Source organism: Arthrobacter tecti (genome assembly GCF_054511355.1).
In genome coordinates this window covers 1-56,583 of record NZ_JBTNCT010000022.1, presented here as the reverse complement: position 1 = coordinate 56,583, position 56,583 = coordinate 1, and the positions used below count along the sequence as shown (strand labels likewise).

Genomic DNA, 56,583 nt, shown 5'->3' with positions numbered 1-56,583 from the left:
AACCGAAGTGACCGACCTGTATGTCCCCGTCGGCAGCCGCTCATTCCATGTCGCACAGCCCGCGCAGTTCAGCGTAGGAGACAAAGTCATCGTGTCCCGCGTCGGCAACGACCGCTGGATCCACGAGATTGACATGGACACCATCGTGCCCCGCCCGGGGAACCCTGGCGCCACCCGGCAGTTTGAACCCACCAACCTCGACTTCGACCGCGTCATCACCGGCATCGATGGAAACAAAATCATCGTCGATGCACCTATCGCCAATGCCATCGAGCAGCGCTGGGGCGGCGCCATAATGACCCGTTACGATGATCCGGAGCGAATCGAAAATGTCGGTGTGGAGAACCTACGCATTGACATTGAAATTGACGAATCAAAAACTCAGACCGTTACCCAAAACGGCGAACAGGTCACCTACTACACCGATTCCGCGCATGCACAGAACGCCGTATGGATCGACAACGCGAAAAACGTATGGATTCGCGACGTCACAGGGCTTCGCAGCTCGAACGCTCTGGTGTGGGTTAATACCGGAGCGAAATGGGTCACCATTCAGGACACAACATCAATCGAACAAGCTGGGCCAGTAGCCTCAGCCCGCTCTCCCTACAACCTGAACGGACAGCTCACACTGGTCCAACGCTCCACCGCTGACGGCTCACGTCACTCATTCATCGTGCAAGCTTGGGTTCCTGGCCCGAACGTATTTCTCGATAGTGTGGCGACACGAGAGCTGAACACCAGCGAACCCCATCAGCGCTGGTCAGTGGGAGGTTTGTTCGACAACGTCACCACAGACCTAGCTATTCAGGACAGGGCATGGCTTGGTAGCGGCCATGGATGGTCGGGTGCAAACTACGTGGCTTGGAACACCGAGGGGACCCTTGTCGTTCAGCGACCGCCGACCGCAACTAATTATGCGATAGGACATGTCGGGGACAAGCGTGAAGCATTTGTACCGAACAGCGATGACCCCCGCCCTCGCATGGATGCTTACTGGGAGTCCTTCGGCGCTCATGTCGAGCCCGGGAGCTTGTACAAGCAGCAGATGATTGACCGGCTCGGACAGCAAGGCCTGGATAACATTGAGAAGCTGCCTTACGGCGGCGGTTCTCTAGATGATCCAATAGTTGCGACTGAACTTCCGCTGTTGTCGCAAGTGAAGATTGACGGAAAATTTCTTACCAACTTCGATCCGAACACGTTCGACTACGTGATTGAACTTCCAGAAAGTGCGATGATCACACCAATCGTGAAGCCGCGCGATCGTCGACATATAGTCAAAGTGGTGGAAGCCGATTCAATGCAGGGCCGTACAGTTCTGATCTCCACTGACCGTCGGGATCCAGACAAATCGGTGCGGTACAACTTCGTTTTCGTGGAAGGCTGAGCCGCTCCTTAGCGTAACTCCGTCTCCTGTCTGTAGGCATTCAGCCGCGGGCGGGGAGACGGGATTTCGTGAATTTCACGAGAAACCCTCAGCTTCGAGTTTCGAAGCGTGATTCTTTCCTTGTGCCCAGCACAGCAGCGGCAATAGCAACGATAGCAACGGGGGACCCGGCGTGCCCAGGGCGTTAAAAGCAGCCCCTTGAAGCAGCTAACCGCCACTAGATGGTAGTCAGCTTTCACTTGATTGGTGCCAAAGATTCATTCCCAGATTGATAGCGTGTTTATCGATTTCGATCAGCTCATGCTCGTTGAAGTTTGTGTTCTTGGCGGCGGCGAGGTTGTCCTCTAGCTGGTGAACACTGGAGGCTCCGACAAGGACTGATGAAACGGTGTCGTGACGTAGCGCCCAGGCGAGTGCTAGCTGTGCCAGGGTTTGGCCTCTTTCGGCGGCGATTGTGTTGAGGTCGCGTAGGCGGTCGAGGTTGTCATCGGTTAGGAACTCGGGACGCAGCGAGCCTTGCCGTGCGGCTCGTGATTGCGTCGGTACACCGTTAAGGTACCGGTTGGTGAGCATTCCCTGGGCGAGAGGTGAGAAAGCGATAAGCCCTACTCCGAGTTCATCGACGGTGCTGATGAGTTCGTCTTCGATCCACCGGTTAAACATGGAGTAGGAGGGTTGGTGGATCAGCAGCGGCGTGCCTAGCTCAGCCAGAATGGTTGCCGCTTCGCGGGTCCGTTGTGGGGAATAACTGGAGATTCCTGCATAGAGCGCTTTGCCGGATTGCACGGCGCGATGCAGAGCTCCCATTGTTTCTTCCAACGGTGTCGACGGGTCGAACCTGTGGGAGTAGAAGATGTCAACGTAGTCGGTACCTAGTCGTTTCAGGGACTGATCGAGGCTAGCGAGGAGGTGTTTGCGGGAGCCCCATTCGCCGTACGGGCCGGGCCACATGTCGTAGCCGGCTTTGGTGGAAATGATCATCTCATCTCGATAGGGCAGTAGGTCCTGCCTTAGGATGCGGCCAAAATTTTCCTCGGTGCTTCCATACGGGGGACCGTAGTTGTTCGCAAGGTCGTAGTGAGTTACACCGTTGTCGAAGGCGTGCAGGATGATGTCGCGCTGGATTTTCAGAGGGACGTCGTTGCCGAAGTTTTGCCATAGGCCAAGGGAGACTGGTGGGAGAGATAAGCCGCTGCGTCCCACCCGACGGTAGGTTTGCGTGTTGTATCGGGCTGATGGCGCTTTATAGGTATCGGTCATTTCACGCTTTCTGTATCGAGTTCCTGGACTTCTTCATTGGATAGGGGAATCTCAGTCCCTGCGGGAAGCGATTCCTGGGTGCGTACCGTCCGGCGGCCGAGCAGCACGTAGCTAAGGAATCCGAGCACCAGCGCGACGATTACGCCGAGGTTCGCGAATGCCCAGGGTCCGGTCACTCCGCCAAGGCCTAATGGTCCGAGTAGGTAGCCCTGCCAGGCGAGCCAAGGCGCGGCTGTGTTGGTCACTAGGCCCCAGCCAAGTGCTGTTAGCACGAGGATCAGCGCGATCGGCATCCATTTCACGTCGCCGTAGCGGCCTCGTTTGGTGAAGAGGTCTGTTTCGGAGTAGTCCTTTGTGCGCAGCATGATGTCGGCGAGGAAGATCCCGCACCAGGCGGCTACTGGAACCCCGAGAGTGATCAGGAATCCTTGGAACGGGCCGAGGAAGTCTGCGGCGAAGAATACGACGTAGATTGCCCCGGCGGTCATGAGGACAGCGTCGATTCCGACTGCAACCCATCGTGGTGCGCGCAGTCCTGCGTTGAGTAGTGAGAGGCCCGAGGAGTAGATGTCCATCACTGCTCCTCCTACGAGGCCGAGCACGGTGACGACGACGAAGGGTATGAGCAGCCAGGTGGGAAGGAGGGTGGCGAGGGCACCGACAGGATCTATGGCGATGGCGTCACTCAGTTCGGTTGATGACCCGGCAATGAGGAGCCCGAACATGATGAGTACGATCGGTCCCAGGCTGCTGCCCAGAGTCGTCCACCACATCACGCCTTCGCTGGAGGCGTTGCGGGGTAGGTAGCGGGAGTAGTCGCCGGCCGCAACTACCCACCCGAGTCCGTACCCGGTCATGGCGAAGAAGATTGCGCCGATGACTGCCGGCGCGTCCCCGTTGGGGAGATTGTTCAACACAGCGAAGTCGATGTTGCCGGCGGCGAAAATGATATAGACCACGGTGAGGATGCCTGCGATCCAAGTTATCGATTTTTGCATCTTCATGATCAGGTCGAAGCCCAGCATGCCTCCTAAGACGATCAGGCCGACGACCACGATCAATGCGACGATCTTCGTCGTGAGGTCGTCGTCCCAGCCGAGACGCTCAAAGATTGTCGTTGTGGCTAGCACCGCGATAGCGGCAAGAACTGTTTCCCAACCGAGCGTGAGTATCCAGGAAAGAGCAGAGGGTAGGCGGTTGCCGCGAACACCGAAGACGCTGCGGCTGACGGTCATCGTTGGCGCGGAGGCCCGTTTGCCGGAGATGGCTATGAACCCGCACAAAAGGTAAGAGATCACGATCCCGGCGATGACGACGAGAGCCGCTTGCCAGAAGGAAATCCCGAATCCGAGGATGAAGGCGCCGTAGCTGATGGAGAATACCGAGATGTTGGCGGCGAACCATGGCCAGAACAGGTCGCGCGGTTTGCCTTTCCGTTCCGCTTCGGCGATCTGATTCACACCATTGAGTTCGATGCTCAGTGAATTCGGTGGGGACTGGGCTGGCACTGGAGGACGTGCTTCTTTGGCGTTCATCTGTGCTCCTTTCAAGGGTTTGATGGGCTAGGCGGAAGGTTTCAGATCGCGTGCGGGTAGGAGCAGTTGGCGGAATGCAGAGGCATGGAACACCAGCGGGTTCAAACCGGGGTCGGCGCCTAGTGCGCGCACCTCAAGGAGCGCAACGGTGTGGTCGCCGGCCGGGAATTCGCCGGTGAATGTGGTCTCGAACCATACCGGGGCGCCTGCTATGAATTGGGCTGAGGATCCGGTTTCCCGAAGCGGGACGTCGACGAATCGCTCTTCCCGCTTTTTCGAGCCGAGCTGACGGGCGAACTCTGCTTGATCTTCACCGAGGACAGAGATGCCGATTGTGTGTGCGGTTTTGAGGATGGGCCAGGTGGATGAGGACAGCTGGATGGCGCACGAGACCAGGGGAGGTTCCATTGAGACGCCCACAGTGAAAGCGGAAGCGACCATCCCGTATGGGTTTCCGTCCAGCTCGGCGAGTAACGCCACGATTCCGGAAGGGAAGTAGGAGAACGTTTCTCGAAGTTGTCTTGAGTCGGATTCGTATCGGGGCAGTTCGGCATGCATTAGAGGTCCTTCGCGGTGCGGGTTACGAGTTCACTGGCACGGAACTGCGCGGCCGGGTGGTTGGAGGGCAGGTGGCTCTTGCCCGGGCCGAAGAGCCGCTCACGGAAGGTGCTGGTGCTGTGGTGGGTGCGAACCAGCCCCATTCTTTGCAGTTCGGGTACGACTAGCTCGACCAAGTCCAGGTACGATCCCGGTGAGACGAAGGGTGTGTAGTTGAAGCCGTCGAGGTTGGTTTCTTCCACGATGGAGGCTATTTGTTCGGCGACGTGGTTTGGTGTGCCGACGAGGATCAGTTCCCGCATTCCGCGGCGGATGAAGTCCGCCGCGGCTTCTCGAACTGAACTGTCTTTATAACGTTCAACTTGTGTGCGGCCACCCTCTGTGGTGACGGTCGAGAATGAGGCGTTGGGATCAAGCGCCGTCAGATCTACTCCTGTCATCATCGCGTAATAGCTGCGTGCCGCATCTGGGTTGACCCAAGAGAGGAACTCCTCCAACTTTTCTTCTGCTTGGGCTTGAGATGCTGCGGTGACGATTGAAAGACCGGAAATGGCTTTGATCGAATCGGCCTCACGACCCGCGCTCGTGGCGGAGGTGCGCAGATCATCGACTTGCTGTCGAAGCTTCTTCGCGTCTTTGCCTTGTAAGAAAACCAGTTCCGCGTTCGCGGCTGCGAACGCGCGGCCGGTGGAGGATGCGCCGGCTTGGGCGATGACGGGTGTTCGTTGGGGTGATGGTTCGGAGTTGAAGTAGCCGTGCGAGGTGAAGTACGGGCCCTCGTGCGAGATTGGATGTACTCGGCGCGGGTCGGCATAGACGCGCGCGTCCTTATCAGCCAGCACCGCTCCGTCTTCCCACGAGCCCTCGAACAGCTTGTAGCTGAGGTCCAGAAAGTCCTGCGCCATCGCGTAGCGCTCATCGTGCGGGACTGGCCTCCGGCCGAATAGCTCCGAGACCACTGTGCTGCTGGTGGTTACGACGTTCCAGGCGACCCGGCCACCGGTGAGGTGGTCAAGCGTCGCGAATCGACGCGCGTTAGCGTACGGCTCTTCGAAAGTGGTTGAGGTTGTGACGGCGAAGTTAAGGTCTTTCGTCGCTGCCGCGAGGGCTGGAATCAGCAACATTGGATCGTTCTTTGGGACCTCAACCGCCTGTTCGAACGTCACCTCGGGGGTCTGCCCGTTCAGCAGTGGATACCCGTAGGAGTCGGCGAGGAAGAGAAAGTCGAAGAAACCTCGTTCCAGCAGTTGCGCCAGCTCGGTCCAATAGGACAGTTCTTTGTATCGGTACGTATTTTGTTCCGGGTGCGCCCATAGCCCTTGGCTGGTTAGATTCACCTGATTAATCTCGAACGCGCCGAGGAGTATTTGTTTCATAGTTCGGTTCCTTTCGTGAGCCAAGCGTCGATTTCCTGCTGAAACCGGAGTCGTGTGTGTTCACTCATTCCTGCGGCGAGAGTCCCGGCGCGGGCGAATGATGCGATCTCGTCGTCGTCGAGCGACCAGTTCTCGCGGGCGATGGTGTATTGATCAGTGATACTCGCCTGAAACCACAGCTGGTCATCGGCGTTTAACGTGACGGGAACACCGGCGGCTTGTAGGCGTGGAGCTGGGTGCCGGTTGACATTCGGGACTAGCCCGAGAACTGCGTTGGACACCGGGCAGACGTCGCAAACGATCTGTTCGTTGGCGAGCCGTTCGAGGAGTGCTTCGCTCTCGACCGCACGGAAACCGTGAGAGATACGGCGGGCGCCCAGCTCGTCAAGTGCCTCTTCCACGCTGTCCGGGCCACCGGTTTGCCCTGCATGGCTGACAACGGTGAGGCCCGCGCTCTGAGCGATCCGGGCGGCACCTCTGTAGCGGGCGAGATTACCGGGCTCCACGAAGCCGGCTGTACCGAGCGCGGTTATCCCGCGTCCGGCGTGATCCGCGGCCACTCTGGCAAGATCTTCGGAGATTTCGAAGTTCTCGTCGGTATTGATCGTGAGGAGAGCACCGACCTCGATGCCCGCATCCTGAGAAGCTTCATCGAAAGCGTGAAGCATTGTTTTCGTTACTTGATCCAAGCTGCCAAGGCGAGGTGCGTACAGTTGAGGTTCAATCGCTGGTTCCAGATAGAACACTCCTTCAGCTGCTTCAGCGTGAACTAGCGCACGACACAGGTCAGCTAAGTCCTCATGAGACTCGACCAATTCAAGGACCGTCCCGTAACAGTCGAAGAACTCCCACACAGATGTGAACGACGGCGGAACGCGAAATCGAACGCCTCGCCGTAGGGCAAGGGCTTCGACCGCCCGGCGAGGGTAGGAACCATCCAGATGTATGTGAAGGTGCGCTTTAGGTATTGCGCTGAGCGAGCGAACTGCTTGTAGTGCAGGTGTGGAATAGCCGGGCATCATCGTCCTCAAAGCTAAGATTCGGCCGGACGAATGGTCTCGGTCCGTTGGAAAGCTTGAGATGAATCTAGACCCGGCCCAGTTCGCCGTCGAATAGTATTTTGCGACGAAGTTATAAGCAGCACTTATAATATGAGAAGGAGGCGAATCGGATGCCGGATCTAGATCTGCGGCTTTTGGGCTACTTCGTGGGTGTGGTGGAAACCGGAAGTTTCACGAAAGCCGCAGCCAAACTACATGTGTCACAGCCTGCCTTGAGTCAGGGAATCCGCAGGTTAGAGAACGTCGTGGGTGCACCGTTAATTGAACGGGGACCCCGCGGTTCCATGCTGCCGCTATCGCTCACCACAAGTGGGACAACTCTCTTTCCCGCGGCACGAGAGATCCTGCTGCAAGCGGATCGGGCATTGAAGAACGCGCGCGAAAGTGCGGCACGGGTCCAGCTTAGGATCGGGTTTGGCACCAGCACCCCTCGCGAGCTAACGCGGATAGCGCTAAGGTCAGCTTCCAAAATTGGGCACGTCGAAGCAGTACTGGAGTACGTGCCATGGGGCGAAGAAGTTTCCTGGCTAAGCCGTGGTGAGGTGGACCTCATATTCATCCAAGCAGCACACGGATTCATGCCACAACGAGTAGAGGTCGTGCCGTTGCAATCGATTCGCCGAATGGCAGTGTTTCACGCCGATCATCCACTAGCGAGCAGGGCACAGGTGTCGATGGCTGACCTCGTCGACGAACCCATCATCGATGCGGCATCGGACCGTGACTATTGGCTGGTCAATCCCAGACCCAACAACCGGGCACCCGAAGTGGTAGGACCGCCCGCCCGAAATGTCGACGAAATGCTCGCATTCGTCTCAGCTGGCCGCGGCATGGCAATAACCAGCTCTTCGGTTGCAGCAAGCAACGGCAGCACTGATCTTGCCTTCGTAGCAATCTCCGATGTCGAGGCCGCCACCGTCTACCTGGCAACGAACAAGTCGGATGAGCGCCCGGAGATAGCGGCAATGGTGGACTACACCGTCCGTGAATTGCGGGATGCATCGCACGCGCCAGGGTCGGAGGGGATTCCCTTAGCGCATGAACTATAGGTGGTGTTGGCGCTGTATGTCGTCGGCCATGCCGGGCACGGTGAATGCGACCCTGCCATGTGCTGGTGCGTAGATGATGCCCTTGTTGATGAGCGAGGCACGAGTCATGGTCATTAACTTTGTTTTCGGCCAACGCGTTCTGCGAGCTCAGCGGTGCTGGACCCTTTGTCTCCGTCGAGGGCCATGAGCCGCAGGAATTCCTGTTCTCCTTTCGTGACACGCTTCCAGCGGGACGGGAAATCCCCTTGGTCGAGTTGTGCGCGCCCAATGGTGACAGCGATGTCCGCGTCTTGTGTGGTGATCCCCTTCTCGGGCGCCGTTTCCCACGCGGCGTGCCCGTATTCCTGGATGAAGTAGGGGTAACCGCCGGATGCTTCAAGGAGCAGGTCACGGGCCTCGGTTTCATATGTGACGCCATACCTGGCGGCTGGAGCGACGAGAGCGGAAACGGCAGCGTCGTGGGGGGACGCGTCAATGTGCCGGTAGTTGAACAGGCGTTCGACGTACGAGCGGGCTTCGGTCAGAACCGAGGGGAGGCTGGGTAGGCCGCTCCGACGATGTAGAACGGCCACTCCCGTTGTCCCGCCAAATGTTGCGTGCTCAGCAACGCGGTGAGGAGTGCTTCGTCCAGGTCCTGCATCTCGTCAATGATGAAAATCAAGGCGAGGCGCTGCTCAGCCATCGCAGCTGAAAGGTCCTCGACCATTTCTTCAAGGTCGACTCGATGGATCCAAAGTCCGCCGTAGGAGACGAACTTCATCGAGTTGCGGATGAGGTGCACCACACAGGTCTGCTTGGTGGCGTTGGCCCAGGTCGCGTCGATCGCCTCGGGGAAGCCGGTGAGCCCGTCGCAGCAGGCTATGAGCACGTTCTTCACGCCGCGGTTGGCCACCTCGGCGCAGACCCCGGCCCAGAACTTCGCGCCCTCAGTGGCCTGCATCCACACGCCGAGAACGTGCTTGATCCAGCGGCTTTGTCGGTGGTGCCCAAGCCGTCGGGTATGCCCTTCGAGGCCGCCGCGGGTCTCATGGTCACCGGAGTGACTGCTGTGCATGCCCTCCAAGCCGCGGGCGTCGTGAAGGACACGACCCTACTAGTGCACGGGGTGTCTGGAGGGCTGGGGGTGGCGGCGGCACAAATTGCACTGGCCGATGGCGCGCGCGTGGTGGGGACAGCGAGCCAGCGTCATCATGAGGGGTTGAGGGCGCGCGGCATCACTGCCGCCGCCTACGGCGACGGCCTTCTCGAACGGGTGCGTAACGCTTCACCGGACGGCGTGGACGCGGTCGTCGACGCCGCCGGCACGGACGAGGCGATCGACGTGTCGCTGGAGCTGGTCCGTGAGCGGCGTCTGATTGTCTCCGGCGCGGCGTTCGGACGGGCAGCAGACGGAATCATCCTGATTGGCGGTGGACCTGTCGCGGGGGCGGGAAACCAAAACCACCCACCCGACCCCGCCACCCCAACCCCTCACCCCCACCCCCTCCCCCCCCTCTCCTTTTCCCCCCCCCCCCCCCCCCCCCCCCCCCCCCCCCCCCCCCCCCCTCCCCCCCTCCCCCCCCCCCCCCCCCCGCCGCCCGACTGCGCTCACGGCTCTGGTGAATGACGGCAAACTGGAGGTCGTCGTCGCTCGCACCTTCCCGCTCCTCGAGGCCCGCCACCGCGAACGAACTGGTGGCCAGCGGTCACACCGGCGGCAATGTGGTACTCGTCCGATGAACGGAGGTTGAACCGCAGGCCGCCCGCGCACGGTGAGGTCCACGCAGTGGCTGGGCCTCGGACGAGAGGCGAGCGGCCGTCTACCGCGGCCAGCCGGACGGAACCCGGCGCTTAAGTTATTGGGTCGGCGGTATCACCTCTAAGTAGGGTTTTAGGTCACTTGAACGACGTGATCCCAGTTGTATTCCCAGCTTCACCCAACGTCGAGCGGTCCTCCTGACCGCCACTACCACCCTGCTCGGCCGACGTGAGGAATGACCTGCACCCTGCCTTGACAGACTCCGCGTCGCGGATTAACCCTCTACCCAGAAGCAGCGCCACAGCTTTAACCGGGAACCGTCGAGGCGCTTTGCCCCGATGGTTTGCCCAAGGCACCCAGACCCGTTTGAGCAGCAGAAGTTATCCTGAAAGCTCCAACACAGTGTCTACTGGGGCTTTCCAGTTCCTCAGAGGCGTTCTCGCAGGGACATTTGGGCATCCCAACATTTCTTAGTCGTACATGCCAGAGTGGGTAGTCCATGGATCAAAAGACGCAGCGGCCCGGCACCTGGTTCGTCGCCCGTACGCGGAGATCGCCGTCGCGGTTCCGCGGCGAAGCTCAGGACCCGGGCAGACATATTGCCGGGTAACGGACGCCTTTAAGTTTCAAATTCGACTGTTCCTAGGTTCCGCCCAGAGTGGGTACGGCATCGGGGCGGTTCATGGAATTCGTGGCGCTTTTGAATGCCTCTCGAACAGCTACGAGGGCTGGATGTCGTTCGCGGCCAGCCCTTACCTCTGTGTAGAGCGTTCTACATGGTAGTTCGGAAAAATTCAGTGCGACGACCCCCGTGAAGTGAATCTCACCGAGGAGGGCAGGAATAGCCGCTACAGCGTGACCGTTTCGTACCAGCTGCAGATTCAGCAACGGGTCCGGTGTCTCGGCCAATACGCGTGGCTCAAATCCTGCTTCGCGGCATCGACTCACGGTCCACCTATGAATCCGTGTACCGAAGGGCTCCATCGCCCAGGGTGCCTCCCTCAGATCGGAGAGACTCCGGAGCTCACCGATGTCCACATGGCCGCCTTTCAACCCATGTGCAGGCACAACAAGTCGCACTGGATCTGTGTGAAAGTTCTCTCGGTGGACTCCGGGTTGATCGGGGATTGATGACCCCGGGTAGTCCTCGCCAAGGACCAGGTCGAAGTCATGGGAGAGGAGCCCCGCGTGTCCTTCGTCGACGTCCCGGTTGATCAACTGGACCTCAAGCTCCGGGTAAAGATCCGACAACCTTGTCAGAGCCAGCGGTGCGATCTCGAGTAGCACCGTGTGAAATGAAGCAACTCGCACCCGTCCCCGAGGGCCACCATGAAAGGCCGCCAAGTCCGATTCGGCGAGTGCAAGACGGTCGAAGATCGCACGAGCGTGATCAACCAGCTGTTCTGCCGCTAGCGACAATCGCACACCTCGACCTACATGTTCGAGCAGCTCGATACCTGTCTCACGCTGCAACGCCGTCAGCTGCTGAGACACAGCGGAAGGCGTGAAATGAAGTGCCGCTGCCGTCTTCGCCAACGTCCCGTGTCGCGCTAACTCGTGCAACACCTGCAGGTGCTTCAGGTTGAGCATGATCAGCTCCTTATTGATCGTTAAGTAATAGTTATCTATTCCAATCATAAACATTAACTGGACTTACTTATTGCTTGGTTTGAGAATAGGAATGTGTTGGGAGTGAGTAAAACCGATTGGTAAAACGCCAATGTCGTAGGCACACCAGCTGTAGGAAAAGAAGGAAACACCATGACTGAGAACATCGGACTCATCGGTACAGGAAACGCCGGATACCGCTACCTGAAGAACCTCATCAAGGCCGGGAAGACCGTCCACGCCTATGACGCCACTTCTGAACGGCTGGTCCTTGCCGAGCGGGCGGGTGCCCAGATCACCGACGGTGTCGCAGGCGTCGCTGCAGCCGCGGACGTCGTCGTCCTCTCGCTGCCCAACCCCAAGGCCGTGCGCGCGGTCCTACTTGGCGAAGACGGGCTCCTGGCCCACCTGCCCAAGAACGGTCTGGTCATCGACATCAGCACCATCGACCGCGCCACCGCCGTCGAGGTTGACGAAGCAGCCCGTGCCCGCGGTATCCATTACCTCGAAGCGCCGATGAGCGGTGGTGCACCCGGAGGCGCTGGCACTTTCGGCGCTGAGGCCGCGACTATCACCTTCCTGTGCGGTGGAGTGCAGGAAGCCTACGACCGCGCCCAAGGGGTTTTCGAGATCCTGGGTTCCCACAGCTTCTTTCTTGGCCCGGTCGGTAAGGGCAATGAGCTCAAGCTCATCAGTAACCTGTTGGCCGGCGTTTACGCTGCCGTGGCTGCCGAGGCTTTCGTCCTCGGGAAGGCCGCCGGCTTCTCCTACGACACAATGTTCGAGGTGTTCGCCCACACCGACGCCAAGAGCTTCACCATGCTCGAGGAGTTTAAGCCCCACCTGCTCGAAGGTGACTACAGCTACGGATTCCCCGTTGAACTGCAGCACAAAGATCACCGTCTAGCCGGTGAGATGGCCAGGGATCTCAATGTCCCCTTGTTCTTCAACACACTTTCAATGGAGCTGTATCAGACGGCCATCGCGCACGGCCTCGGCCGCGAATCACACATCGCCGTCATGAAGCAGATCGCAGACCTAGCCAACGTCGAAATCTGACGCATCCAACGGCCTAACAGGGCATTACATGGAGGCTGATCGGTAGAAGTGAGTACGGCCTGTCCAAGGTTTTACAAGAATCAAGAATTTCAGGCGGCGGACCGTGCCCCAAGCTGAGGCAGGACACGTCGGGGGCGAGAGCAGGGAAGAAGCCTCAACACCTCCTGCAGATCGACACCTAGCCCCTTGCCATCAAAGAATGAAGCAGGATCGGAAAGGCAACACCCTCATGGATACGAAACCCAAGCACCTTCAAATGCTCGCTTCGCTCGACATTCCGAATCTTCTCAAGGGCAAAAAGATCATCGTCACCGGTGGCGGAGGAGCGATCGGACGGGCCACGGTGCTGCTTCTGGCAAGATACGGCGCGCGGGTCGTCGCAGCGGACCTGACTGATGAGCGGTTGCAGCAAACCCGGAAGAAAGCCGAAGAAAAACGGCTCGAGATCGAGACTTTCGTTGCCGATGTCAGTGACGAGGAAGCAGTCAGGAAGCTCATCGACTTCACCGTGCAGACGCTGGGCGGCCTCACCACGATCTGTAACAACGCAGCAGTCAACTTGCCCGGCGACGTGGAAAGCATCTCGGCAGAAGACTTCCGAACCTCCATGGACGTCAACGTCGGCGGTCAATTTCACATGGCCAAGCACTCGATCCCCCACCTTCGACAGGCCGGTGGTGGTTCCATCATCAACACCGGCTCGGTAAACAGCGTCATGGCGGAGCGGCAGTTGGCCGCCTACTGCACAAGCAAGGGGGCAGTGCTCATGCTCACCCGCGCCATCGCAGTCGACTACGCCAAGGAAGGAATTCGCGCGAACTGTCTCAGCGTGGGCTTCGTCGACACCCCGTTCAACCACTCCCACTACGAAAGGCTCGGCGGCGTGGAAGCCGCCACAGGTTCCCTCACCGACGGCATCCCCATGGGCCGAGGAGGGGAACCAGAAGAAATCGCAGCAGCCACCGCATGGCTGGCCTCGGACCTGTCAGTCTACGTGACAGGAGCACTTATCCCGGTGGACGGAGGATTGACCGCCGGATTCTGAGGACAAGTATCACGTGCACTGAGACGACGTGCGGTTTGCGATGAGTGAGGCGATCCTCCTTCACATTGCGGGAGGGGCAGTGCGGATCAGATCTCTCGAGGACCATTGCGAGAGAGACCGGGCGCTTCCTTGGCAAGCACTTCGCGGGTCCCGTTTCGCAGAACCCCAGCCGCGCCTAACATCACCACCAACTTTCTGGAGATGCCCCTTGTCCCTTAGCGTCCTTGATTTGTTCTCCATTGGCATCTGGCCATCATTTTCATACACCGTCGGATCTATACGGGCCGCCACTACCTTCAGCGCCTCCCTGTGCAAGAAGCGCATCCTGGTAGGCGTCACTCGTCCGCGCTGAAACTACACGGAAGCCTGGGTGCGACCGGCCGCAGGCACGGTTCCGACACCGCATTTTACTCGGACTCGACCAAGCCATCAGAACGATGTGGGACACCGGGGCTGCCCTTCCTCGGCAGTTGGAGCGCGGAGCTGGCGGCGTGCTGAGCTCGTGGTGGCCACGCGTTATCACCGCGCGGTTTGAAATCACTCCCAGGGGTGACGACAGCGGCTCGACGACCTGACTACCGTTGAGTATGTCTACACAGTTGAGTTCACTTACATCCGACCTCCTGGCCGGAGGTGTCAGCTTCCTGTGGTACGCCTTGCCGGACGTCGTGGAACGTCGACCACCCCGCACGCTCGCGAAGGTCGGACTGTTGATCGGGGCCGGAGCCTTCGTCTTCCACGAAATTCGCAGGGAACGCCGCCTCGCTGGGATTCTCGAAAAGTCCCAGGTCAAGACATTGACCATTGCTGAACCGCCTGACGCACCCACACTGAATGGGGACAAGCAATCAGGTGATATGACGCCTATGTCGCCGCGGGGGGTGGTCGCCACCTCCGCCGTCGTCATCCTTATGCTCGGTCTCACAGTCACCAGCGCCCGTACTGAACGTGCGATCTTCACCTATGGAGAGAATCTCTCCAAGCGCGGCGTTGCTTGGCCGCACACCCGGATCGGGCTCGTTCTGGGTCTCGTCACAACTGTCTTCAGTCTGGGTATGTCCCGGGTCGAACGCGCAGCGCGCGTTCGCGAACCCGCGCCCGGACGCTGAGGCCCTTTGACCGTGGTCGCCGCAGGACCCCGTCGCGGCTCGGGGAGTCGCCGCAGCAGCCGGCCGCTGCTGGTTGGCCGGCTATACCCGTACCCTGAGCAGTCACGTTTTCGTGGCTGCTTCAGTGGGGATACGGCAGCGAGGTGTTCGGGACGGACCGGAATGGCGTGCGCTTGATACTCAGGGTGTTTCCGAAGCCAGCCCTTGATGTAGGGGCACACCGGAACAATCGACAGGCCGGCTTCGATGGTGGTCCTAATGGGCATAGCGGGCCAGCTGTGAGGTTATGCCCTGACCAGCGCCGCTGGTCCGCTGATCTCCGCGGTGATCACTGCTCTGGCCAGGGACACCCCGTCCTGGCACGAGTTGCTGCGCCTTGCATTCCCGGTTCTTCTAGGGTTTCCGGCTCTACCTGATCGCCACCCCGGATGGAATGCCGGTCATCTGGGGGTGGCGACCCCAAAACTCGGCGAGCGTGAAGTCACCGAAGCGCTGCTGCGCCAGGACCATCACCTCATCCCCGACGGCCAAGTTATCCTCGGTGACAAGGGCTTCGCCGGCAGGGAGTTCGAAACCTTCATCACCGAGGAACTCGGTGCCACCCTGATTCGACCGGACCGGAAAGACGAGAAGCCCAGATTCGGCAAGCTCGGCGGGATCAGGCAATGGGTTGAGTCGGTCTTCGACACCCTCAAGGCCAACTCGGCCTAGAACACGCCTACGACCACTGAAAGCGATAAGAATTAATCATCTGGACGTGTTAGTAGCGCTCAACCCTGATGTGGCGCGTATTCGGGGTAGTCGATGAAACCCTGGTCACCTCCGCTGTACATCGTCGGCGTCGGCGTCGGTGAGCGGTAGTTGAAGCTGGAAGCGAGGTATTCGTCAGTATGAAGATGCCCTCGCACATGAGCATCGGCGGGATGGACGACGTCGACCTCTACTTGGCGGCTCTGAACTCGCACGACGGATCCAGCGCCTTCCGGCTGCTGGTTACGCCGGTGCGGGTGGTGTGTGCGAACACCCAGGCCGCTGCTCTGCGGCAGGCTAAGGCCAGCTTCTCCATCCGCCACACCCGCGGATCCGGAGCCGCGATCGCGCAGGCACGCCAGGCACTGAAACTGACGTTCACCTACCAGCAAGCATTCGAGGAGGAAGCAGAACGCATGATCCAGCAATCAATGACCGATACAGCGTTCATGGACATCGTGGAGCGTGTCTTCCCCTCACCAGCAGACGACGCACCAGCAGCCACGCGGAACCGTTACACGGACAAGGTGCGCGAGCTCGAAAGGCTCTTCTCAGATGCAGGCACCAACGCGGCCATCCGCGGCACGCGCTGGGCCGGATACCAGGCCGTCACTGAATACGTCGATCACTTCGCCCCAGCCCAGCGCACCAAATGGGCTAACGACGTCGACACCGCACGCGCCATCCGGTCCCTAGGAGCAAACGTAGTCGAGCTGAAGCAGAACGCGTTCCGTCTGCTCTCCGTCTGAGCGAGACGCCCGTGGGTCGGGTGGTAGCTTCACTCGGCCCATGGGCTTTCTACTCGCCGAACGCAGCCCTGTTGCGGCGCAGATTCCACTTCGACATGCTCCGTAAGGGCGATGATCATCCTGTCGTCGTTTCGCCGCTTCTGAAGCTTGATGAGAAGCCCCAAACTGGCCTGGATCCGACATTGGACAATTTTGCGCAAACGATTGACCAGCGAGCCTCACCGGCATAGGTTAGATCGGGAACATACACCAATGGAGGTTAAGATGTTTCGAAAAATTGGCACCGTACTCGCGTCGGTCACGCTATTAACGGTCGGTATCCAACCAGCTATGGCTACCCCACAGGGTCTAGTGAATACAGATGCGACCGTCGTTGAGGAGAACGGCCAGCTCAGTGTTGACGGAAGCTTTCTTGTCAACTCGCAGGGAGATCCCGTTCAACTGCGAGGAATGAGTTCCCACGGTCTGCAGTACTTCCCGGAGTTTGTCAATCGCGAAGCCATTGAGTGGCTTCGCGACGACTGGGGCATATCGGTGTTTCGTGCGGCGATGTACACCGAAGGTGGAGGCTACATCGATAATCCAGAGCCGGTGACTCAGAAAGTCCGTGAGGCCGTCAATGCGGCGGTCGATCTCGGAATTTACGTCATTGTTGACTGGCACGCCATCTATGAGGGTGACCCAAACAAGCACCGCGAAGAAGCGATAGAGTTCTTTGATCAGATGGCAGCCGAGTACTCGGATGTTCCTAACGTCATCTGGGAGATCGCCAACGAACCCAACGGGGACACCGTGACATGGCAGGACTCAGTCAAGCCCTACGCCGAAGCGGTGATCCCTGCGATTCGTGAGCATGATCCTGATAACCCAATCATTGTGGGATCGAGTACTTGGAGCCAGGACATCCATATTGCTGCTCAAGACCCTCTCGCTGATGAAAATGTCCTCTATGCGTTGCACTTTTACGCTGGTACTCATGGGCAGTACCTGCGGGACCGGATTGATGAGGTCATAAACCAAGGTTTGGCGGTTTTCGTCAGCGAATGGGGCGTCAGCGAAGCCTCAGGAACTGGCGGAGTCTTCACTGAGAAGACCAACGAGTGGGTCAACTTCCTAAACGACCGAAAGATCAGTTGGGTCAATTGGAACCTCTCGGATAAAGATGAGACCTCAGCTGTACTCATGCCGGGGGCTAGCCCGACAGGTGGCTGGACAGAGTCTGAGCTGTCCGAGGCCGGAAAGCTCGTACGAGGATTAATCCGTGACCAAGCGGGTGACATCGCCAATTACACCGAGCCGCAGCTGTCAACTGTGACCCGGAGCTGGGTCGAGAACGAAGCGCTGAGCAGAGGACTACAGCGTCTCGTCGAACGGGCCGATGATAATTCCTATGCGTCTCAAGGGCTTTTGCGTGCCTATGAGCGGTTGGTAATCAGCGGCGAGAGGAGAGGGGTGATCGGCGCAGGACACGCTGATGCACTGATCACCCTCAGCCGCGCTCTGTAAGGAAACGATGACGGCGGGCCGCCTCATCAGAGGCGGCCCGCCGTTTCGTTTTCAAACTGACAGCTGCGAAGAGTTATTGCGCGCGCAGAAGCGCACCTGCTCGTACTCGTCTCAGTTCGGAATGTTTCTCCTCGGCTGTTCGGTCGCCTCTAGTCGATCCTTGAAGTGCGGCATATTGCGACATAATCGAGTCTGACCATCACTGCTGCGACAATTCGTAGCTCGTGCCTTCGCGGGGACCTGTTCAGTACGCCGCCACAGATGAGGATGACAGCAGCGGAGGTTCACCATTTTCCGCTCGTGGCCGACGCGGGTGATCTCGTGTTCTTATCGACGTATTTACAAGACTTCAGGGATGCACCTGGTCTTGATGAGTTGTGAGTACCAATGTGCGCTGTCTTTCGGTAAGCGTTCGAGGGTGTCGTAATCGACTCGCACGATTCCGAAGCGCTTGGAGTAGCCGTAGCCCCACTCGAAGTTGTCCATTAGTGACCACACCTGATACCCGCGTAAATCAACGCCTCGTTGCATAGCTCGGTGCGCCGCAGTGAAGTGCCGGCGGAGGTAGTCGACCCGGTCAGTATCGTGTACTGCAGCTCCGCCTGTCTCTTCCACTACTTCGTCGGCGAATGCAGCACCGTTTTCCGTGATCATGAGTGGCAGGTTCGGGAAGTCCTCGTGTAGGGAGACGAGGAGTTCCTCCAGTCCAGAGGGTTCAATGTTCCATCCCATTTCGGTGTAGGGTCCGGGTTGTTTGAGGAACTCGACGTTTTCCGCCCCGGGCCAGGGTGATCCGCCGACATCTTTGTGACCGTCGGCGTTTTCTCTGGGTGTGATACCGTCCCATTGGCGAACGAGAGTTGTTGAGTAGTAGTTGACGCCGAGTACATCGAGGGGCTGATTGATGATTTCGGTGTCGCCGTCTTCGATGAAAGACCAGTCTGTGATGCTTTTGGTGTCGTTGATGACATCCGCCGGGTATTTCCCTTTGAGGAGCGGGTCAAGGAAGACGCGGTTGGCGAGCCCATCAATTTGGCGGATTGCATCGTGATCTGTCGCGCCTTCGCCGCGGATCACATGCAGGTTCAGGGTGATTGAAAAGTCCGGATTATTTGTGACGGTGTTCCTGAGTTCAGTGATCGCCAATCCATGGGCGAGATTTAGATGATGAACCGCTTTGAGGGCGTCCTCGTCATTGGTGCGTCCGGGTGCGTGCGCACCGGATCCGTATCCGAGATAGGCGGAGCACCAGGGCTCGTTGAGTGTGGTCCAGGTGACTACTCGGCCCCCGAGCGCCCTTCCCATAATGTGTGCGTACTCCGCAAAGGCGTAGGCGGTTTCACGGTTGGTCCACCCGCCCTCGTCTTCGAGGGCCTGGGGTAGGTCCCAGTGGTAGAGGGTTGCAATTGGGCGGATGCCGCGTGCAAGCAGGCCATCAACGAGTCGTTCGTAGAATTCGATGCCCTTCTGATTGGGTATTCCCCGACCGCTGGGCTGAATGCGTGACCAGGCGATGGAGAACCGGTACGCCTGAAGTCCTAGGTCTTTCATCAGGTTCAGATCTTCTTCGAGTCGATGGTAGTGGTCATCGGCTACGTCCCCGGTGTCACCGTTCCATGTTTTTCCGGGTGTGTGGCTGAAGGTGTCCCATATGGATGGGCCTCTGCCGTCCTCTTTTGCGGCGCCCTCAATTTGATAAGCGGCTGTTGCTGAGCCGAAGATAAAGCTTTCCGGGAACTCGAGTCCTGAGTCACGGTAGTCGGGGTTGCCCTCAATGGTCATGTATAAGGCCTTTCTGATTGTGTGTTTGTTCAGATAATTTCGATGGGAGTCGTTGTGGCTATCGGGTGACCGGATCCGGCTCGTCGAGTAGCGTGAGTTCGTCCTGTCGGGGTGAGCCTTCCCAGTCGCCGGTTGTCAGGCAGGCGAACGCACCGGTTTTGACGGCTGTCGATAGCCGCTGGTGGATGGGCTTTCCGGTGAGGAATTCGAAGAGGTATCCGGCAACGAATGCGTCCCCGGCGCCGACGGTGTCCACCGCTCGAACATCCACTGCGTCCTGGTGATATTCGGTACCATCGATCAGCGCGAAGCAGCCTGCGGCGCCCTGTTTGATCACGACGTCGGATGGGCCGAGCGCCGCGATCCCGTGTCCGAGGTCTGCAACGCTTTCGGCCAGCGGAACTATAAGCCGTGCTTCGTCCTCTCCGGCAAAAACTATGGTTGATGCCTTTGCCATTTCTATATAGACGCTGGCCGGGTTGCGGCCCTTCCACAACGAACTGCGGTGGTTGACATCGAAAGAGACGGGCACTCCTGCCGCCCGGGCGGCGTGTATTGCTGCGAAGACGGCTCGGTAAGCTGAATCCGATAGAGCCGGTGTGATGCCCGTGATGTGCAGCAGACGGGCATCCCGTATTGCAGCTAATGGCAGGGTTTCGGGGGTGAGGCGGCTGCCTGCGCTGCCTTCCCGGTAGTACCAGACTCTGACGGAGTCTGCGGTGCGCCGTTCTTTAAGCATGAGACCGGTGGGCGCGTCTTCGTCGATGATTGCATGGGCGTTCACGCCTTCGGCGCGTAGTTCCCGGAGGATCCTTTCGCCGAGGCTGTCGCGGCCGACCCGCCCGATCCAGCTTGTCGACATTCCGAGGCGCTGGAGGGCGATCGCAACGTTGGATTCCGCGCCACCTATCCCCAGCGTCATTTCGGAGACATGAGCAAGAGGCCCGGGTGTATCTGCCCGCAGCAGTCCGAGGGTTTCGCCTAGCGTGACGACATGCAGGTCAGGTGTGCTGGTCACAACTCCTCGATTCGTGTCATGGCCTCCGCAGACAATTGGCGGATCGTGTCGAAATCGTCGGCAGCGATACTCGCGGGAGGGGCCATCCAACTTCCGCCCACGGCGAAGACTGCTGGATGAGTCAGATACTCCGTGGCATTCTGTGCCGTTATTCCTCCACTGGGCAAAAAGGAAACGTTCGGGAATGCAGCTGCTAGTGAACTGAGCATCGCGATACCGCCGAGTTGTTCGGTCGGAAAGAACTTGACCGCTGTAAGGCCCGCGTTGACTGCTGCCTGAAGCTCTGAGGCGGTGGCGATTCCGGGAAACACGGGCACGCCGTGATCTGCCGCTCTGGCTACAACGTCGTGCCCGTAACCAGGGCTCACGATGAACTGGGCTCCGGCAAGGACCGCTTGGTCAACCTGGGTGGCATTCAAAACGGTACCGGCGCCCACCAGAAGATCCCCACGGCCGGCGATCTCGCCTATTGCCTTAACGCCGGCTTCGCTGCGGAGTGTGATCTCGACGACCGGGATACCGCCGTCCACGAGGGCGTCCGCGAGAGGCACGGCCTGCGCAGGATTATCGAGCGTGACGACCGGAACAATTCGGGACTCAGCCAATCTTGCGAGCACGTCGGTAGTCATCGGCCGAGCCAACCGCCGTCGACTGGAAGTGTGATACCGCTCACGTACGCCGAGGCGTCGCTGGCAAGGAAGACAGTTGCTCCCGCAAGATCGGAGGCATTACCCCATCGGCCAGCAGGGATCCGTTCAAGTATCGCGCGGGAGCGGTGCGGGTCATCCCGCAGCGCCTGCGTGTTGTCCGTTGCGATGTAGCCGGGAGCGATGGCATTCACCGTGACACCTTTGGAAGTCCATTCGTTCGCCAGTGCCTTCGTCAGACCGGCCACGGCAGATTTGGAGGCCGTATACCCGGGGACATTGACTCCGCCCTGGAAGCTCAACAGTGAGGCGGTGAAGATGATCCGCCCGTAACCGCGGGCGATCATCTGTGCGCCGACCGCCTGGGTGAGGGCGAATTGACTGGAGAGGTTCACATTGATCACATGGTCCCAGCTGCTGAGAGAATGCTCCGCCGCCGGTGCCCGCACGATGGTCCCCGCGTTGTTCACCAGCACGTCAACGGGACGGTCCGACGAAGTAAGCTCATCAGCGAACGCGAGCACGCAATCCCTATCGCTGAAGTCGACCGAGTGGGCGCTGAACGTGCGTCCAAGGCCGGTGACCCGCCCGGCGATGGCACTTCCGGACTCTCCGATTGATGCGCTGACCCCGATGATATCGGCGCCCGCCGCGGCGAGCGATTCGGCCATCGCAAATCCAATTCCTCGCCGCGCGCCGGTGACAACGGCAAGCTTCCCAGTGAGATCAAATAGGTCTGCAACCATGCCTATGCTCCCGCCTGGCAATCGATGAGGATTTTCATGGCTCCGCCGCTGGACAGTGCGTCGAACGCGGCACTGGTTTCCGATATTGGTGCAATCCGGCTGATCAAAAGGTCTACCGGAATCACTCCGCGATCAAGCAGCTTAACTGCGGCTTCATAGTCGGAGCGTTCGTATACCCGGGCACCGATGATCGTCATTTCCCGCCAAAACACACGTTGAAGATTCACGGGCCGCGGATCGGGATGAATGGCCACAACAACCACCCGCCCGCGGACCTTCGCTAAATCCGGTGCAGCCAACACAGCCTGGGCGGCACCGGAGACCTCGAAGACAACATCGGCTCCCGCTCCACTGGTCCACTCCTCTACCCAAGCAGCCTGGTCGACCGTCTGAGGATCAAGAACTTGAAATCCCAGTTCGGCGACTGCCTGTCGCCTGCTCGGATCGGGCTCGATCACGACAACCTCGGCACCAAACTCCCGGGCAGTGGAAGCAATGAGCACACCTATCGGCCCGCCGCCGATGACCACCGCCGTTTCACCCGGCTGTAACTCCGCCCGCCGCACATCGTGCACGGCGACGGCGAGCGGTTCGACGAGGGCGGCGTGATCAAGACGAAGAGCCGGCGGTAGCGCAACCAAGACCTTAGAGGAAACGTTCCAATAGCCCTGCAGTGCGCCGGGGGAGTCGATGCCGATGAAGTTCAGGTTTTGGCAGATGTGCTGATTCCCTGCCAGACAAGCGGGGCAGGATCCGTCCCACTCCAGCGGCATGACGGTAACCGGGTCGCCGACTTTCCAGCCGTCGACGTCATCGCCCACCTGAGAAATTACCCCCGACATTTCGTGGCCAAGAATGGCTGGCATTGTCACCCGCGCGTCCATGTGCCCGTGCAGGATATGCAGGTCCGTTCCACAGATGCCGACGTAAGCGACCTTGATCTGTACTTGACCAGGTGCCGGCGGGAGAGGTGCGACTTCCCGGACCTCGACGGTCCGTCCGCCCACATAGTTTGCGCTCAGCATCCGCTACTCCTCGGTGTTCGAACCAGATGGGTTGTCCTTGCCTTGCCCCATACTAGACACCCGACTACGATATGAACAAACGTTTGCTCATGTCAGGGTCCGACACCGGGACGACTGCACGTGCGCTCAGTCGCCGACTACAAATACTGGGAGAGATATGAAGCCCCATCTCGTTAAACCTCTGGATGGAATCCTCGTGCTCGATTTCAGCCAATTTCTTGCCGGTCCGGTGGCCGCAATGAGACTTGCCGACCTCGGCGCACGTGTCATTAAGATTGAACGGCCACAGGGTGGTGATATCGGCCGGACCCTAGCATTTGCGGGCCGGTCAGCCGACGGCGATACTATTTCGTTCCACGCGATGAACCGGAACAAAGACGGGATCACTGCTGATTTGAAGGACCCTGATGACTTGAACCGCATCAAGGAGCTGGTTAGTCAGGCAGATGTAATAATCCAGAACTTTCGTCCCGGCGTAATGGAACGTATCGGCCTTGACTATGAGTCCGTCGCGGCGATCAACCCACGCATCGTCTACGGCAGTGCAAGCGGCTACGGAGACGAAGGCCCGTGGAAGGACAGACCGGGACAGGACCTGCTCGCCCAAGCCGTTTCCGGGCTACCGTGGCTCAGTGGGTCTCGCTCCGATGGGCCCGTGCCGGCGGGCCTATCCCTGGCGGATCACCTCACCAGCTGTCACATCGCGCAGGGTGTTACGGCGCTGCTGCTCAGACGTGAACGAACCGGTCTCGGCGGCCACGCTCAAACCAGTCTGCTTGAATCCATGCTTGATTTACAGTTCGAACTTCTTAGCACCAGACTCAACGACCAATCCGTATCGGTCGAACGCGGCGGTCAGCACTCGGCTCACGCATTCCTCGCCGCGCCCTACGGCACCTATCCAACCGACGACGGCTATATCGCTCTCGCAATGAATCCCATTCCCAAGCTCGGACAGCTGCTGAGCATACCCACACTCATAGAGATCACTGACCCGGATGAGGCGTGGACCCGGCAGGAGGAGATTGAGTCGCTCCTTGCCGCCCATTTTGCAACCCGCAGCACCCAGTACTGGCTGGATATTCTCGACGCCGCAGACGTTTGGTGCGCTCCGGTTTTGACCTTGAACGAACTGATCGGCCATGACGGCTTCGCCGCCGTGAAAATGACCCAAGACGTGGTGCGGGAAAGCGGTAATACCGAGAACGGTTCCGAACTGAGACTTTCGACAACACGCAGCCCAATCCGCATTGACGGTCATATCCTTACTAGCGACAAGCCTGCGCCGAAACTCGGACAGCACAACGACGCGGTCAGAAACGAGTTCTTCTCGGCCCAGGTGTCGGAATTCTTGGCATGACCACCACACTTCGCGGTATCACCTGGGAACACCCAAGAGGCTACAGATCCATGTCCGCCTCCTCCCGACGGTACTTCACCAACACCGGAGTCAACGTCGAGTGGGAATATCGGTCATTGCAGGCATTCGCCGACGCCCCACTTGATCAGCTCACGAAAGATTACGATCTTCTCGTCATCGATCATCCACACATCCCGTTGGCGAGCGCACAAGGATTGTTCGCCCAGCTCGACGGATCCGGATTCGATGATGAACTGACTTTGCTGGCAGCCCAGTCCGTCGGCCCGTCCCACGTTAGCTACGCACACAACGGGCACCAGTACGCCCTGGCAAGTGATGCTGCGGCTCAGGTGGCGGCATACCGCCCGGATCTGCTGACCGACCCTCCCATGGAATGGGGTGCCGTCTTCGAACTCGCACGCGCAGGCAGGGTCCTCTGGCCCGCCAAACCCATTGACGCGTACTCCTCCTTTCTGACCCTCGCCGCCGCGGGCGGCACTCCCGTCAACGCAGACACCGGCCGATTCCTGTCCGAGGATGATGCACTCCCGATATTGGAGAAGATGCACCTGCTTGCCGCGCATGTTCCTGAAAGCAGTTTCGCTGCCAACCCAATTGACGTAGCCGAGGCTCTCTCGACCACTGATACTTGGCTGTACTCGCCTCTGTTGTTCGGCTACACAAACTACTCTCGTGCCGGATTCCGGCCATACCGGCTGAAGTACGTCGACATGCCCTCCAACGGGAAAGGTGTCGAAGGTTCACTCCTTGGCGGTGCGGGAATCGCTGTGTCATCCTCGGCATCTGACGTCGAAGCAGCCCGAGCGTTCGCTTTCTGGGTAGCCTCGGCCGGCACCCAATCCGGTGTTTACTACGACGCCGGAGGCCAGCCAGGAAACGCTACAGCGTGGGAGGATGACCGACTGAACTCACATACGCTCGACTTCTTCACCGGCACCAGAACTACGCTGGAAGGCGCTTATGTTCGCCCCCGCTGCAGCCGCTACATCGAATTCCAGGACCTCGCTTCACCGTGGGTGACACAGGCACTGCAAGGCGACCTCTCTGACCAGCAACTAATTACTCGTCTCAACGATGCGGCCGCACGACTGCTGGTGGAGAACTGATGCAAACGATCGACAGATGGTACGAAGACCACAATGTGGGTGAGAGTCGCTCAGGTGTGGGCCGCACCGTCACAGAGGCAGATATTGTGCTCCATGCCGGACAAACCGGCGATTTCTTCCCCCATCACATGGACGCGCACTGGTGCTCAGAGCAGCCCTTCGGCGAACGCATTGCGCACGGCACACTGATCCTCTCCATCGCCGTGGGAATGACAGCCGGTGACATCAATCCGCAGTCGATGAGCTACGGATACGACCGGATCCGCTTCATTCGCCCCGTATTTATCGGGGACACCATAACGGTCACGGCCGAGATCACGGAAATGCATGATCACAAGAAGGAGCCCGGTCGCCTCGGCTACCTTTATGAGCTAGTGACGGTAACTAATCAGCGGTCGGAGACGGTGATGGTCCTGACACATCTGTATCTGACAAACAAACGGCCGATATGAGACGCCTCCACCGTCCCAACCGTACACTTGGCCTATGGCGACCCTAAGTGATGTTGCTACGGCAGCCGGTGTATCCATCTCCGTGGTCTCGCGGGTGCTCAGTAACGCACCGTCCGCCCGTGTGGGAGAGGGCACCCGCAAGCGTATCGAAGAAGCGGCACAGCAGCTGGACTACCGCCCCAACTTCGCTGCCCGCGCCTTGAAACTGTCGCGTTCAAAAGTTATCGCTCTGGTCGTTCCCGACCTTACGAACGCGATTTTCACTGAGCTTATGCGCGGAGTTGAAGACGCTGTGCTTGAACGCGACTACACCGTTCTAATCGGCCGCGCCGAGGCGATGCAGCCCGGCGGTGAAGCGATCAAAAAACTGATTGGCGAAGTTCGGATCGATGGGATGCTCGTACAACACCGTGACACTGCCACACGTGAGGAAATTGCAGCCCTTTCGGACGCGCGAATACCTGTGGTGTTCATTAACTCCATCGAAGCTAACCATGTGGGCTCTGTTGTTCTTGAGGATGAGGCCGCCGCCCGCATCGCCACTGAACACCTGATCAATCTTGGACACAGTCGAATAGGACTCATTACCGGAAGATCCCAGTCCTACACCGCGGGCAGGCGGGCCGCAGGATTCCGTGCGGAAATGCATGCCGCCAACTTGCCTGTGGAACCGGGCTGGATGCGTTCAGTGGGCTACGAACCTCAACGCGGAAGGGAAGCCTTTCGGCACATTATGAGTCAGCACAGGCGTCCAACTGCGCTGTACATCGCCAATGTGAACGCGGCGATTGGCGCCCTGGCGGAGGCAAGGTCGATGAACTTGCGGGTTCCCGAGGATGTTTCGATCATCGCCATGCACGACTCCTGGACCGCCGAAAATACCTGGCCCCCACTGACGACCGTAAAAATGCCGCTCTACGAGATGGGACGTCGCTCCGTGGAAGTTCTGTGGAGCAGAATGACCTCCAGTGTGACCGAAGACGTCGTGATTACCGATCCGCAACCGCAAATCATCTTGCGCGAATCGACCGCCCCGCCGTCATCGTGAAGAGCGAGCCGTCGCAGATCCGAATGGCTGAGGTCGGAACACTCAAATAGTCGCTAGTCGTCATAACTGAAGCAGGCGGGCGCTGGAAGCATCCTGATCGCAACGGCGACAACGGTGCTGTGGGGATCTCAGATGAAGGGTGCGGAAGTTCTCAGCCTGAATAGATGCGCAAACACCGTCTGAACGTTGTCGCCTTTGAACCACGTTACGAAACCTCCGTGGTTGGACTTCCTTCTTGGGTGCCGATTATCCAAACGAACCATATTTGGCCAGCCGTGATGATGACAGCAAGGTTGCCCCGATCAAGGTGCGCTCAGGGGAGGGGAAGCTGCGCTCCAGCGAATTAGGCCACGTTAATACCTACGCGGCGGCATTCACGTGGGTCACTCAAGGGCTAGATCGCTATCAAGCATTGCGCAAAGTGAGTTTCGTCTCTATGCTTGAACAAACGTTTGCTCACTGCGGTGTTTCTAGGATTCTCTGACAGAGCAGACCCGCCGGTCCGTCCGTTCGGCGGCACTTATCTCAATACACAGATGGAGGAATTATGCGCTGGAGGTCGAAGAGGATCTTGGCAACGGTGGCGTCGGCGGCTGTCGCTGCCCTTGCGTTCACAGGATGCTCCGCTGCAGGTGGTGGTCCGAGTGAATCAGGCGGTGGGACGTTGTCTATCGGAACCGGTGGTGTTTTCACCGCGACCAATAATCCGTTTGTTCCCACATCGAGTTCAACGGCGAACGGTTGGGCCTGGCTCATCTACGAACCGTTGGTGCAGACAAACACGGCAATCCCGACTCAGGACCCGGAACCCTGGCTCGCGTCAAGCTTTGAATGGGCACCTGATTACACGTCGGTTTCATTCACGGCGCGCGAGGGTGTGGCGTGGAGCGATGGCGAACCTTTCAGCGCCGATGACATCGCGTTCACATTCAATCTCATCAAAGAAAACGACGCGCTGAACAGTGAGAACATTCCTTACGGTGACGTGGCGGTTGACGGCGACACCGTCACGGTGACGTTCGACGAAACACAGTTCGTGAATCAGACGTCGGTCACCGGCCAGTTCATCGTCCCGGAGCATATCTGGGAGAGCATTGATGACCCCGCAACCTACGCGGACTCAGAACCAGTGGGTACCGGACCCTTCCTGTTCGCATCAGCATCCTCTAGCGTCGCCCGGCTCGACAAAAATCCGGAATATTGGCAGGCGGACGAAGTCGAAGTGGGAAGCGTCGTCTACCAGGCGTTTCAGGGCAACGATGCGATCGTGACCGCTCTTGCAGCCAATGACGTCGACTGGGCCGCTTCGTTCGCCCTCAACCAAGAAAGCGGATTCACCGACTTAGACCCGGAAACGAACTTGGCCTGGAACGTCTCGTCGATGGGAATCGATGCGTTTGTTCTGAACACTGCGAAAGCACCGTTTGACAATGTTTACCTTCGCCGCGCCATCAACATGGTCATCGACCGCCAGCAGGCGAGCGAGCTGGCCACCGCAGGCATTCTCGAACCGATCACATCGGTAACCGGGTTGCCCCAGCCTGTGGCTAATGAATTCATCGATGACCAGTTCGAAGACCAAGAGCTCTCTGTTGACGTTGAGGCGGCCAAGGCCGAACTCGAAGAGGGTGGTTTCACCCTCTCTGATGGAGTACTGACGGATCCCAATGGCGACCCGGTGACCATGGAACTGATTGACCCCTCTGGCTGGACGGACTATCTGACCGAACTCCAAGTCATTGGTGAGAGCCTGGCCGAAATCGGAATCGATACATCTATTGAGACGCCGTCACAGGATGCGTGGGCCGCCGCGCTCTCGGTCGGTGACTTCGATGGAACGATGCGCTACTCGGATTCTGGTCCCACTCCGTATGACATCTATGCCAGCTTCATGGACGGGGCGCAGTTCGCCCCGATCGGTGAAACCGTCACCGGCAATTACACGCGGTACAACAACCCGGAGGCAACACAGGCGCTCGATGAATACGCGAATGCCGCCGACGAGGCTTCCCGTGAGGCCGCTTTGGTGAAACTGCAGGAGATCTTCGCTGCGGAGGTGCCTGCTGTGCCCATGCTTGCTAAAGCGTCAACGGGAATGTTCAATACGGAGAATTGGACCGGCTGGCCCAGCGAAGATGACCCTTACGCGGATCCGGGAATCCTGAGCACGAACATTTCCCAGGTCATGGTCAATCTTGACCCATCGTCATAAACCCGGAAAGACGAGGGGCGCCGGTCGGCCCGATCGGCGCCCCTCGTCTGCGGCTTATATCGAAAGGCATCTATCATGCAGGGAAGCGTGACGTCGACGCCGGAGCCTCCGGTGCTGGAGGCCCGGAATGTCAGTATGACCTTCAAGGTCAGGAAAAAGGGTCGGGCCTCCAGCGGACGTAAGATCCTCACCGCTGTCGACAGGGTCTCCCTCACCATCCACCCCGGCGAAGTAGTGGCTGTCGTGGGAGAGTCCGGCTCCGGCAAATCCACGATCGCCCGCGTCATGTCGCAGCTCTACCGGCAATCCGCGGGCGAAATCCTGCTGGATGGCGAACCGGTCCACGTGCGGGGAACCAAAGCGTTCCGGAAGTATTGCAAGCAGGTGCAGTTGATGTTTCAGGATCCCTTTGCGTCGCTGAATCCCCTGCGCACCATCCGCTACCATCTTGCTGATCCGCTAAAGATTCACAAGCAGGACGCGGGCGACGTCGAAGAATCAGTCAAGGCTCTCCTAGAGCGGGTAAAGCTTTCACCCGCCGAGCGTTACATCGACAAGTACCCCCATGAACTCTCGGGCGGGCAGCGTCAACGTGTTTCCATAGCGCGTGCTCTCGCAGCGAATCCACGTGTGCTGCTCGCCGATGAACCCGTCTCCATGCTCGACGTTTCGATCCGACTTGGCATACTCAACCTGCTGCGTGACCTAAAAAATGACTACGACCTGGGGATTCTGTACATCACCCATGACATCGCCTCCGCCCGCCACTTTGCCGACCGGGTATTGGTAATGTACGCGGGCGAGATCGTTGAGAGCGGGGAAAGCGAAGCCCTCACGCAGAGCCCAAAACACCCGTACACCAAACTCCTGATCGGCTCCGCACCGGACCCCGACAAGGCCAGCCGGGACGAAATCGCCGACCGCGCCCTGTCGACATCAGCCGAACCCCCCAGCCTCATCAATCCACCCAGCGGATGCCGCTTTCATCCTCGCTGCCCGCTGGCGACCGAGAAGTGCGTGGCCGAGACTCCACCGAAAATCGGCGTCGGTCCGGAACGCTGGGCGGCCTGTTGGGCCTACTCCGTTGAGCCCTCCGAACTGCCGCTGCCCAAAATTCCCGCCAGCTGGGAGGTAGCTGGATCATGAAGTTCATCCTGCGACGTATCGCCTTCTATCTCGTAACCGCGTGGGCGGCGATAACGATCAATTTTCTTCTGCCCCGATTCATACCAGGCGATCCAGTACAGTCCCTGCTGACCCGATTCCAGGGACAAGTCAGCCCTGAAGCTACAAAGTCGCTCTACATACTTTTTGGCCTCGATCAATCCGCAAGCATCTGGGAACAATACCTGGACTATTGGGCCCAACTCTTCCGAGGCGATCTCGGCCTATCGTTCACCTACTTCCCGACGCCAGTGGCCGACGTGATCTCCCAATCCCTACCCTGGACGCTGGGGCTGGTGGGCATTTCCACTGTCATCGGCTTCCTCATCGGAACCGGCGCCGGAATTCTGGCCGGCTGGCGAAGAGGTGGGTGGATGGAGCGGTTTATCCCCGTAACAAGCTTCTTCTCCTCGATCCCGTACTTCTGGCTGGGCCTACTGATCATTGCAATTTTCGGCGTCCAGCTGGGTTGGTTCCCTTACGCCGGCGGCTACGACATCCGATATATTCCCGGCTTCGACACAGGATTCCTCGGAAGTGTCGTGTACCACGGCTTTCTGCCTGCCGTCACCATCGTGGTTAGTTCATTTGCCGGCTGGATGCTGAGCATGCGCAACATGATGGTCACTGTCACCAGCGAAGACTACGTCGTGGTCGCACACGCCAAAGGACTGACGGAGCGAAAAGTGAACTTTGCCTACGCGGCGCGCAACGCCATTTTGCCGAGTGTCTCCGGATTCGCCTTATCACTCGGCTTTATCGTCGGCGGAACACTTCTGACAGAGCAGGTCTTCTCCTACCCAGGAATCGGCTTCACCATGTTCCAAGCCGTCGAAGCACAGGACTATCCACTACTTCAAGGCATGTTCCTCATCATCACCTTTGCCGTTCTCGCGGCGAACCTCATCGCGGACATGGCCTACGTAGCACTGGACCCACGCACGCGGACGGAGGCATAACCGGTGACATCCTCAGCAGGCACCGACGCAGCTGTCCTGACCGCTTCCCCGGAAGACGCAAAGCTCCCGAAGGAGAAAAAACCAAGCGGACCCTTGTCGGGATTCTGGCGCACACCAAAATCCCGAGTCGGACTAATCCTCACCGCGTTTTTCATCGTCCTGGCCGTCCTTGGGCCAATATTCGCACCCTACGACCCGAACGCCCTAGGCGCGGATCTCCTTGAACCGCCGTCGTGGGAACATCCATTCGGAACCACCCAGACCGGGCAGGATGTGTTCTCACAGTTCCTCATTGGCGCCCGAAGCGTCATGGTCGTTGGCTTCATAGCGGGCATCGCCGCCACAGCGCTGGCCCTGATCGTTGGCATCAACGCGGCACTGTTTCCCGGCGTCGTCGATGATGCCCTCTCCGGGCTGGCCAACGTGTTCCTGGTGATTCCTGCATTGCCGCTGCTGATCATCATCGCCGGGTCCCTGCCGTCCGGAGGCGGCTGGATCACTATCGCACTGGTCATCAGCATCACCTCCTGGGCATGGGGTTCGCGGGTCATCCGCGCCCAGACCCTGTCTCTGCGCAACCGCGATTTCGTCCAGGCCGCCCGAGCAACCGGTAAATCGACGGCATCCTTGATCTACTTCGAGATTCTGCCCAACCTCGTTCCCATCATCGCCGGCGGATTCGTGGGAACCGTGAACGTGGCTGTCCTCACACAGGTTTCCCTCTCCTTCATCGGCATCGGTTCCTCCAGCGACTGGAATTGGGGGACCATACTGTTTTGGGCGCAGGGCCAGCAGGCCCTCGCACAGGGTGCATGGTGGTGGTTCCTCCCCGCCGGGCTCGCCATTGCACTGCTCGGAATGGCGCTCACCCTGATCACTCTCGGCATCGACGAATTTGTGAACCCCCGATTGAGAGCAGGCGGGATCGACGTCAAGGGATTGAAGAAGCTCGGCGTCACCTCACGCGTGGGATACACCGCGGTGCTACCTCGAAAGGAACAATAATGGCGCTGACCACACGGCGGACAATCGGCGAACCCGTCCTCGAGATTCGTGACTTCTCCGTCTCCTATGGAATGGGTACGTCCGAGGTGCAGGCACTGGAGAATATCAATCTCACACTTCACCGGGGGGAAGTCCTCGGGCTAGCCGGTGAATCAGGGTCGGGTAAATCAACTCTCGTCTATGGTGCCACGCGTTTGCTATCACCACCTGGAGTGGTGACCTCCGGCGAGGTGATCTATCACGGAGATAACGGCACAGCGGGAGTCGATATCCTCAGGCTCAACGATCAGCAACTCAGGGCCATGCGATGGAACGACCTGTCCTTGGTTTTTCAGGGGTCTATGAACTCGCTGAGCCCAGTCTTCAGGATCGACCGCCAACTCACGGACGCAATTTCCGTTCATCGCCCCGATTCAACCCCCCAGAGCCGCAACGCAAGAGCAAAGGAACTACTCACCCTAGTAGGCATTCCACAGGACCGAATCCGGGCCTATCCACACCAGCTTTCCGGCGGGATGCGCCAGCGGGTCATGATCGCGATGGCAATGGCGCTGAACCCGGACGTTGTAATCATGGATGAGCCGACCACCGCACTCGACGTGGTCATGCAACGTCAGATTCTCGAGGAAATTCTGCGCCTGCGCAGCGAAATCAACTTCTCCGTCATCTTCATTACCCACGACGTATCACTTCTGATTGAGCTGGCCGACCGCATCGCCATCATGTATGCAGGGCGCATCATCGAACAAGGACCCGCCCGCAGTATTTACGAACACCCGCAGCACCCGTATACCTATGGACTCCTAAATTCGTTTCCATCGCTGCACGGGGAACGCAAAAAGGTAGAAGGTATTCCCGGATCACCTCCCGACCTGCAAAACATGCCGGGCGGGTGCCCGTTCAATCCGCGCTGCTCCTACACAATGCAAACCTGCCTTCAGATCATGCCTCCGCTACAAAACTCTGAACGCAACCCCGATAGCCCGCAACATCAAGTGGCCTGCCATCTGCACACGCCGGACAGCACGAAACCGCTCCCCGCCGCCCTGTCCCGATAGCCCAAGGCCGCCATCGCCTTCCGAAGGAACTCCTCGACAATGAGCACACGCACGTACTGGTCCAATTCGCCCGGCGAAGACTGGGAGCACGGAATCGCAATCGGCAATGGACTCGTCGGTGCCCTCGTTTTTGGCGAACCAGGCGAGCACCAACTGACCCTGGCACATGAGCGGGTTGTCCTGCCCACCGATCCGATCCGAGCGGCTCCCGATCTCGCTGCGGACCTCCCGCACATCCGTCGGCTCATCGACACGGGCCGTGCGCAGGAAGCCGCCGAACTGGGCGTGCGTCGTTCCAGGGAACAAGGCTATCCGGCACTGCAATGGACCGATCCGCTCGTACCTGTCGCATCGGTTCATATCACCGGATCGAAGACCAGTGACACCGAGAACTACCGACGCGATGTGGATCTGGCTCGGGGCTTGGTCACACTGAGCTGGCTAAACGAGGAAGGACGCGCGACGATCCGTTCCTTCATGAGCCGCTCCGACAACATAACAGTCGTCGAGGTCAAAGGCGTCCAGGGCGCAGCCGACGGCGTCCAGCTGAGCCGACCGGGCAACGTCGCTACCACGCAGTCAGGGGTCAAAGGCGGTAACGAAGACTACGTAATATTCAACGAATACCACCTGGGGGCCACGCAGGCGCTCGCGCTGAGCTTTTCGACGGCATGGGAAACGGGCCCAGCTGGAGCCACCAGCTACTTGACGCCGCTTGAGCGAACGTCTGACTCAGTCCTGTTCGTTGTAGGGGTGTTTCTCGAAGTAGACGGCACCGGCTCCGACGAACGCTGGATCACTCTGAGCGAGACACTGCCAACCAGCTTCGATGAACTGCTGGTGCGTCACGAACACTCTTTCAGCGAACAGGTCACCGTAGTCGATCTGGATTTAGACGCCCCGACCTCAGGTGACCCGGTTGAGCAGCTGCAGGCCAGCACTGATGAAACACGGCACCGCGAACTGCTCCAACTGCAGTTTCAGTCTGCTCAGGCGCTCATCTCTGCCAGCACCGGCGATCTGCCCCCTACCCTGCAAGGTGTCTGGTCCGGAACCTTCGATCCGGCGTGGTCCTCGGACTACACGATGAACGGCAACGTCCAATGCGGTTCCATCGCAAGCATGCTCGGCACTGGAAACCACGCCCTGCTGCGAATCTACCTAGACATGCTTCAGGGATTCTCCGACGATTTCTTCGAAAATTCTCGTCTGCTGTTCGGCACCGGCGGCTACGTGATGCCTTCGCGTTGCAGCCCGACCCACGGCAAATGCACTCATTTCGACGAAAGGCACTGCCATGAATTCTGGACTGCCGGCGCGGCGTGGTCCGCAGCGTTTTTCCTGGACTACGCCTGGTACACCGGAGACCTGAATTTCCTGCGCGAGTACGCCTATCCTTTCGCACGAGAAACAGAACGCTTCTATGAAGACTTCCTCATCCGGGAAAATGGCCGGATTGTCTTCACCCCGTCCTACTCCCCGGAAAACAGGTCACCGACGTTTGGCTCCCAGGCATGCCGAAACTCCACCATGGACCGCGCCGCTCTGGGCGGACTGCTGAACGGACTTCAACGCGCTTCAGAGCTCCTAGGCTTAGACCGGGATCTCAACGAACGTCGGGATGAGTGGTTAAGGGCCCTACCCCCGTACCGTGTTGCACCGGACGATTCGCTGGCTGAATGGCTCGACGAGGGGGTCGAAGAGGACCTCGGTCATCGCACAGCATCGCAGCTCCTCGGGTTGTGGTTTGAGCCGGATCCAGTCTTGGTGTCAGATCCCAAGCTGCGCGACGCTGCCCGGATTCTAATCCGGGAAAAACTTGCGTGGCGCTCAAGCCGCGCTGGCAAGGAGGAAATGGCGTACGGGCTGGTGCAGCTCGGAATCGCGGCGGCCGTCCTCGGCGATGCGGAGTCAGCGAAGGAATGCGTGGACAGGATGTCCCGGCTCTACTTCCTTCCCTCCCTCGCCACCACCCACGATGTTGGTGAAATTTTCAACGTCGACATCAGCGGAGGTATGCCCGCCGTCATCATCGCGATGCTTATCGGATCCACCATGGAGCGGCTGACCCTCCTGCCAGCACTTCCCAAAGAATGGGCCACCGGAACCATCCGAGGCGTCCATGCCCGTGGGGCCCTAAAAATTGATGAGCTGAAATGGACAGCAGAATCACTTGACCTGCAGGTGACCGCGCTGCCCGGCTCAACCTCAGTACGATCCGAACAGCCGATCGAGGTCCTGCTCCCTCCCGGGTTTACCCTCTCCGACCAGGACACCGCTGCGCAGACAAAACCCGGGGGCATCATCACACTGCAACTGCCCGACGGAGCAACGTGCAATCTCCACGCAAGTCGTTAGTTCAACAGCACAGATCGGATGGACGTCCGCGCCTGCCCGGATACATCAGTGAAATGCGTGGGGCGTCAATTATCAATTTCACCTACCCGAGAGGAACTTATCGGTCGATTGCGCTGCAGTGGACCCACGGACCGATCCTCGCAGGCAATTCGATGAGTTGAATCTCAGGGATGACGATGCAGTCCGACTCACCGGTGGACTGCACCGCACTTGAATGTTGACAAAGGAGACGCGACGATCATGATTATAGACGCCCACCAACACGTCTGGAACCTCGAGCGAGCACGCTACGACTGGCTGGGGAAAACTCATGGACCCATCAATCGAACCGTTGAATTTGCGGAAATCCGTCCGCAACTGCAAAGCGCCGGAATAGACGCAACGGTGCTGGTGCAATCGGCTGACAATCCCGAAGATACGGAATATATGCTCAGCGTGGCGAAAGAAAACGCCGAAGTTGCTGCCGTCGTCGGCTACGTTCCCCTCGACAATCCTGACACGGCAGCGGAAATGCTCAACCGGTTAAACGCTAACCCGCACTTTGTCGGCGTCCGCAACCTCATCCACGACCAAACAGATCCTGACTGGCTCCTGCGCCCCAATGTCGATGAAGGACTGGGCGTTCTCGAACGCGCCAACGTCCCGTTCGATATTGTGTCTGTCTTACCTCGCCACTTGGAAATTGTGCCCATTCTGAGTGAGCGACACCCAGATCTCCGAATGGTCATCGACCACCTGTCAAAACCACCGCTCGGCCAGGACACACGTGAGCCGTGGTGGAGCTTGATCGAACGGGCAGCTGAGAACCCGCTTGTACACGCCAAGGTATCTGGTCTTTACCCGACGTCCGGCCCAATGACCGACTGGTCCAGTCAAAGCATTCGGCCGTTCTTTGAGCGCGCTCTAGATATCTTCAGCGCAGATCGGCTCATGTACGGCGGAGACTGGCCCATATCAGTAAACGCCGGAGGCTACCAAGCCGTATGGGAGGGACTATCAGAGCTATTCGACGACCTCACCGCAAAGGAGCGTGCCGCGATCGAAGGTGACACGGCCACCGGTTTCTATAGGATCGATGCTGCACTTCTGAAGCGCGCCGAGCGAAACATCGACTCCTCTCTAAGGTACAGACGTGAGTGAATGCGTCGGAAATCAAGAGGCAAAGACGGCACTTTGCCAAAGCCAGAACCTATCCGTGAAGTGCCGACCACGATGTGCTTTATCGGTCAGCAGTGATCGCTGACGGCGAGCACAGGCTCGTCCGCCGGGTCGGCAATGGGAACTCCATCACAACACCTCGATGATAAGGGGACTGCCTAGATGTCTCTACCAGAATTTTCACCGGCGGAAGCCTATGAAGTACGGCTGCCTATTCAGCCACGTCAGATCGTTGTTCTTGGTGCCGGCGGCATTGTCAGAGACGCGCATCTGCCGGCCTATAAGAAGGCAGGATTCCCGGTCACGGCTATATACAACAGGACAAAGGCGCGGGCGCAGGCTCTCGCGAAAGAATACAACATCCCACTGGTCTTCGATCGAGTTGGTGATGCTGTCAAAGCGGCCCCTGATGGAGCCGTATATGACTTGGCCCTAATGCCCGAACAATACTCCGCCACGCTTGAAGAGCTGCCCGACGGAGCGGCAGTTCTCGTTCAGAAGCCTCTCGGCAACTATTTGAAGGACAGCACGAAGCTATTGCAAATTTGCCATCGGAAGAAACTGGTTGCCGCGGTGAACACCCAGCTGCGGTTTAGTCCGTACGTTGAGGCCGCCCGCACAGCGATCGCTCATGGCACCATCGGAGAGCTGTATGACCTTGAGGTCAGGGTCGAAGTAAAAACACCCTGGGAACTCTTTCCCAATGTCCTTACACTCGATCGCTTAGAAATTAACATGCATAGTGTGCACTACATCGACTTAGTTCGATCATTTCTCGGCGACCCGGCAAGTGTTTCAGCGGTGACGGTGAAGCACCCTGAGAAAGCTCACGCAAACAGCCGTTCGGACATCATCATGCATTACCCGGCTAGGCCTCTTCGGGTTGTGGTTTCGACCAATCACGATCACCACTATGGCAAAAAATACCAAGAAAGTTACATAAAATGGGAAGGAACCAAGGGTGCCATCAGGGCGCAAATGGGCCTACTGCTTGACTACCCAACTGGTGGCAAGGATCGCTTAGAGATGTTTCTCAACTCAGAAGCCGAGCAAGGCTGGCAGCCACTTAAATTCAGCGGTTCGTGGTTTCCAGATGCGTTCATCGGCTCTATGGCTGCATTGCAACGCTTCGTTGAGGGGTCAGTGTCGGTTCTCCCAACAAGCGTTGACGATGTTCATCGCACAATGGCTGTGGTGGAAGCCGCCTATGAATCCTCGGAAATTGGCGGAATTCGCCCGGCTTATGGTCGATGTAACAGTCGGGTCGCAAACGAGTCCCCGGCTGGCTCGTCTGTAGAAACATGATCCAGCGAGCCTTGGATGTCTTGTTTTTCGCATGGGCGGAACGTGGTCGATGAGATCGGCTGTGTAGCGTTCGGTCAGGGCGGCCTCGAGCTGGACTGCATTGGCGAAGACTTCGAACTGGTCATGCGGCTGCACAGCAGGATGCGGCTGGCGAAGAAGAAGTACCGCGTGGTGTTCATCGCCGAACCGGTGTGCTGGACCGAGGTGCCGTCCACGGCAGCCGTCCTGGCGCGCCAGCGACGGCGCTGGCATCGCGGATTGTGGGACCGCTGGCAGGACCTGTGGGTGGCACTTCTCGTGTCGGTCCAGGAGAACCTCGCCTACAGGCAGCTAACCGCGGTGTGGCGCATCCAGGGCTGGTGGGCGGCGCTGCGTGGAAAGAAGCAGGTCTGGGGGACCATGACGCGCACAGGATTCGAGAGTGCGTCGAAGTAGCAAGGTTTTTGCTGCGGGATCGTGGATGGGCATGCAAGACTGCGAAGATGACTATTCCTATCAGCTCTTACGCCCACGTTCGCCTTACTGTCACCGACATCGACGTTTCCCGGAAGTTTTACGACGCACTGTTCGGTCTTCCCGTCGCCTTTGAAGTACCCGATGATGCTGACGACGCTACGCGCGAGCAGCTCGACTTCCTCTACGGCGGGGTCATCTACAAGCTCGGGAACTCGCTGCTCGGGCTCCGCCCCGTCGCTGACGACAATTTCAACGAGAACCGGGTGGGCCTCGACCACGTTTCCTTCAACGTTGCCAACCGCCAGGAACTTGACGACGGCGCTGCCTTGCTCGATTCGCTTGGCATTTCACATCCCGGTGTCAAGGACATCGGAGCGGGCTACATCCTGGAATTCCGTGATCCGGACAACATAGCTCTCGAACTCTTCGCCGCTAAAGCCTAAGGGGTATGCACCTGCTTATGGGAGCGATATCATCAGAGTGATATCGGAGGTGAAATCGTCCTGGAACAGATCCTGATTCGCAACCTGCCCGCGGGAACCAAGGCAGCATTGCGTGCGCGTGCAGAGCACCACCACCAATCCGTCGAGGCAGAGGCACGCGAGACCCTGGCCGACGCCCTCGAGCGAGACCCCGTCACAATCGTCGACCTGTTGAGCATGGAGAATGGCGTCGACATCGAGTTCGAGCCGCAGCGCCTCGGTCTTACCGCCCGAACCCCAGAACTGTGAAGTACGTCCTGGACACCAACGTAGTGTATGGACTGCGAGTGCGTGGACGGAATCCGGCGGTAGAGCTCTGGGCAGCGTCAATTCCGGTAGCTGATCACTTCGTGACCGCGACCACGATCTTAGAGATCGAACGGGGTGTCGCTGCCAAAGAGCGAGCCGACGCGGCACAAGGGAAGATCCTGCGCGGGTGGTTCGAGGATCGGGTTCTGCCGGCATTTGCAAACCGTGTATTGCCGTTCGACCTACCGCCCGCGCGGGTCCTTGCCACATTTCGGGTTCCCGAGCACGCTCCACTGGACGACGCCGTCATCGCTGCAACCGCACAGGCTGCCGGGATGACCATCGCGACGCGCAACACCAAACACTTTGAGCCCCTGGGCGTCCGCTGCCACAATCCATGGGACCATCCAGCGTAAACAAGCCTCGACGAATCACTGGCCGCATTGGCCGTCGGGGGCAGAGTTGAGCCGGATCCCCGTCCGCCGGCTGCTCAACTCCGACAAAAGCACACCCGCCGCCAGCGAGCCAAGCGCACCGACGGCGAGATCCCCCATCGTGTCCGAATACGTCACGTAGATGTCCTCGTCCACCCAGGAATGGGCGGCCCATTCCGCAAATTCCCACAGCACGCTCAACGCGATACCGAGCAGCAGCACCTGGAGCACCACAGCCACCCTGCTATCGGGCGCGGGCAGCAGCCCCACATGGGCGGCAAGCACGAACGCCATCGCCGCCACGGGTCCCGTGCAGAGGCAGTGAACCAGCAGATCCCACCAGGGAATCACGGTGTAGAGGTCCAGCACGCTACTCCAGCAGGCGAAGATCAGCGCGCAACCATAGACCACATCGAACACAGGATGCGCCCGCGCGTACCTGGACAGCGTCAGACCGCCGAGCGCGAGGAAGAAGACGGCCACGTCCACAGGCTCCCACCAGAACACCATCGCCAGGGTGCAGAGCACGGCCACCCCGCGCACGGCATCAGCGGCAAGTTCGGCGGGCGTCCCGGGCCGGCGGGTGAGGTCGGCGATCACGCTCACCAGCGTACTAGCGCCGAGAGGCTAGGATCAGGCCATGCCGTCCCTGTCCGTGGTTATCCCCTGCAAGGACGACGCCGGTCCGCTGGCCAGATGCCTCGAAGCACTTTCGACCCAGAGTGAATCCCCGCTTGAAATCCTCGTGGTGGACAACGGCTCCACCGATGACAGCGCGGACGTAGCAAAGCAGTTCGGCGCCGTGGTGCTGAGCGAACCGGATCCCGGCATCGCCGCAGCAGCTTCCACCGGATACGATTCCGCCCGCGGCGACATCATCATCCGCTGCGATGCCGACACTCTCCCGCCCTCGGATTGGCTCGAGCGCATCGCGCACCGGTTCGCGAACGAGCCGGATCTCGGTGTCCTGACCGGCCCGGGTGCGTTCTACGATGCCGGTCCCTTCCGCGCCAGGCTCGCGGGCGTCGGATACATGCGGGCCTACTTCATCCTGATGGGCGCAGCGATGGCACACTGGCCGCCCTTCGGATCCAACCTCGCGTTCCGGCGAGCCGTCTGGGATCAGTCGCGCGGGCGAGTGCACCGACATGATCCTGACGTGCACGACGACGTCGACCTCGGCTTTGCGCTCCTTCCCTCCACCCGCACGGCTTTCGACAGACGGCTGCGGGTCGGCATCTCCGCGCGGTCACTGGCAGGAGGGCATCCGGCGCGGGTCAGGGTTCGCAGGGCGTTCCACACCATTGCTCTACATTGGCGTATTGCCCCGCCGTGGGAGAGATGGCGGTTGGCGGTCATCGGTAGAAGATAACTAGACTCTCTAGTGAAAGTTCGGGTTGGCGCAGTAGGCTCACTACTCCGACCGATTCGTACCTTCAGCGGCATCCAATTGCTGCACTAAAGGGTAATTACGGTCCAAATCAAGGAGAGGTCACCATGTCCCCTACCAAGGTTTACGTCGAAGGTCCTGACGGCGCTCACGTCTTTGAGGCAGAGTCGGATTCCTCCAGCTACCAGTCGGAGATCTATGGCCAGGTACGCCCGGAGGTGCTTGTCCTCCTCGATGAGGAACAGCACGTATATGCTCGCGCCGAGGAGGCACCGGAAGGGTTTGGCAGTTACGAGACGACGTTCGACGACGGCGTGCTCATAGTTTCCGGCCACAACGGAATGATCCGGGCCTACGGCATCGGTATGTGGCAACAGACCTACAGACATGCCCACCGGGACAACCAGTCTTGACACACCGGGTACTGGTGGCCGGTGCCACCGGCTACATCGGCGGGCGGCTGGTCCCTCGACTCATCGATGCCGGTTACGCGGTTCGTGTACTGGTGCGCTCGCCGTCGAAACTTTCCGCCGTTCCCTGGCATGACGCCGTGGAGATCGTGCAGGGTGATCTCGGCGACCCGGAGGCCGCCGCAGCAGCCTGCGAAGGTGTTGAAACTCTCTTCTACCTCGTGCATTCGATGGGTTCCGGTTCCGGATTCGAACAGCAGGAACTGGCGATGGCAAGGACGGTGGCAGAGGCCGCAGCCAGGAGCAAAGTAAGTCGAATCATCTACCTTGGCGGCCTGCACCCCGACGGCGTGGAACTCTCGCGGCACATGCGTTCGCGAACCGCCGTCGGGCGCGTTCTACTGGACGGGGAGGTGCCTGCGGTGGTGTTCCAGGCCGGCGTCGTGATCGGTTCGGGGTCTGCATCCTTCGAAATGATCCGGCACCTCACCGAGAACCTACCGGTGATGCCGGCTCCCAGCTGGGTTGAGCGCAGGATCGAGCCGATCGCGATCCGCGATGTCCTTCATTACCTGGTCCACGCGCCCACGCTGCCGGAAGGGCTGAACCGGACCTTCGACATAGGCTCCCGTGAAGTGCTGACCTACGCAGGAATTATGTACGGCTACGCGCATCAGGCCGGGTTATCCCGACGCAGGGTCTTCGCGCTACCGACGCCGGCACCCAGACTGGCGGGCTGGTGGGTTGCGCTGACAACGCCCATTCCTCATTCCCTCGCCGTGCCGCTCGTGGAATCCCTCCAGCATGACGCGATAGCAGCTGAGCGTGACATTGATGAATACATCCCGGAGCCCGCGGGAGGGCTGACGGGCTACCGAATGGCAGTGGAACTGGCGCTGGGCAGGATGGCCAGCGGAGAGGTGGAAACCAGCTGGACGAATGCCTCCCAGGCTCCGCCGTCCGACCCCCTGCCCAGCGACCCGGACTGGGCGCGCCGCACAGTGTTCGTGGATGAACGAACACGCAACACGGACACGGCGCCCGAGCACGTCTGGCGCGTGATCGAAGGCATCGGCGGAGATAACGGCTGGTATTCGTGGCCTGCCGCGTGGGCTATCCGCGGAGTGCTGGACAAACTGGTGGGCGGCGCCGGGCACAACCGCGGCCGGAGGCACGGTGACCGTCTCAACGTCGGTGACGCCGTCGACTGGTGGCGGGTCGAAGCGCTCGAAGACTTACCGGCACGTAAGGTTCTGCGGCTGCAGGCGGAAATGAAAGTACCCGGCCGTGCCTGGCTGGAACTCTCAGCCGAACACAACGGCGCCGGCACAACCTACCGCCAGCGTGCCATCTACTTTCCCGCCGGCCTCTCCGGCAAGCTGTACTGGTGGCTCGTGCTGCCGTTCCATGGGCTCATTTTCCCGTCGATGGCCCGCAACATTGTGCAGCGTGCTGCCGCGTACCAAAGCAGGGAGGGGATGAGCTAGGTGATGCGTTGCCTAAGCCTGAAACCCCTCGGGGTACAGAAGCGGCAACTGCAGGGTGAGCCAGGGGCTGAATGCCCACGGCGTGGCTGCCACAGCAGCAGTCAGCTGCAGGGGGTCCACCCACTGCCACTCCATGACCTCATCATCGCTCGGTGTGACGGCGGACGCCGCCTGCGCCGTGTAGACGGGGCAGATCTCGTGTTCCACCACACCGGAGGCGTCGACTGCGCGGTAACGGAAGTCCGGCACCCTCAGGGTCAACCGGTCCAGGCTGAGTCCAAGCTCCCGGTCAGCGCGGCGGGCCACGGCATCCTCCGTGCTCTCGCCCGGTCCGGGGTGCCCGCAGAAAGAGTTGGTCCAGACACCGGGCCAGGCCTTCTTGGACAGGGCGCGGCGCGTGATGAGGACGCGGCCGTCGTCGTCGTACACATGGACGGAAAAGGCGAGGTGCAGCGAGGTGGTGGCGGAATGCACCGTGGCCTTGCTCTGCGTGCCCAGTGGCCTTCCGTCCTCCGCGACGAGCACAACAAGCTCCTCAGTCCCGTTCATTTTTCTCCTGTTCCCCACCCGTGTTTACTTTCCCTATGGACAAGGAGACCACATTGACTGACACGATCAACAGTCAGCGTGTGGACGAGGTCCTGGGGTCCTTCTTCACCCGCTCCAAGTCACGCGCCGCCCGAATGCACCCGGACTACCTCACCATGTGGGAGCGGCTCGAGGCCTGCACCGTCGGCGGGAAGCGCTTCCGGCCACGCCTCATGATGACCGTCTACGGCCTGCTTGGCGGCAAGGATACGACGACGGCGGCCACCGTTGCCGCTTCCTTTGAGCTCCTGCACACCGCGCTGATAGTGCACGACGACGTCGTGGACCGCGACTTCGCCCGTCGCGGCGTGCCGAACGTCTCCGGTTCCTACCGCGACTTCGCCGCGGCCGGTGGAAGTGACCGCGCCCGAGCCGAGCACACCGGCTTGTCCGTCGGCGTGATCGCAGGGGATCTCGCGCTTGCCAACGCCTACCGGCTCATGGGGGAGGTGGATGCCGATCTTCCTACCCGGCAGCGCCTCGGCGACATCCTCGACGAAGCAGTCTTCGCCTCCGCTGCCGGTGAACTGCTGGACATCCTGGCACCCTTGAACCTCACTCCACAGACCGTGGAGGAGGTCCTGCAGATGGCGCGCCTGAAGACCGCTGTCTATTCGTTCGAAGCACCGCTGCAGGCCGCCGCTGTCCTTGCCGGCGCTGAGGACCGGTTGACGGAGGCGCTGGGTGCGTTTGGCCGGGATATCGGCATCGCGTACCAGGTGGCGGATGACCTGATCGGTGTCTTCGGTGACGAATCGCTGACGGGGAAGGTGGGGTGGGGCGACCTGCGTGAGGGCAAGCGCACCACGCTCATCGCCCACGCTGCGGCCCAGCCGCAATGGCGGCGCATCTCCGCGCTCATTGCAGACCCGGAACTCACCGCCCTGGGAGCCGCTGAGGTCCGGAGCCTGTTGACGGAATCCGGCGCGCGAACGCGCTCCACGCAACTCGCCCAGGACTTCACCGATCGCGCACTCCAACACCTCGCAGCGCCGTATGTTCCGCCACAAGTGCGGAACGGACTCGCCCCAATCATCGACGTCGTTGCCGAAAGGGTTCACCTATGAGCCGCACGCGGAACTCCCTTGCCGACTACACCGGGGCGGCCGCGAAGTCCTCGGCCGTTGTCCTGCGCTCCTACTCAACCTCCTTCGGGCTTGCCTCGCGCCTGTTTGAGCGCGAAGTCCGCGTGCAGGTCGAGACTGTGTACGCGCTGGTCCGGATAGCGGATGAGATTGTCGACGGCGTTGCCTCCGCAGCCGGGCTCAGCGAGGACGAAACCCGCAACCGGCTGAATGAGCTTGAACGCGAGACCGAACGTGCCATGGTCTCCGGATACAGCGCCAACCTCGTGGTGCACGCCTTCGCCGACACTGCACGGCGCACGGGGATCGGGGTTGACCTCACGCGCCCGTTCTTCGCTTCCATGCGCGCTGATCTGGACCAGGTGGAGCACACCCCCGAATCCTTCGCGGAGTACGTCTACGGTTCAGCGGAGGTTGTCGGGCTGATGTGCCTGAAGTGCTTCCTGTACGGCGCTGGTGTGGGCGTTGAGGAGGAGCGCCGGCTCGCGGGCGGCGCCCGACACCTCGGCGCAGCGTTCCAGAAGATCAACTTCCTCAGGGACCTCGCCGAGGATTTCACGTCTCTGGGACGCAGCTACTTCCCGGACTCCTCGCCGCTGAACTTCAGCGAGGAGCACAAGATGCGGCTGCTTGAGGACATCGAACGGGATCTCGATGAGTCGCGCCGCGTGTTGCGCGGCCTTCCACCTTCCAGCCGACGCGCCGTAGCCCTTGCCCAGGAGCTCTTCGCCGAGCTGGCAGAGCGGATCCGCTCCACACCGGCGACACGGCTCATGTCCAGCCGCATCAGCGTGCCGAACACGGTGAAACTCCGGATTGCGCTCGCCGTTCTCGCGGGGAAACGAGGCATGGGTGCGCGGGATGGTGCCCGGGCATGAATCCGCTGACCCTGCCGGATGCGTGCGCGCAGTGAAGGGCCGAGTGTCGCGGGGGCGCGACGTCGTCGTTATCGGTGGAGGCATCAGCGGCCTGGCGACCTCCGCCCTGCTCGCGGCTGTTGGCCACAAGGTCACCCTGCTTGAGAAGCAGGACGAGGTAGGCGGCCGCGCCGGATCGTGGAGTGAGGCCGGTTTCCGGTTCGACGCCGGACCCTCCTGGTACCTGATGCCCGAGGTGATCGACCACTTCTTTGCGCTGCTTGGGACGTCGGCGGATGAACAGCTGGACCTTGTGAAGCTGGACCCCGGGTACCGTGTCCTGTCCGAGGGGTTCGAGGAGCCTGTGGACGTTCCGGCGGAGCGGGCCCAGGTGGTGAAACTTTTCGAGCGACTTGAACCCGGTGCGGGAGCCCGGCTTGAGCGGTACCTCGACTCTGCCGCCGATACGTACACGATGGCCACGCGCCGCTTCCTCTACTCCACATTCGAATCCTTCGCGCCGCTGCTCGCGCCGGATGTGCTCGCCCGGGTTCCCCGCCTGATCCGGCTGCTGCTTGAACCGCTGCACAGCTATGCCAGGCGGCATGTGAGCGATCCGCGGTTGCAGCAGATCCTCGAGTATCCCGCGGTGTTCCTAGGCACGTCTCCGTTCGCCGCGCCGAGTATGTACCATCTCATGAGCCACCTGGACCTCGACGACGGCGTGCTCTACCCGCAGGGCGGCTTCACACAGTTGGTCGGGGCCATCGAGCGGTTGGCGCTCGGAGCCGGCGTCACCATCCGCACCAACGCGGAGGTGCTCGGGATCGAGACCACCCGGGCGGCGTCGAAACGGCGCCCCGCAGCGGTGCGCGGCGTCCGTTATCGGGACGGGAACGGCAGTGAAGTGAGCCTGGCGGCCGACGTCGTCGTTTCCGCCGCGGACCTGCACCACACCGAAACCCGGCTGTTGCCGCGCGAGCTGCAGACTTTCCCCAAACGGTACTGGGCGTGCAGCACTGCCGGGCCCAGCGCGCTGCTGCTCTATCTGGGCGTCCGCGGTGAACTGCCGCAGCTGCGCCACCACACATTGCTCTTCACGAAGGACTGGGAGGAGAATTTCCGGGCAATCTTCGGCAGGACCACGTTCATTCCGACTCCCGCGTCGATGTACGTGTGCAAGCCGAGCGCCACGGATCCGGGTGTTGCGCCCGAGGGCCACGAGAATGTGTTCGTGCTGGTGCCCATCCCCGCGGATCCGAGCCTGGGCGGCAGCGGCGGGGAGCGGATCGAGCGGGTGGCCGACGCCGTGATCGGACAGCTGAGTGAATGGGCCGGGATCCCGGATCTGGCTGAGCGGATCGTGCTGCGGAGGAGTTACGGTCCGGCGGATTTCGAGCGTGATTACCACTCGTGGAAGGGCACGTCGCTGGGGCCGGCGCACACCCTGCGGCAGAGCGCATTCTTCCGCGCCGGCAACGCCAGCAAGAAAGTGCAGGGACTGTACTACGCGGGTGGATCGACCATTCCGGGAATCGGCATCCCCATGTGCCTGATCAGTGCGGAGCTCGTATTGAAGCGCCTGCGCAGGGACACCAGCACCGGGCCGCTTCCTGAGCCGGTGCGCCCTGTCGTGGTGCGGGACGGCGCCTGATGGGAGCCGCCTACCTGCTGTTCCTCCTGGTCTCGCTGGGGTGCATGGTTCTGTTGGACCAGCGCCTGCGATTGTTCTTCTGGCACGACGCCGGCAGGGCGGCTCTGGTCCTGGCGGTGGGGATCCTGTTCTTCCTCGGGTGGGATCTGGCCGGGATCGGCCTCGGCATTTTCTACCGGGGGCAGACCGAGCTGATGCTCGGCGTAATGCTCGCGCCCGAACTGCCATTGGAGGAACTGGTCTTCCTGACCTTCCTCAGTTACCTCGTAATGAACCTTTTCCTGATGTTCCGGCGCGTGTTCGGGAAGGTTTTCAGCCGTGCACGGTTGGAGGAACGGGCATGACGTACTGGACACTGAACGGATTTTTCCTCCTGCCGGCCCTCCTCGTTGCGGTGGCCGCCGTCGTCGTGCTGCGGGGGCGGGAACGCAGGGCGGCACTGGCAGCGGTGGGTGGCGCCGCCGTCGTCGTACTGGTTCTTACCGCCCTGTTCGACAGTCTGATGATCGCTGCCGGGCTGTTCAGTTACGCGCCGGAGCTGATTTCCGGGGTTTTCGTTGGGCTCGCACCGCTTGAGGACTTCGCATATCCGGTGGCGGCGGTGCTCCTGCTGCCCTCGCTGTGGATCATCCTGGGCCAACGGAAGCGGAGGCGGCCGTGAAAATTCTGCGCACTCTTTTCCTTTCCTCCCGGCCGCTCTCCTGGGTGAATACGGCGTTCCCGTTCGCGGCAGCGTATCTGCTGACTGCAGGGGGCATCGACCTCGCGTGGGCGATCGGCACGCTGTACTTCCTGATCCCGTACAACCTCGCGATGTACGGGATCAACGACGTCTTCGACTACGAATCCGACCTGCGCAATCCCCGGAAGGGCGGCGTGGAGGGCGCGGTGCTGGACCGCACCATGCACAAGGTCACGCTTAGGGCCGCGATCGCGACGAACGTGCCGTTCCTCGCGGTGCTGGTTCTGTTGGGCGGCCCGGTGTCCTGGCTGGTGCTCGCGATCAGCGTGTTCGCGGTCATCGCGTACAGCGCGCCGGGGTTGCGTTTCAAGGAGCGCCCGTTTCTCGATTCGGTGACGTCGAGCACGCACTTCGTCAGCCCCGCGCTGTACGGGTTGGTCCTTGCAGGCACTGACTTCACGCCGGCGCTATGGGCATTGCTCGCGGCGTTCTTCCTGTGGGGTGTGGCCAGCCAGGCGTTCGGTGCCGTGCAGGATATCGCCGCAGACCGCGCGGGTGGGATCGCGTCGATCGCGACCGTGACCGGTGCCCGCGCGACCGTCCGGTTCGCCGCCGGCGCTTATCTGCTCAGCGGCGCCCTCCTCCTGTTCACGCCCTGGCCGGGGCCATTGGCGTCTTTGCTTGCCCTGCCGTACGTGGTCAACATCGTCCCGTTCGCGTCCATAGATGACGACGACGGCGAGGTCGCCAACCGCGGCTGGAAACGCTTCCTCTGGCTGAACTACGTCACCGGGTTCCTGGTCACGATGCTCCTGATCTGGTACGCGAACCCAATCGGGTGATACGCGAAGTAATTACGCGCCACCCCCTTGTTAGCCGGTTGATAAGCGTGCTTACAATATACGTGCATGGCATCTCCGGTTGTAATGATGGTCCGCAGGGGGTGCTCCCGATACCGGCGTTTGACCATGCCGCCGGCAGCAAACACCGGCCCAGGTAGTCCTACGCGCGGACGCTGGCCCGGCATCATCGCTAGCACTGCTTCGGTTGGTGGCCACCGGCCTTCGGAGTTTGGCAATTCACTGGTTTCCCTCACTGATTACAGCTTGAAGGGACAGTTATGCGTGGAAGTTTAATGATTTTTGGAGGCGCAGTCGCAGCCGCCGCCGTCGTCGGGAAACGCGCTTTGGATGCCCGGTCAAAACGGGCCTCGCACTCGGATAAACCACGGTGGAATTCCGTCACGGTTGACCTATCACCCGAGGAGATTGCACCCGGCGGGAGTTACCCCGATCCGCTGGCGGATCTTGGGGATGCCGTCGATATCCGGATGATCCCGGGCCCCGGCAGCTGGGGAACCGAGCTTGGTGCACGGCCGAAGGCTGGGGCATCACGTACTTCGGCGGCGAACCTGAAGCAGGATGTGCGCCGCGCTTTGCGTCAATCAAAGACACTGCTGGAGGCAGGGGAAATCCTTCAGGATGAGCCGAAGCCCCACGGGAAAAGACCGGCCACACCCACCGGCAAACTCGTGGATGCATGGGAGAAGCGAGCCCAGGGAGGCGGATACCTATGAAAGCCCTGACATGGCGGGGAATCAATTCCCTGGAAGTGGAAACCATCGATGACCCGGCCATCCTCAACAGCCACGATGTGATCGTCAAGGTGGAGCTAACCGTTACCTGCGGGTCCGATCTGCATCTCCTCGGCGGCTACATACCCACGATGCGCGCCGGTGACGTCCTCGGTCACGAGTTTGTCGGCGAAGTTGTGGAGGTCGGCTCCTCGGTGTCCAGGCATCAGATCGGTGACCGGGTAGTGGTCTGTTCCTTCATCGCCTGCGGAAATTGCTGGTTCTGCAAGCACGAGCTGTATTCGCTGTGCGATAACGGCAATAACAATGATGCAATCCCCGAAACTTTATGGGGGTACGCGCCCGGGGGTTGCTTCGGGTATTCGCATGCGATGGGTGGCTGGACAGGCAGCCACGCAGAGTACATTCGCGTGCCGTACGCGGATGTCGGTGCCTTTAAAGTGCCCGACGGCGTCAGCAGCCAACGCGCTTTGTTCGCCTCGGATTCCGCGCCGACGGGGTGGATGGGCGCCGATCTCGGCGGCGTTCAACCCGGTGACGTTGTCGCCGTCTGGGGAGCGGGCGCCGTGGGACAGATGGCAGCGCGGGCCGCGGTTCTGCTCGGTGCAGAGCGGGTGGTGGTCATTGACCGCTATCAGTATCGGCTGGACCAGGTGCAGACGCACATCGGGGCGGACACGCTCGACTACACGAGAACCTCCGTGCTGGCCGAGTTGAAGGAAATGACGGGCGGACGCGGGCCGGACGTCTGCATTGAGGCCGTGGGCATGGAAGCCCACAGCACTGGCCCCGATTACCTCTACGACCAGGTCAAGCAGCAGTTGCGGTTGCAGACCGACCGCCCGACAGCGGTACGCGAGGCAATCATGGCCTGCCGCAAGGGAGGAAGCGTTTTTGTGCTCGGCGTTTTCGGTGGACTGGTGGACAAGTTCCCGCTGGGAGCGGTGATGAACAACGGTCTCACCCTCCGCTCCGCCCAGCAGCACGGGCAGCGGTACGTTCCCATGCTGCTGGAGCGAATGGCAGCCGATGAGCTGAAAACCGAGCACCTTGCCACACACATCATGCCTCTTGATGAAGGACCCAAAGGGTATGACATTTTCAAGAACAAGAAGGACAACTGCGTTCGGACCGTTTTCCGTCCGTGACGCACATATTGAATTCGAGGAGTGAACAAGGATGAAAGCGGTTGTATATAACGGTCCGAGGGACGTCAGTGTTGGTGACGTTTCAGACGCGAAGATTGAACGGCCCACCGATGTGTTGGTCAAAATCACCGCAACGAATATCTGCGGATCCGACCTGCACATGTACGAGGGGCGTACGGATTTCGAGACCGGACGAAACTTCGGCCACGAGAATATGGGCCAGGTCGTTGAGGTCGGCGACGGCGTAGACAAGGTCAAAGTTGGCGAATATGTGGTGCTTCCCTTCAACATCTCGTGCGGGTTCTGCAAGAACTGCGAACGCGGTCACACCAACTACTGCCTGACCACCCAGCCCGATCCTGCGCTGGCGGGAGCCGCGTATGGATTCGCGGGAATGGGACCCTGGGCCGGCGGGCAGGCGGAACTGCTGCGGGTTCCCTACGGTGACCACAATTGCCTGCGCCTGGGGGAGGACGCCAAGGAGAAGGAAAACGATTATGTGATGCTCGCCGACATCTTCCCCACGGGCTACCACGCGACTGAAATGGCCGGAGTAGTACCCGGGGACACGGTGGTGATCTACGGTGCAGGCCCAGTTGGCTTGATGGCGGCATTATCCGCGACCACCAAGGGCGCCGCCCGAGTGATGGTGGTCGACCGCCATCCGGACCGTCTGCGGCTCGCCGAGCAGATCGGCGCCATACCGATTGACGATTCGAAGACCGACCCGGTGCAGTTTGTGTTGGAGCAGACCATGGGTTTGGGTGCTGACCGCGGCTGTGAATGCGTGGGGTACCAGGCCCATGACCCGCAGGGTACCGAAGATCCGGCGCTGACGTTGAACCGGCTGATCGCCTCGGTGCGCTTCACCGGCGGGATCGGCGTCGTCGGTGTTTTCATGCCAGCCGACCCGGGTGGGCCCAATGAGGATGCCAAGCAGGGCAAGGTTGCCATTGACTACGGCCTGCACTGGTTCAAGGGACAGACCATCGGGTCCGGCCAGTGCCCAGTGAAGAAATACAACCGCCAGCTGCGGGACCTGATCGCCGGAGACAAGGTGAAGCCGTCCTGGATCGTCTCCCATGAGATCCCGCTGACTGAAGCGGCGGATGCTTACCGCAACTTCGATGAGCGTAATGACGGATGGACCAAGGTTGTCATCAAACCCGAGATGGCAAACGCATGAGCGCGGTGGTCAGCGCTGCGTTGCTGGTGCGGGTTCAGGCGCACCCCGGGAAAGAAGATGAGGTCGAGCAGTTCCTGCGTGATGGGTTGGCGATCGTGAACGACGAGCCCGGGACGGTGGCATGGTTTGCGGTGCGGTTTGGTACCTCAAGCTTTGGGATCTTCGACGCGTTTCCTGATGACGCGGCGCGGCAGGCCCACCTTGGTGGACGCCTCGGAACTGCGTTGATGGCCCGCGCAGAGGAACTGTTCACCGAGGCGCCCGACGTCGAACCCGTGGACGTAATCGCATACAAAGTCCCCTAAAAGCGGCCGCTATCTTAAGCGCCGACGTGATGGGAGACCGCGACACCGGAAGAGGTATGTCATGACTGATCAGACGCGGGAGCTTCCCGCCGAGCAGCCGCTGGGCCAGTTGGAGGAGGTCGCGTACTTTCATGGGGCGATGCTTACGGGCGTCACGGTATCGCATGAGGGCCGGATCTTTGTGAACTATCCCAAATGGGGCGACGACGTGGAGTACACCGTAGCCGAGGTCATCGACGGTGAAGCGGTCGCCTACCCCAATCAGGAGATTAACCGCAGTGATCCGGATGACCGTGCGGGCACCTTACTCTCGGTGCAAAGTGTGGTGGTGGATCCAGCGAACCGGTTGTGGATCCTGGACACCGGCAGTCCGTTGTTCCAACCAACGGAATTTGGCGGTCCCAAGTTGGTCTGCGTCGATCTGGCAACCGACACAGTGGTCAAGACCATTCTGTTTCCGCAGGATGTGGCCTTGCCGACCAGCTATCTCAACGATGTCCGCTTCGATTTGCGGCGCGGAGAGGAAGGTATCGCCTACCTGACGGATTCCTCGGACCAGGGACCGAACGGAATCGTGGTTGCCGATCTGGCCACCGGCGAAAGCTGGCGGCGGCTGCACGACCACCCCTCGACGAAAGCGGAAGAGTTGTCTGACTTCGTGTCGGTAGTCGAGGGGCGGCCCGTGCTGGAACGTCAACCGGACGGCACCGCCGGGTCCGCGATTGCGATGGGCTCCGATGGTATTGCCATCAGCAGTGATGGCGGCCGGCTGTACTACTGCCCACTGGCCAGCCGTCGACTCTACAGTGTGGCAACTTATGCGCTCGTGGACCGTTCACTCGACGATGCTGACGTGGCTGCCACAGTCACCGAGGAAGGAGACAAAGGCGGCGCCGGCGACGGGCTCGAATCGGATGCAGCAGGCTACATTTACGCGACGAACTACGAGCACAACGCTATCCTGCGTTGGGCTTCCGGATCTGCCGGAGCGTGGGAGACGGTGGCACACGACCCCCGGCTGTTATGGCCCGACACACTCTCACTGGGGCGCGACGGCTATCTCTATGTCACCGCGAACCAGCTGCACCGGCAGTCGGACTATCAGAATGGCGAAGACCGGCGGGTTACGCCTTACACTCTGTTTCGAATACGTGTGGACGCCGAGCCGGTGCTACTGCGCTGACCGGAAAGCTTAGGTACAGCCTCATGCGCAAGCGGGCAGTGTCCGGCGAGCAGGGATCTGAGGACGCGGCGGACCGATCGGTTGGGACGCTGGAATTGTTCTTTGATCTGGTCTTCGTCTATGCGATGTCCCAGGTGACCATCCTGATGTTGGCGGACATCTCGTGGACGGGTTTTGGACGCGGGCTCTTGACGCTCGCCGCGGTGTGGTGGGCATGGGTCTGCTACGCCTGGCTGACTAACAGCTCTGACCACGCGGGGCCTGCGCACCGCCTGCTGATCTTCTTTGCGATGGCGGCGATGCTGGTCGCCGCAGTCGCGCTGCCGCAGGCTTTCGGCGCCGGCGCGCTGGTGTTCGGGCTCGCGTTCCTGGCGGTCCGACTGATTCACGTGGCGCTGCTGGCTCTCGATGTACGGAGCGATGCAGAAGTGGGTGCGCCCGCGCTCCGGTTAATTCCCACCCTGCTCACCGGACCTGTGCTGCTGTTGGCCGCCGCGTTCGTCGACACACCGGCGCGGGAGCTGCTGTGGATAGCGGCCGTGGTGATCGACTTCTCGGGGCCGGTTCTGGTCGGCACCGCCGGCTGGGGAGTGGCGCCCGGTTACTTCGTGGAGCGGCACGGGCTCATCATCATAATCGCGCTAGGTGAGGCGATCGTCGAGGTCGGCGCCGGCGCCGAAGGCTCTGTGGGGCGGCCGGGCGTGGTAATCGCGGTTCTCCTCGCTGTGCTGATCGCGGCCGGCCTGTGGTGGTCCTACTTCGGTTATCTCCGCGGTGGGGCCGAACGGAGGCTGCGCGGCACCGGGAACCAGGAGCGGGCCCGGCTGGCGCGCGATTCATATAGTTATCTGCACTTGCCGCTGGTAGCCGGGGTGATGTTCTTCGCACTAGGTGTACACGAGGCCGTCACGAATGTGGCCGAGCCGCTCCGGCCGCTGCCTGCCGTCGCCCTGGCCGGTGGCGTCGCATTGTTCTTCCTCGGCGACGTCGCCTACCGATGGCGCGATCACCACCAGCTCGCCGCCGGTCGTTTCCTTGCAGGGGTGGGGGCTACTGCACTAATCCCGGTCGCGGTGTTGGCGCCGGCGTTGGCGGCGCTTGCCGGGCTCACCCTGATCTGCGTACTGCAAACCAGCTGGGAACTCTGGCGGCACCCTGCGATCGGGCCAGTTGACAGCTCCTGACAAATTGGCGTCGTGAAACGTTCCTGCTCGTCCTATCCTGGGGTCGGCCATGGCTGTGACGCGCTCCGGACCGGACCGGGCGGGGTTGCGCCAGACCAGCTTGGGAGGGACCAGTAAAGGCGGGCTGAGGGAAAGCGTCACGTCCGGGCAGCTGTCAGCACGCTGACCGTGGCCAGTGTGGCCATCACCACGGCCATGGCGGGGTAGCCTCCCAAGGCGGAGGCCAAGGCTGGACCTGCAGCCGGAGCCACGGCTCCGACGATAGTCACAGGGGCCGCGAACGCGCCCTGCAGTTGCCCGAAACTTTGGGTGCCCCACCGGTCGGACACGGCGGTTGCCTGAAGGAGGGTGTTGCAGCCGCGCACCATCCCGGCAATGATGGCGACCGCAACCAACAGACCTGCTGGACCGGTGGTTAGGGCAAGAGCCCAGACGGAAGCTGCTCCCAATGCGGTGAGCACCACCATTCTTCGCACCGGAGAAGTGCCGGAGGGCAAGGCCGAGTAGGCGATGCGCCCGATCACCTGGCCAACCCCGATCAGCCCGAATGCCAGCGCTGCACTCTGATAGCTGATTCCACGTTCGAGGAACAGTGCGATGAGGTTGAACGTCACCGCGAACAGTGCGAGCGTGGACAGCGCCATGGTTATTTGAAGCAGCCGGAATGGTCCGCTGCGCATCAGTGCCCGGGTTTCCTGTCCTGACCGGTCACCAACCGAGGAGCCAATGGGTGTGGACCAATGGGCGTTGAGGAAGAACCAGTGCAGGGGGATCGTCACCACAGCGAGGATCCCCGCGAGGACAAGATAGGTATCACGCCATCCCAGCCCGGCGATCAGGGCCGCTGTGACAGGTGCAAAGATGGTCGACGCGAACCCTGCCACGAGGGTCAATGCCGTCAAAGCCCGGATCCGTGCCCTGGCGGCGCCGTACCAGCGGGTAATGATCACGAACGCGGGTTGGTAGAACACTGCGGCCTGTGCAAACCCCGCCAGCAGCCAGGCGGCGGCGAACACGGCGAAGCTGGGCGACCAGGCGACGAGCAGCAGCGCCAGTACCCCCACTATGCTTCCGGCGCTCATCAACCACCGAGGTCCTGTACGGTCAAGGGCGCGTCCCACCCGTACTCCGACGAGTGCCGAAACGATCAGTCCGGCAGAGAATGCCGCCGTCATTGCGGCGATGGACCATCCAGTGTCATCACTGATCGGCACCAGGGCGACCGGAAGCGAGTAATAGAGAAGACCCCAGCTCGTAGTCTGAGCGATGCACATGGCAGCAAGACCGCCACGCGGGCGGTCCTGGTCAGTCAGCACGGGTTGTTCCTGAACCAGGGTGTGCGGCTTACCGGGGATCCGCCAGGCTGGAAGCGAGGGACTCGAGGGCGCCGGGCACAAGCGAGTAATAGGCCCAGACGCCGCGCTTCTCCCGGTTGAGGATCCCTGCGTCGACCAGGATTCTCAGGTGGTGCGACACGGTTGGTTGGCCGAGGTCGAGTGGCTCCGTCAGATCACATACACACGCTTCGTGGTCCTTGCCTGCCGAGATCAGCGAGAGCAGACGCAGGCGGTTTGGATCTGCGATCGCTTTGAACTGCCTGGACAGTTCCGCTGCGCGGGCGGCACTTAGTCCGGGCGTAGCCGACGGCGTGCAGCATGCCTCGTTGTCCTCTGATGGAGTTTCGGAGTGAGCCTCGGCGATAGTGGTCATTCCTCCATTATGCACCCACATTGACAATCGTCGATGCGTATCGCCATACTCATATCGATACTGATCAATTTATTCGATCTGGGTTCCGCGTGGCCCTGAGTAAGGAGCACGGTGAGTCAGACCTCGCTGCAGCAAACCAGTCCCCAGCAACCCAAACAGGTAAGGCTCCCGACGCTTGACCGGTTGCTTCCCGTGTGGATCGTCGCAGCGATGATAGCCGGGCTGTTGCTCGGCCGGATGGTTCCCGGTATAGCCGAAGCTCTGGACTCGATCAAGGTGGGA

55 protein-coding genes and 4 pseudogenes (1 of these 59 only partly in view) are annotated in these 56,583 nt (G+C 60.4%); 41 read left to right on the top strand and 18 right to left on the bottom strand.

The window, feature by feature from the left end; all coding sequences use genetic code 11:
* Positions 1-1,390, top strand: partial view of a discoidin domain-containing protein gene (locus ACX80C_RS17535; RefSeq protein ID WP_459327742.1) — the 3' end only. 1,604 nt of this gene lie to the left of the window's left edge; only the last 1,390 of its 2,994 coding nucleotides appear in the window; the start codon falls outside the window, past its left edge; the stop codon is at positions 1,388-1,390.
* A 228-nt stretch (positions 1,391-1,618) separates the two neighbouring features.
* On the opposite strand, the gene mgrA is transcribed toward ACX80C_RS17535, so the two are convergent.
* From mgrA to add, 5 genes are read right to left on the bottom strand one after another with little or no spacing between them, the layout of a single operon-like run.
* Complete coding sequence (gene mgrA, locus ACX80C_RS17530; protein ID WP_459327741.1) at positions 1,619-2,650, bottom strand: L-glyceraldehyde 3-phosphate reductase; 1,032 nt, start codon at positions 2,648-2,650, stop codon at positions 1,619-1,621.
* The gene (locus ACX80C_RS17525; RefSeq protein ID WP_459327740.1) at positions 2,647-4,185 is read right to left on the bottom strand and encodes a purine-cytosine permease family protein; all 1,539 of its coding nucleotides are present in this window, start codon (positions 4,183-4,185) and stop codon (positions 2,647-2,649) included. Before ACX80C_RS17525 ends, mgrA begins: the two co-directional genes overlap by 4 nt.
* 27 nt (positions 4,186-4,212) lie before the next feature.
* Positions 4,213-4,743, bottom strand: coding sequence for a flavin reductase family protein (locus tag ACX80C_RS17520; RefSeq protein ID WP_459327739.1), 531 nt, complete (start codon positions 4,741-4,743; stop codon positions 4,213-4,215).
* Positions 4,743-6,119, bottom strand: a complete 1,377-nt coding sequence (locus ACX80C_RS17515; protein ID WP_459327738.1) for an NtaA/DmoA family FMN-dependent monooxygenase — start codon at positions 6,117-6,119, stop codon at positions 4,743-4,745. The genes ACX80C_RS17520 and ACX80C_RS17515 overlap by 1 nt, the downstream gene beginning before the upstream one ends.
* Positions 6,116-7,138, bottom strand: a complete 1,023-nt coding sequence (gene add / locus ACX80C_RS17510; RefSeq protein ID WP_459327747.1) for an adenosine deaminase — start codon at positions 7,136-7,138, stop codon at positions 6,116-6,118. The genes ACX80C_RS17515 and add overlap by 4 nt, the downstream gene beginning before the upstream one ends.
* A 152-nt stretch (positions 7,139-7,290) precedes the next feature.
* On the opposite strand from add, the gene ACX80C_RS17505 reads away from it, so the two are divergent.
* Positions 7,291-8,229: a LysR family transcriptional regulator gene (locus ACX80C_RS17505; RefSeq protein ID WP_459327737.1), complete on the top strand. Its 939-nt coding sequence runs from the start codon at positions 7,291-7,293 to the stop codon at positions 8,227-8,229.
* Positions 8,230-8,342: 113 nt separating this feature from the next.
* Here ACX80C_RS17505 and ACX80C_RS17500 read toward each other — a convergent pair whose 3' ends face one another.
* Positions 8,343-8,801 (bottom strand): hypothetical protein, encoded by a 459-nt coding sequence (locus ACX80C_RS17500; RefSeq protein ID WP_459327736.1) that lies wholly within the window; start codon positions 8,799-8,801, stop codon positions 8,343-8,345.
* A 92-nt stretch (positions 8,802-8,893) separates the two neighbouring features.
* A pseudogene (locus ACX80C_RS17495) lies at positions 8,894-9,193 on the bottom strand (transposase); the annotation flags it as partial.
* A 36-nt stretch (positions 9,194-9,229) separates the two neighbouring features.
* Here ACX80C_RS17495 and ACX80C_RS17490 point away from each other — a divergent pair.
* Positions 9,230-9,835, top strand: coding sequence for a zinc-binding dehydrogenase (locus ACX80C_RS17490; protein WP_459327735.1), 606 nt, complete (start codon positions 9,230-9,232; stop codon positions 9,833-9,835).
* A 774-nt stretch (positions 9,836-10,609) separates the two neighbouring features.
* Here the strand turns inward: ACX80C_RS17490 and ACX80C_RS17485 are convergent.
* The gene (locus tag ACX80C_RS17485) at positions 10,610-11,557 is read right to left on the bottom strand and encodes a LysR family transcriptional regulator (protein WP_459327734.1); all 948 of its coding nucleotides are present in this window, start codon (positions 11,555-11,557) and stop codon (positions 10,610-10,612) included.
* Between the two features lie 171 nt (positions 11,558-11,728).
* Here ACX80C_RS17485 and ACX80C_RS17480 point away from each other — a divergent pair, with 171 nt between their 5' ends.
* The 4 genes from ACX80C_RS17480 (at position 11,729) to ACX80C_RS17465 (ending at position 14,788) form a co-directional block, all read left to right on the top strand.
* Positions 11,729-12,634 (top strand): NAD(P)-dependent oxidoreductase, encoded by a 906-nt coding sequence (locus ACX80C_RS17480; protein ID WP_459327733.1) that lies wholly within the window; start codon positions 11,729-11,731, stop codon positions 12,632-12,634.
* A 229-nt stretch (positions 12,635-12,863) separates the two neighbouring features.
* On the top strand, positions 12,864-13,679 hold the full coding sequence (locus tag ACX80C_RS17475) for an SDR family NAD(P)-dependent oxidoreductase (RefSeq protein ID WP_459327732.1): 816 nt from the start codon (positions 12,864-12,866) through the stop codon (positions 13,677-13,679).
* A gap of 40 nt (positions 13,680-13,719) precedes the next feature.
* Positions 13,720-14,031 (top strand): serine dehydratase beta chain, encoded by a 312-nt coding sequence (locus ACX80C_RS17470; protein ID WP_459327731.1) that lies wholly within the window; start codon positions 13,720-13,722, stop codon positions 14,029-14,031.
* Between the two features lie 235 nt (positions 14,032-14,266).
* The gene (locus ACX80C_RS17465) at positions 14,267-14,788 is read left to right on the top strand and encodes a hypothetical protein (RefSeq protein ID WP_459327748.1); all 522 of its coding nucleotides are present in this window, start codon (positions 14,267-14,269) and stop codon (positions 14,786-14,788) included.
* Positions 14,789-14,994: 206 nt separating this feature from the next.
* Here the strand turns inward: ACX80C_RS17465 and ACX80C_RS17460 are convergent.
* A pseudogene (locus ACX80C_RS17460) lies at positions 14,995-15,054 on the bottom strand (hypothetical protein); the annotation flags it as partial.
* 34 nt (positions 15,055-15,088) lie between these two features.
* On the opposite strand from ACX80C_RS17460, the pseudogene ACX80C_RS17455 reads away from it, so the two are divergent.
* The 3 genes and pseudogenes from ACX80C_RS17455 to ACX80C_RS17445 all read left to right on the top strand — a co-directional run.
* Positions 15,089-15,501, top strand: a pseudogene (locus ACX80C_RS17455) (transposase family protein); the annotation flags it as partial.
* 156 nt (positions 15,502-15,657) lie between these two features.
* Positions 15,658-16,287 (top strand): annotated as a pseudogene (locus ACX80C_RS17450) (DUF932 domain-containing protein); the annotation flags it as partial.
* 264 nt (positions 16,288-16,551) lie between these two features.
* Positions 16,552-17,793 carry a glycoside hydrolase family 5 protein gene (locus ACX80C_RS17445; RefSeq protein WP_459327730.1) on the top strand — a complete coding sequence of 414 codons (1,242 nt, stop codon included), beginning with the start codon at positions 16,552-16,554 and terminating at the stop codon, positions 17,791-17,793.
* 339 nt (positions 17,794-18,132) lie between these two features.
* On the opposite strand, the gene ACX80C_RS17440 is transcribed toward ACX80C_RS17445, so the two are convergent.
* From ACX80C_RS17440 to ACX80C_RS17420, 5 genes are read right to left on the bottom strand one after another with little or no spacing between them, the layout of a single operon-like run.
* Positions 18,133-19,575: a GH1 family beta-glucosidase gene (locus tag ACX80C_RS17440; RefSeq protein ID WP_459327729.1), complete on the bottom strand. Its 1,443-nt coding sequence runs from the start codon at positions 19,573-19,575 to the stop codon at positions 18,133-18,135.
* Between the two features lie 58 nt (positions 19,576-19,633).
* Complete coding sequence (locus ACX80C_RS17435; protein ID WP_459327728.1) at positions 19,634-20,593, bottom strand: sugar kinase; 960 nt, start codon at positions 20,591-20,593, stop codon at positions 19,634-19,636.
* Positions 20,590-21,222, bottom strand: a complete 633-nt coding sequence (locus ACX80C_RS17430; protein WP_459327727.1) for a bifunctional 4-hydroxy-2-oxoglutarate aldolase/2-dehydro-3-deoxy-phosphogluconate aldolase — start codon at positions 21,220-21,222, stop codon at positions 20,590-20,592. The genes ACX80C_RS17435 and ACX80C_RS17430 overlap by 4 nt, the downstream gene beginning before the upstream one ends.
* The gene (locus tag ACX80C_RS17425; protein WP_459327726.1) at positions 21,219-21,986 is read right to left on the bottom strand and encodes an SDR family oxidoreductase; all 768 of its coding nucleotides are present in this window, start codon (positions 21,984-21,986) and stop codon (positions 21,219-21,221) included. Before ACX80C_RS17425 ends, ACX80C_RS17430 begins: the two co-directional genes overlap by 4 nt.
* A 2-nt stretch (positions 21,987-21,988) precedes the next feature.
* Positions 21,989-23,011, bottom strand: coding sequence for a zinc-dependent alcohol dehydrogenase (locus ACX80C_RS17420; protein ID WP_459327725.1), 1,023 nt, complete (start codon positions 23,009-23,011; stop codon positions 21,989-21,991).
* 157 nt (positions 23,012-23,168) lie between these two features.
* Between ACX80C_RS17420 and ACX80C_RS17415 the strand changes: the two genes are divergently transcribed.
* The 16 genes from ACX80C_RS17415 (at position 23,169) to ACX80C_RS17340 (ending at position 39,820) form a co-directional block, all read left to right on the top strand.
* A complete protein-coding gene (locus ACX80C_RS17415) occupies positions 23,169-24,371 on the top strand; it encodes a CaiB/BaiF CoA transferase family protein (RefSeq protein ID WP_459327724.1) in 1,203 nt (400 codons plus the stop codon).
* Positions 24,368-25,498, top strand: a complete 1,131-nt coding sequence (locus ACX80C_RS17410) for an extracellular solute-binding protein (protein WP_459327723.1) — start codon at positions 24,368-24,370, stop codon at positions 25,496-25,498. Before ACX80C_RS17415 ends, ACX80C_RS17410 begins: the two co-directional genes overlap by 4 nt.
* Positions 25,498-25,950, top strand: a complete 453-nt coding sequence (locus ACX80C_RS17405; protein WP_459327722.1) for a MaoC family dehydratase — start codon at positions 25,498-25,500, stop codon at positions 25,948-25,950. Before ACX80C_RS17410 ends, ACX80C_RS17405 begins: the two co-directional genes overlap by 1 nt.
* 34 nt (positions 25,951-25,984) lie before the next feature.
* Complete coding sequence (locus ACX80C_RS17400) at positions 25,985-26,998, top strand: LacI family DNA-binding transcriptional regulator (RefSeq protein ID WP_459327721.1); 1,014 nt, start codon at positions 25,985-25,987, stop codon at positions 26,996-26,998.
* A gap of 664 nt (positions 26,999-27,662) precedes the next feature.
* On the top strand, positions 27,663-29,210 hold the full coding sequence (locus ACX80C_RS17395; RefSeq protein ID WP_459327720.1) for an ABC transporter substrate-binding protein: 1,548 nt from the start codon (positions 27,663-27,665) through the stop codon (positions 29,208-29,210).
* Positions 29,211-29,285: 75 nt separating this feature from the next.
* A complete protein-coding gene (locus tag ACX80C_RS17390) occupies positions 29,286-30,356 on the top strand; it encodes an ABC transporter ATP-binding protein (protein ID WP_459327719.1) in 1,071 nt (356 codons plus the stop codon).
* Positions 30,353-31,333 (top strand): ABC transporter permease, encoded by a 981-nt coding sequence (locus tag ACX80C_RS17385; RefSeq protein WP_459327718.1) that lies wholly within the window; start codon positions 30,353-30,355, stop codon positions 31,331-31,333. Before ACX80C_RS17390 ends, ACX80C_RS17385 begins: the two co-directional genes overlap by 4 nt.
* Before the next feature lie 3 nt (positions 31,334-31,336).
* Entirely contained in the window at positions 31,337-32,338 is a 1,002-nt protein-coding gene (locus ACX80C_RS17380; protein ID WP_459327717.1) for an ABC transporter permease, read from the top strand.
* Entirely contained in the window at positions 32,338-33,396 is a 1,059-nt protein-coding gene (locus ACX80C_RS17375) for an ABC transporter ATP-binding protein (RefSeq protein WP_459327716.1), read from the top strand. Before ACX80C_RS17380 ends, ACX80C_RS17375 begins: the two co-directional genes overlap by 1 nt.
* 39 nt (positions 33,397-33,435) lie before the next feature.
* Entirely contained in the window at positions 33,436-35,754 is a 2,319-nt protein-coding gene (locus ACX80C_RS17370) for a glycosyl hydrolase family 95 catalytic domain-containing protein (protein ID WP_459327715.1), read from the top strand.
* 240 nt (positions 35,755-35,994) lie between these two features.
* Positions 35,995-36,894, top strand: a complete 900-nt coding sequence (locus tag ACX80C_RS17365; RefSeq protein WP_459327714.1) for an amidohydrolase family protein — start codon at positions 35,995-35,997, stop codon at positions 36,892-36,894.
* A 180-nt stretch (positions 36,895-37,074) separates the two neighbouring features.
* Entirely contained in the window at positions 37,075-38,217 is a 1,143-nt protein-coding gene (locus tag ACX80C_RS17360; RefSeq protein WP_459327713.1) for a Gfo/Idh/MocA family protein, read from the top strand.
* A gap of 15 nt (positions 38,218-38,232) precedes the next feature.
* Positions 38,233-38,652, top strand: coding sequence for a glycosyltransferase family 2 protein (locus ACX80C_RS17355; RefSeq protein ID WP_459327712.1), 420 nt, complete (start codon positions 38,233-38,235; stop codon positions 38,650-38,652).
* A 47-nt stretch (positions 38,653-38,699) separates the two neighbouring features.
* A complete protein-coding gene (locus tag ACX80C_RS17350; protein ID WP_459327711.1) occupies positions 38,700-39,116 on the top strand; it encodes a VOC family protein in 417 nt (138 codons plus the stop codon).
* A gap of 42 nt (positions 39,117-39,158) precedes the next feature.
* Positions 39,159-39,404, top strand: a complete 246-nt coding sequence (locus ACX80C_RS17345) for a FitA-like ribbon-helix-helix domain-containing protein (protein WP_459327746.1) — start codon at positions 39,159-39,161, stop codon at positions 39,402-39,404.
* On the top strand, positions 39,401-39,820 hold the full coding sequence (locus ACX80C_RS17340; protein WP_459327710.1) for a PIN domain-containing protein: 420 nt from the start codon (positions 39,401-39,403) through the stop codon (positions 39,818-39,820). The genes ACX80C_RS17345 and ACX80C_RS17340 overlap by 4 nt, the downstream gene beginning before the upstream one ends.
* A gap of 15 nt (positions 39,821-39,835) precedes the next feature.
* Here ACX80C_RS17340 and ACX80C_RS17335 read toward each other — a convergent pair whose 3' ends face one another.
* On the bottom strand, positions 39,836-40,438 hold the full coding sequence (locus ACX80C_RS17335; RefSeq protein WP_459327709.1) for a hypothetical protein: 603 nt from the start codon (positions 40,436-40,438) through the stop codon (positions 39,836-39,838).
* A 40-nt stretch (positions 40,439-40,478) separates the two neighbouring features.
* Between ACX80C_RS17335 and ACX80C_RS17330 the strand changes: the two genes are divergently transcribed.
* The 3 genes from ACX80C_RS17330 to ACX80C_RS17320 all read left to right on the top strand — a co-directional run bounded on the left by ACX80C_RS17330 (position 40,479) and on the right by ACX80C_RS17320 (position 43,125).
* The gene (locus tag ACX80C_RS17330) at positions 40,479-41,210 is read left to right on the top strand and encodes a glycosyltransferase family A protein (RefSeq protein WP_459327708.1); all 732 of its coding nucleotides are present in this window, start codon (positions 40,479-40,481) and stop codon (positions 41,208-41,210) included.
* Positions 41,211-41,335: 125 nt separating this feature from the next.
* Positions 41,336-41,641, top strand: coding sequence for a hypothetical protein (locus ACX80C_RS17325; protein ID WP_459327707.1), 306 nt, complete (start codon positions 41,336-41,338; stop codon positions 41,639-41,641).
* On the top strand, positions 41,638-43,125 hold the full coding sequence (locus tag ACX80C_RS17320; protein ID WP_459327706.1) for an SDR family oxidoreductase: 1,488 nt from the start codon (positions 41,638-41,640) through the stop codon (positions 43,123-43,125). The genes ACX80C_RS17325 and ACX80C_RS17320 overlap by 4 nt, the downstream gene beginning before the upstream one ends.
* A 12-nt stretch (positions 43,126-43,137) precedes the next feature.
* On the opposite strand, the gene idi is transcribed toward ACX80C_RS17320, so the two are convergent.
* Entirely contained in the window at positions 43,138-43,674 is a 537-nt protein-coding gene (gene idi, locus ACX80C_RS17315) for an isopentenyl-diphosphate Delta-isomerase (RefSeq protein WP_459327705.1), read from the bottom strand.
* A 53-nt stretch (positions 43,675-43,727) separates the two neighbouring features.
* On the opposite strand from idi, the gene ACX80C_RS17310 reads away from it, so the two are divergent.
* The 12 genes from ACX80C_RS17310 (at position 43,728) to ACX80C_RS17255 (ending at position 54,591) form a co-directional block, all read left to right on the top strand.
* On the top strand, positions 43,728-44,780 hold the full coding sequence (locus ACX80C_RS17310) for a polyprenyl synthetase family protein (protein ID WP_459327704.1): 1,053 nt from the start codon (positions 43,728-43,730) through the stop codon (positions 44,778-44,780).
* Positions 44,777-45,676, top strand: coding sequence for a phytoene/squalene synthase family protein (locus ACX80C_RS17305; RefSeq protein ID WP_459327703.1), 900 nt, complete (start codon positions 44,777-44,779; stop codon positions 45,674-45,676). Before ACX80C_RS17310 ends, ACX80C_RS17305 begins: the two co-directional genes overlap by 4 nt.
* Positions 45,660-47,309, top strand: a complete 1,650-nt coding sequence (gene crtI, locus ACX80C_RS17300) for a phytoene desaturase family protein (protein ID WP_459327702.1) — start codon at positions 45,660-45,662, stop codon at positions 47,307-47,309. The genes ACX80C_RS17305 and crtI overlap by 17 nt, the downstream gene beginning before the upstream one ends.
* The gene (locus ACX80C_RS17295; protein WP_459327701.1) at positions 47,309-47,653 is read left to right on the top strand and encodes a lycopene cyclase domain-containing protein; all 345 of its coding nucleotides are present in this window, start codon (positions 47,309-47,311) and stop codon (positions 47,651-47,653) included. Before crtI ends, ACX80C_RS17295 begins: the two co-directional genes overlap by 1 nt.
* Entirely contained in the window at positions 47,650-47,970 is a 321-nt protein-coding gene (locus ACX80C_RS17290; protein ID WP_459327700.1) for a lycopene cyclase domain-containing protein, read from the top strand. The genes ACX80C_RS17295 and ACX80C_RS17290 overlap by 4 nt, the downstream gene beginning before the upstream one ends.
* Before the next feature lie 2 nt (positions 47,971-47,972).
* Entirely contained in the window at positions 47,973-48,833 is an 861-nt protein-coding gene (locus ACX80C_RS17285) for a prenyltransferase (RefSeq protein WP_459327745.1), read from the top strand.
* A gap of 293 nt (positions 48,834-49,126) precedes the next feature.
* Positions 49,127-49,567: a hypothetical protein gene (locus ACX80C_RS17280; protein ID WP_459327699.1), complete on the top strand. Its 441-nt coding sequence runs from the start codon at positions 49,127-49,129 to the stop codon at positions 49,565-49,567.
* Entirely contained in the window at positions 49,564-50,733 is a 1,170-nt protein-coding gene (locus ACX80C_RS17275; protein WP_459327698.1) for a zinc-dependent alcohol dehydrogenase, read from the top strand. Before ACX80C_RS17280 ends, ACX80C_RS17275 begins: the two co-directional genes overlap by 4 nt.
* A gap of 31 nt (positions 50,734-50,764) precedes the next feature.
* Positions 50,765-51,919 (top strand): glutathione-independent formaldehyde dehydrogenase, encoded by a 1,155-nt coding sequence (locus tag ACX80C_RS17270; protein ID WP_459327697.1) that lies wholly within the window; start codon positions 50,765-50,767, stop codon positions 51,917-51,919.
* Complete coding sequence (locus ACX80C_RS17265; RefSeq protein ID WP_459327696.1) at positions 51,916-52,224, top strand: putative quinol monooxygenase; 309 nt, start codon at positions 51,916-51,918, stop codon at positions 52,222-52,224. The genes ACX80C_RS17270 and ACX80C_RS17265 overlap by 4 nt, the downstream gene beginning before the upstream one ends.
* A 61-nt stretch (positions 52,225-52,285) precedes the next feature.
* Positions 52,286-53,407, top strand: coding sequence for an L-dopachrome tautomerase-related protein (locus ACX80C_RS17260; protein ID WP_459327695.1), 1,122 nt, complete (start codon positions 52,286-52,288; stop codon positions 53,405-53,407).
* Between the two features lie 23 nt (positions 53,408-53,430).
* A complete protein-coding gene (locus ACX80C_RS17255) occupies positions 53,431-54,591 on the top strand; it encodes a low temperature requirement protein A (RefSeq protein ID WP_459327694.1) in 1,161 nt (386 codons plus the stop codon).
* A gap of 137 nt (positions 54,592-54,728) precedes the next feature.
* Here the strand turns inward: ACX80C_RS17255 and ACX80C_RS17250 are convergent, their stop codons facing one another.
* Complete coding sequence (locus tag ACX80C_RS17250; protein ID WP_459327693.1) at positions 54,729-55,907, bottom strand: MFS transporter; 1,179 nt, start codon at positions 55,905-55,907, stop codon at positions 54,729-54,731.
* Positions 55,908-55,935: 28 nt separating this feature from the next.
* A complete protein-coding gene (locus ACX80C_RS17245; RefSeq protein WP_459327692.1) occupies positions 55,936-56,301 on the bottom strand; it encodes an ArsR/SmtB family transcription factor in 366 nt (121 codons plus the stop codon).
* Between the last annotated feature and the right edge of the window lie 282 nt (positions 56,302-56,583).

Bases quoted from the DNA above. Each gene is read 5' to 3' on its own strand.
- ACX80C_RS17410 (WP_459327723.1), top strand. From the start codon at position 24,368: ATGACCACCACACTTCGCGGTATCACCTGGGAACACCCAAGAGGCTAC.
- ACX80C_RS17360 (WP_459327713.1), top strand. From the start codon at position 37,075: ATGTCTCTACCAGAATTTTCACCGGCGGAAGCCTATGAAGTACGGCTG.
- crtI (WP_459327702.1), top strand. From the start codon at position 45,660: ATGGTGCCCGGGCATGAATCCGCTGACCCTGCCGGATGCGTGCGCGCA.
- ACX80C_RS17260 (WP_459327695.1), top strand. From the start codon at position 52,286: ATGACTGATCAGACGCGGGAGCTTCCCGCCGAGCAGCCGCTGGGCCAG.
- ACX80C_RS17245 (WP_459327692.1), bottom strand. From the start codon at position 56,301: ATGACCACTATCGCCGAGGCTCACTCCGAAACTCCATCAGAGGACAAC.
- ACX80C_RS17445 (WP_459327730.1), top strand. From the start codon at position 16,552: ATGTTTCGAAAAATTGGCACCGTACTCGCGTCGGTCACGCTATTAACG.
- ACX80C_RS17330 (WP_459327708.1), top strand. From the start codon at position 40,479: ATGCCGTCCCTGTCCGTGGTTATCCCCTGCAAGGACGACGCCGGTCCG.
- ACX80C_RS17350 (WP_459327711.1), top strand. From the start codon at position 38,700: ATGACTATTCCTATCAGCTCTTACGCCCACGTTCGCCTTACTGTCACC.
- ACX80C_RS17440 (WP_459327729.1), bottom strand. From the start codon at position 19,575: ATGACCATTGAGGGCAACCCCGACTACCGTGACTCAGGACTCGAGTTC.
- ACX80C_RS17385 (WP_459327718.1), top strand. From the start codon at position 30,353: ATGAAGTTCATCCTGCGACGTATCGCCTTCTATCTCGTAACCGCGTGG.
- ACX80C_RS17425 (WP_459327726.1), bottom strand. From the start codon at position 21,986: ATGGTTGCAGACCTATTTGATCTCACTGGGAAGCTTGCCGTTGTCACC.
- ACX80C_RS17480 (WP_459327733.1), top strand. From the start codon at position 11,729: ATGACTGAGAACATCGGACTCATCGGTACAGGAAACGCCGGATACCGC.
- ACX80C_RS17505 (WP_459327737.1), top strand. From the start codon at position 7,291: ATGCCGGATCTAGATCTGCGGCTTTTGGGCTACTTCGTGGGTGTGGTG.
- ACX80C_RS17430 (WP_459327727.1), bottom strand. From the start codon at position 21,222: ATGACTACCGACGTGCTCGCAAGATTGGCTGAGTCCCGAATTGTTCCG.
- ACX80C_RS17465 (WP_459327748.1), top strand. From the start codon at position 14,267: ATGTCTACACAGTTGAGTTCACTTACATCCGACCTCCTGGCCGGAGGT.
- ACX80C_RS17290 (WP_459327700.1), top strand. From the start codon at position 47,650: ATGACGTACTGGACACTGAACGGATTTTTCCTCCTGCCGGCCCTCCTC.
- add (WP_459327747.1), bottom strand. From the start codon at position 7,138: ATGCCCGGCTATTCCACACCTGCACTACAAGCAGTTCGCTCGCTCAGC.
- ACX80C_RS17490 (WP_459327735.1), top strand. From the start codon at position 9,230: ATGCCCTTCGAGGCCGCCGCGGGTCTCATGGTCACCGGAGTGACTGCT.
- mgrA (WP_459327741.1), bottom strand. From the start codon at position 2,650: ATGACCGATACCTATAAAGCGCCATCAGCCCGATACAACACGCAAACC.
- ACX80C_RS17355 (WP_459327712.1), top strand. From the start codon at position 38,233: ATGTCTTGTTTTTCGCATGGGCGGAACGTGGTCGATGAGATCGGCTGT.
- ACX80C_RS17485 (WP_459327734.1), bottom strand. From the start codon at position 11,557: ATGCTCAACCTGAAGCACCTGCAGGTGTTGCACGAGTTAGCGCGACAC.
- ACX80C_RS17305 (WP_459327703.1), top strand. From the start codon at position 44,777: ATGAGCCGCACGCGGAACTCCCTTGCCGACTACACCGGGGCGGCCGCG.
- ACX80C_RS17265 (WP_459327696.1), top strand. From the start codon at position 51,916: ATGAGCGCGGTGGTCAGCGCTGCGTTGCTGGTGCGGGTTCAGGCGCAC.
- ACX80C_RS17295 (WP_459327701.1), top strand. From the start codon at position 47,309: ATGGGAGCCGCCTACCTGCTGTTCCTCCTGGTCTCGCTGGGGTGCATG.
- ACX80C_RS17515 (WP_459327738.1), bottom strand. From the start codon at position 6,119: ATGAAACAAATACTCCTCGGCGCGTTCGAGATTAATCAGGTGAATCTA.
- ACX80C_RS17270 (WP_459327697.1), top strand. From the start codon at position 50,765: ATGAAAGCGGTTGTATATAACGGTCCGAGGGACGTCAGTGTTGGTGAC.
- ACX80C_RS17325 (WP_459327707.1), top strand. From the start codon at position 41,336: ATGTCCCCTACCAAGGTTTACGTCGAAGGTCCTGACGGCGCTCACGTC.
- ACX80C_RS17255 (WP_459327694.1), top strand. From the start codon at position 53,431: ATGCGCAAGCGGGCAGTGTCCGGCGAGCAGGGATCTGAGGACGCGGCG.
- ACX80C_RS17405 (WP_459327722.1), top strand. From the start codon at position 25,498: ATGCAAACGATCGACAGATGGTACGAAGACCACAATGTGGGTGAGAGT.
- ACX80C_RS17470 (WP_459327731.1), top strand. From the start codon at position 13,720: ATGAGTGAGGCGATCCTCCTTCACATTGCGGGAGGGGCAGTGCGGATC.
- ACX80C_RS17420 (WP_459327725.1), bottom strand. From the start codon at position 23,011: ATGCTGAGCGCAAACTATGTGGGCGGACGGACCGTCGAGGTCCGGGAA.
- ACX80C_RS17390 (WP_459327719.1), top strand. From the start codon at position 29,286: ATGCAGGGAAGCGTGACGTCGACGCCGGAGCCTCCGGTGCTGGAGGCC.
- ACX80C_RS17275 (WP_459327698.1), top strand. From the start codon at position 49,564: ATGAAAGCCCTGACATGGCGGGGAATCAATTCCCTGGAAGTGGAAACC.
- idi (WP_459327705.1), bottom strand. From the start codon at position 43,674: ATGAACGGGACTGAGGAGCTTGTTGTGCTCGTCGCGGAGGACGGAAGG.
- ACX80C_RS17370 (WP_459327715.1), top strand. From the start codon at position 33,436: ATGAGCACACGCACGTACTGGTCCAATTCGCCCGGCGAAGACTGGGAG.
- ACX80C_RS17415 (WP_459327724.1), top strand. From the start codon at position 23,169: ATGAAGCCCCATCTCGTTAAACCTCTGGATGGAATCCTCGTGCTCGAT.
- ACX80C_RS17400 (WP_459327721.1), top strand. From the start codon at position 25,985: ATGGCGACCCTAAGTGATGTTGCTACGGCAGCCGGTGTATCCATCTCC.
- ACX80C_RS17375 (WP_459327716.1), top strand. From the start codon at position 32,338: ATGGCGCTGACCACACGGCGGACAATCGGCGAACCCGTCCTCGAGATT.
- ACX80C_RS17475 (WP_459327732.1), top strand. From the start codon at position 12,864: ATGGATACGAAACCCAAGCACCTTCAAATGCTCGCTTCGCTCGACATT.
- ACX80C_RS17280 (WP_459327699.1), top strand. From the start codon at position 49,127: ATGATTTTTGGAGGCGCAGTCGCAGCCGCCGCCGTCGTCGGGAAACGC.
- ACX80C_RS17520 (WP_459327739.1), bottom strand. From the start codon at position 4,743: ATGCATGCCGAACTGCCCCGATACGAATCCGACTCAAGACAACTTCGA.
- ACX80C_RS17525 (WP_459327740.1), bottom strand. From the start codon at position 4,185: ATGAACGCCAAAGAAGCACGTCCTCCAGTGCCAGCCCAGTCCCCACCG.
- ACX80C_RS17365 (WP_459327714.1), top strand. From the start codon at position 35,995: ATGATTATAGACGCCCACCAACACGTCTGGAACCTCGAGCGAGCACGC.